Here is a 53,696-nt window from a genome sequence, read left to right on the forward strand (position 1 = left end):
CCTGCCGATGCCCGAACGTCAACACACCCGGCTTCGCCACCAGGACCTCCAACCCAACCCAAGATCAGTTGCACTGAAGCCTAGAAACCGCCCCGCTTTTCTGACGAATACCTCTTGATCACCGCACCGGCGGTGGTGGGGTGACCTCGGCGGGTCGGGGTCAGCGGAGCTGATGGGTGAGGAAGGGGACCACCAGCTGGGGCAGGAGGGGGGTGGTGAGGATGTCGTGATGGGTGAGGCCGGGGAGTATCGCCAGGCGGGAGGTGGGGCGGCCGGTGCCGTCTCCGCCCGGGTGCCGGTGGCCGCCGCCGAGCAGCCGGTAGAACTCGGCCATGTGGGTGACCGGGATCGAGTCGGCGTCGGCGAAGACCAGCAGGGTCGGTACGGCGAGAGCGGCCACCTCCGGCGACCAGTCGTACTCGTGGCGCAGCAGGGCACCGGACTTGGCCCACAGCTGCGGCCAGTCCTGGGGCCGGGGGGCGATCCGTTGGTAGAGCTGGTGCGGGGGCGTACCACGCATCTGCTCGCCCGCCCGTTCGTCCTGGCCGGCCATCATGGTCAGCACCTCGGGATACCAGCCCCGCCGCCGGCACGGGGTGGAGACCAGCACCAGCCGACGTACCAGTTCCGGGTGCTGGATCGCGGTACGCAGCGCCACCCCGCCGCCGAGGGAGTAGCCGAGCACCTCCGCCCCGGGCAGGTCGAGGTGGCGTAGCAGCGCGGCGACGTCGTCGGCCATCGACTCGTACCGCAGGGGTCGGTCCACGTCGGCGGTCCGGCCGTGGCCCTGGAGATCCACCGCGATCACCCGGCGACGCTGGGCCAACGCCGGCAGGATCGGGGCGAACGTCTCCGTCGAGCCGTAACCACCGTGCAACAGCACCAGCGGCGGTCCGTCACCGTGTTCCTCGTACCAGAGCCGCAACCCGTTGACGTCCGCGTAGCTCACCGGTGTCTGCCCGCCTCGGGCCCGGGGGCGTCGCCCGGCCCACCGCGACGGCAGCGCCTCACGTCTCGGGCCGGGCGGGGGCAGCCTGCGGTTTCGCCGACAGGCCCCACAGCTCCACGATCCGGTCGTCGCGGAAGGTGAACATCTCCAGCATCGTCGCCGTCGAGCCGTCGGCGAGGCCGACCATCTCGGTCCGGGTCGCCACGCGCTCTCCGTCCGCGACCAGATCCTTCAGGGTCACCCTCAGGTCGGGATGCTGCGCCCACATCTGCTGCCGGGCCTGCTGCACGCGTCTCCGGCCGGTGCCCCGCAACGGATGGCTGTAGAAGGTGCTGGCGAAGATGGTCTCGGTGGCCGCCACGTCCCGGCGGTTGAACGCGTCGTACATGCGCTCGGCGATCCGGCGTCCCTGATCCACCAGGCGAGTATGCCCGGTGTACGTCTCCACGGGAGGGCGGTCGGGACCGTCACTGCGGTCAGCCGCCGGATCCCCGCCCTGCGGGATCGCCACGGTGCCTGTGGTGCGGGGTGGGCGCGGCAGGTTTCGAACCTGCGACCCCTCGCTTGTAAGGCGAGTGCTCTCCCACTGAGCTACGCGCCCGGAACGCCCGTGCGGGCGGGCCGGTGGCTGGCAAGCTTACCTGCCGGCCGCCGGCCCGTCGCAACGGTGTGCCGATCGAGCGGTGCGCCCGCCGCACCGGCGGAACCGGTACGGCGGCACGCGCGGCCGCCGCGGAACGTCAGGCGGCGACCGTGTCGGCGAGGGCCTTGCGCCAGCTCTGCTGGTCACGCGCCTCACCCGGCATGTTCATCTCGGCGAACCGGACGATGCCCGCCTTGTCGATGACGAAGGTGCCCCGGTTGGCGATGCCGGCGAGCTCGTTGAAGACGCCGTACGCCTGGGCGACCGCCCCGTGCGGCCAGAAGTCGGCCAGCAGCGGGAACTGGTAGCCCTCCTTCTCGGCCCAGATCTTGTGGGCGTAGATCGAGTCGACGCTGACGGTGAGCACCTGCACGTCGTCGTTGACGTAGTCGTTGAGGTTGTCCCGCACCTCGCACAGCTCACCCTGGCAGATGCCGGTGAAGGCGAGCGGGTAGAAGACCAGCAGCACGGTGCGGTTGCCCCGGTAGTCCGAGAGCCGTACCTCCTGGTTGTTCTGGTCCTTCAACAGGAAGTCGGGCGCCTCGGCACCAACCTCGATCGGCATGCGAACTCCTTGGGTCGAGTCTGAGGTGGGTCCAGCCTGCCACACCCGGCGCGGACGCCCCGGGTGCGGGATTGCTCAGTTGGGCCACGGCCCGGCCGGGGAGCCTACTTACGCCCCTTGGACCCCCGGCGCAGCACGAGCCGGGCTGCGCTCCAGTCCAGGCCGGCGTTGAGGGTCGAGGTCTGCTGGAGCCCGGCGGTCTGCGCCGACTCGGCGACCTCACTCGGCTCGACGTGCCCGTCCCGGCCGGCCTTCGGGGTCAACAGCCACACGACTCCGGCGTCGGCCAACGGACCGAGGGCGTCGACGAGAAGCTCGAAGAGGTCACCGTCTCCGTCGCGGTACCAGACGAGCACCGCGTCGACCACCTCGTCGGTGTCCTCGTCGACCAGTTCTCCACAGCGGTCGGTCAGGGCGTCCCGGAGATCCTGGTCGACGTCCTCGTCGTACCCCATCTCCATGACGACCATGCCCGGTTCGATCCCGAACCGGTCCGCCAGGAGACGTACCCCGTCGGCGGCCTGACCAGCGGTCGCGCTCACTGTCGCGTGCCTCCTCATCTCGTCCCTGCCCAGCGGCGTCGCGGTGACGCCGTCAGGCAGAGTCCACACAGTTGTGGTCCGTCGCGCAAGTGGCGCACCGGGTGGAACGGAATTTACCGTGCCAGCAGCGTACGGGCACCCTGGGTAATGGCATCCTCGGAGACCAGCACCTGACGGGCAGCCGGACCTAATGGTACAAACGAGTCGACTGCGGCCACCCGCCGCGCCGCTCCCACAAATCCGGCGTCGACCAGCGTCGAGAGGATCCCCTCACCGACCCCGCCGGACCGCCGGGTCTCATCCACCACCAGCACCCGACCGGTCGCGGACGCCTCCCGGATCAGGTCCGCCACCGGCAGCGGGGCCAGCCACCGCAGGTCCACCACCCGGCAGCCGATCCCCTCGTCGGCCAGGGTCGACGCCGCCCGCAGCGACATCCGCACCCCATTACCGAACGTGACGATGGTGACGTCCTCGGCCGAGCCGACGCCGTACACCCGGGCCCGGCCGATCGGCGCGTGACCGGCCGCCCAGTCGGCCGGCTCGGCGTAGGACCCCAACCACTCACCGTCACCCGGCTCGTACAGGTCCCGGGTGTGGTAGAGCGCGATCGGCTCCAGGAACACCGAGACGGTGCCGTCCACCACGGCGGCGGCCAGGCAGGTCCGCAGCAGCGGACCGGCGTCGTCCGGCCGCGCCGGCACCGCGACCACCAGACCAGGCACGTCCCGCAGTACGGCCACCGAGTTGTCGTTGTGGAAGTGCCCGCCGAACCCCTCCTGGTAGGCCAGCCCCGGCACCCGCACCACCATCGGGTTGCGGAACGCCCCCTGCGAGAAGAACTGCAACGTGGCCGCCTCGCCCCGCAACTGGTCCTCGGCGTTGTGCAGGTACGCCAGGTACTGGATCTCCGGCACCGGCAGCATCCCGGCCAGCCCGGCGCCCAGCCCCAACCCCAGCACCGACGTCTCGTCCAGCAGGGTGTCGAAGACCCGGGCCGCCCCGAACCGCTCCCGCAGCCCCTTGGTCACCCCGTACACCCCGCCCTTGGCGGCGACGTCCTCCCCGAAGACCGCCAACTGCGGGTGGCTGAGCATCCCGTCGGCGAGCGCGGCGTTGATGCTCTGCGCCAGGGTCAGCGGGCCGGCCAACTCCGGGGGCTTGCCACCGAACGCCGCCACCCGGTCGGCCGCATCCGGCCCGGCCGCCCGCTGCGCCGCCTGCGCCACCGTCGTGGCGACCCGCTTGGGCCGGCGGGGCGACAGCGGGGCCACCACGTCGACCGGGGCGGTCAGCTTCGGCTCGTCGAGCACCTCCTCGGCGGTCCGCCGCACCTGCCAGCCCCGCTCGTCGTAGCGGGCCAGCAGTTCCTCGCCGGTGGCCACCCCCGCCTCGACGAGCAGCCGGGCGGTGGCCAGCACCGGATCGCGCGCCTCGTCGGCGGCGATCTCGGCGGTGCTGCGGTACGCCCGCTCGGCGTCCGCCCCGGCGTGCCCCAGCAGCCGTACCGTCCGCAGGTGCAGCACCGCCGGCCGCCGGTGCCGCCGCACCCAGCCGGCGGCCTCGGCGGCCACCGCGTGCACGGCCACCGGGTCGGTGCCGTCGGCGGTGAAGTAGCGCACCCCGGGCCGGGCCCGCAGGGCCCGCTCCACCCAGCCCTCGGGCGACCGGACGCTGATGCCCAGGCCGTTGTCCTCGCAGACGAAGAGCACCGGGATCCGCAGGCCGGTGTGGTCGTACCAGCCGGCGGTGTTGAACGCGGCGGTGGCGCTGGCATGGTTGACCGAGGCGTCGCCGAACGAGCAGACCACGATGGCGTCGCGGGGCCACGGCGAGCGCGGCGGACCGGCCGGGTCGTCGCGCCGGCCGGCGGTGTCGATCCGGCGCAGCCGTTCCAGGGCCAGGCCCAGGCCGACCGCCCGGGGCAGGTGCGAGGCGATGGTGGAGGTGGTCGGCACCACCGCCAGGTCGGCCCGGCCGAAGACCTTGTGCCGGCCCCCGGCGATCGGGTCGAGGGTCGAGGCGACCATCCCGCGCAGCACGTCCCGGGCCGCCCCGGCGTACGCCTCCTGCCACCCGTCGTCCCCGCCCGGTCCCGGGTCGACCGCCGTTGCCGGGGACGTCCCGGTCACCGGGAGCCCGGGGCCGGCCGGACCGGGACCGGCGGAGACGGGACCCACGGCGGTGGGGACGGGATCGGCAGCGGTGGGACTGCCCGGGGCGGGGTCCGGGGCGGCAGTCACCGGGGCGGCGGCGGGGGCGGCGGGCTCGGCGGGGGTGCCCTCCGGGGCGGCGGGCCGCTGCCGGGGCACCGGCTCGGTGGTGCCGTCGCTGCCCACCCGGTAGGCCACCGGGCCGACCGGGGCGGGCTGGCCGACCGGGAAGGCATCACCGTCGAGGGGGTCGGTCGTGCCCACCGGCGCGGGACGTTCGTCCCCGGCGTCGGCCGCTGGACCGGCTGCCGGCGACGATCCGGCGGGGCCGCTCCCGGCGGCCGACGACGCACCTGTGCGGTCCGGTGCCCCGACCGGGTGGAGGGATTCCGGCTCACCGGCCCCCGGGGCGGTGCCGTCGTCGGGGTCACCGCCGGCGGGCGGGGAACCGATCGCCGCCACGCCGCCCCCGCCTGAGCGGTCGACGGCCGGGCCATCGCCATCCGGAAAGCCGACAGCCACGGCGTCACCGCCCGGGAAGCTGCCGGCCGGGCCATCGCCGTCCGGGAAGGTGCCGGCCGGACCTTCGCCGCCCGGGGAGTCGACAGCCACGGCGTCACCGTCCGGGAAGCTGCCGGCCAGGCCGTCGCCGCCCGGGAAGCTGCCGGCCGCCTGGGCGGCGCGCAGGCAGTAGAAGGCGCCCGAGCGGTAGTGCAGCAGGGCCGGGTCGGTGGGGCGCAGCGCCGCGGCCACCGCCGCGTTCGCCTCGTGCCCGGCGGAGCCGATCGTGTAGAAGCCCTCGTCGAAGCTGCGCAGCCAGCGGCCGGCCAGGTCGAGCTGACGGCTGGTCACCTGCGCGTCGAAGAGGGCGAGCAACTGCCGCCCGGTCAGCGCGGCGGCCGGCCGTACCGGTTGCCCGGGGTCACGCCGCCGCTCGGGCTCGGGCAACGCGCCCAGGGTCTCCCGGAACCGGTCGTCGAGATCTTGCGGGGTGGTCACGCGATCAGCATTACCGACGGAGGCCACGGTCGCCCACTCAGACACGACGCGACCGGGGTGAGTCAGTCCACCGCGCACCGCTGCGGGCAGTCCCCGTCGGACACCTTCTCCACCAGTTCCCGCAGCGTGGACAGCTCCTCGACGGTCAATCCGACGAGCAGCCGGGAACCCGACAGCGCCTCGCGCACCCGTTCCCGCACCCGGCGGCCCTCGTCGGTGACCAGCAGTGTCTTCTGCCGCCGGTCGATCGGGTCGACCCGGCGGGTGACCAGGCCGGCCTGTTCCAGCCGGTCGACCAGGGCGGTCACGTTGGACCGGTCGCACGCCAACCGGACGGCGAGGTCACGCGCCGGCGACGGCCTGTCCGGGTCCAATTCGCACAGTGCGCGGGCCACCGCCGGGGTGAGTCCCAACGCACCGAGAGCGGCCTCCTGGTCGTGCCGGATCGCGTCGGCGACGTGCAGGAACCGGCGTACCGTCTCGCCGGTCAACCCGGCGCGGTCGCCCCGGTCGGCCTGCGTGCGGCCGGCCCCCTGCGTCATCCCCCGACTGTACGTCCGCGCCTACCGCACCACCGGGCCGATCGACACCGCTGCCCGCCGGATGCCGACGTCGGGGTGCGCCGCCCGACCAACGACCGCCCGACACGCCGGCCGGGGCGGTCGCCGGCCGCTGTTCGGCTGGCGGAGACGACGACGGTCTCCAGTCGTCACCTGACGGTCACCGTGGGTCGCGACGCTGCCGGGGTCAGGTACGCACCACATCCCGGGAGGTTCCCATGGCACTGTCCCGCCGTACCGTCCTGCTCTCCGGCGCGGCGCTCGGCGCGGCCGGCGCGACCGCCGGTCTGCCGACGTCCGCCGACGCCGCCGACGGGCGTCCCGCCCGCCCGGTGGGCACCGCCCGCCACCGACCGTTGATCTGGCCGTTCACCCTCGGGGTGGCCTCCGGCGACCCGGACCACGAGGGGGTGGTGCTGTGGACCCGGCTGGCCCCGCAGCCGCTGGCCGGGGACGGGTTGGGCGGCATGCCCGACCGGACGGTCGAGGTGCAGTGGGAGGTGGCCGCCGACGAGCTGTTCCGGCACGTCGTCCAGCGGGGTACGGCGACCGCCCGGCCCGAGTCGGCGCACAGCGTGCACGTCGAGCTGACCGGTCTGCTGCCGGGGCGGGAGTACTTCTACCGGTTCCGGGCCGAGGGGCACCTCTCCCCCACCGCGCGGACCCGCACCGCGCCCGACCCGGCGTCCCTGCCCGCCGCGCTGGCGATGGGTTTCGTCTCCTGCTCCCACTACGAGCAGGGGTACTTCACCGCCTACCGGCGGCTGGCCGAGAGCGCGCCGGAGCTGATCCTGCACCTCGGCGACTACCAGTACGAGTACGCCCGGGAGTACGGCCCGGACCGGCCGCGCGGGCACGAGGGGCCGGAGACCCGGACACTGGCCGGCTACCGGCAGCGGCACGCGCAGTACAAGACCGACCCGGATCTGCAGGCGGCGCACGCGGTGGCCCCCTGGGCGGTGGTCTTCGACGACCACGAGGTGGAGAACAACTGGGCCGGCGCGGTGCCGGAGGAGCCGGACCCGAACTTCCTGGCCCGGCGGGCCGCCGCCTTCCAGGCGTACCACGAGAACATGCCGTTGCGGCGGGCCTCGGTGCCGCGCGGTCCGGACATCGCGCTGCACCGGCGGTTGCGCTGGGGCCGGCTGGCCACCTTCCACCTGCTCGACACCCGGCAGTTCCGGGACGACCAGGCGTGCGGGGACGGCTACCGGGACTGCCCGGCGGCGGCCGACCCGGGCCGCACCATCACCGGGACGGCACAGGAGCAGTGGCTGCTGGACGGGTTCCGCCGCTCCGACACCCGCTGGGACCTCCTCGCCCAGCAGGTGTTCTTCGCCGCCCGGGACCGCGACCCCGGGCCGACCCGGCTGACCAGCATGGACGCCTGGGACGGCTACCTGGCCTCCCGGGACCGGATCACCCGGGGCTGGGTGAACGCCGGGGTGCGCAACCCGGTGGTGCTCACCGGGGACGTGCACGCGCACTGGGCCGCCGACCTGAAGCTGGACTACCTCGACCCGGGCGCGCGGACGGTCGGCACCGAGCTGGTCTGCTCCTCGGTCACCTCGGGCGGGGACGGGTTCGACTCGGCCAGCGGCTCGCACCCCTGGCTGCGCACCAACCCGCACCTGCGGTTCCAGAACGACCTGCGCGGTTTCGTCCGGACCACGATCACCCCGGCGCAGCTCAGCGCGGACTTCATGGTGCTGCCGTACGTGAGCCGGGCGGGCGCCCCGGCGTACCCACGGGCGTCGTTCGTGGTCGAGGACCGGGTGCCCGGCCTGCACCAGACGGGCGACCGGCCGCCGACGACGGCCCGCGCGCTGCCGCCGGGCGTGGACCGGGACCGGTACACCGTCGAGACGGAGACCGGGCTGCGCTGAGCCACCCCGACGCGGCGGCCGGGACGCGCCGGGGGCCGGTGCGGCCGGGCGACGGCGCGGCCGGGTGGCCGGCGGCGAGGGCGGGCGGGGCGGGGTCAGCCGGGGAGGAAGGAGAATCGGAGCTGGCGCGACGGGTTGTCACCGTTGGGGTCGACCAGGCAGACCGACTGCCAGGTGCCGAGCTGGAGTCGCCCGCCGAGCACCGGCAGGGTCGCGTACGGCGGGACGAAGGCGGGCAGGACGTGGTCGCGGCCGTGGCCGGGCGAGCCGTGCCGGTGCCGCCAGCGGTCGTCGGTGGGCAGCAGGTCGTCGAGCGCCCGCAGCAGGTCGTCGTCGGAGCCGGCGCCGGTCTCGATGATCGCCACCCCGGCGGTGGCGTGCGGCACGAAGACGTGCAGCAGGCCGTCGCCCTGCCCGGCGACGAACCGCTCGGCCTCGGCCGTGACGTCGACGACGGTGGGTCGGGAACCGGTCCGGACGGTGATCACCTCGCTGCGCATACGGCGCATTCTGCCGCATCCGACCTGTTACCGCCGCCGTCCCCGGCCGTCGGGGCCGGGCCCCCGGTGGGCCGACCCCGACGGGGCGACGGCGGCCGGCCCCGACGCGGCCGACCGGGCAAAGTTACCGGCGGGTACCTGTGTTCAGCGTCGCGTCTGGGGGAGCTAGAGGTGACGACGGGTGCCACCAGAGGGCAGGATGGCGCTAGAGACCTATCCCACACACAACCGAGGGAACGCCTGTGGCTACGGAACGCAAGCGCCCGGTGATCACCGCTGGTCTGCCGAGCCAGCTTCCGGACATCGACCCCGAAGAAACCAGCGAGTGGGTCGAGTCGCTCGACGGTGTCATCGACGAGCGCGGAACCAAACGCGCCCGGTACGTCATGCTGAGCCTGCTGGAGCGGGCCCGCGAGCGGCAGGTCGGGGTGCCGTCCCTGACCACCACCGACTACATCAACACCATCACCCCGGAGCAGGAACCCTGGTTCCCGGGTGACGAGCACATCGAGCGGCGGATCCGGGCGTACGTCCGGTGGAACGCGGCGATGCTGGTGCACCGGGCGCAGCGGCCGGAGATCGGTGTCGGTGGGCACATCTCCACCTTCGCCAGCTCCGCCTCCCTCTACGAGGTGGGCTTCAACCACTTCTTCCGGGGCAAGAACCACCCGGGCGGCGGCGACCACATCTTCTACCAGGGGCACGCCTCCCCCGGCATGTACGGGCGGGCGTTCCTGGAGGGTCGGCTCTCGGAGGACCAGCTCGACGGGTTCCGACAGGAGCTGTCCCACCCGGGCGGCGGGCTGCCGTCGTACCCGCACCCGCGGCTGATGCCCGACTTCTGGGAGTTCCCCACGGTCTCCATGGGTCTGGGCCCGCTGAACGCGATCTACCAGGCCCGGTTCAACCGCTACCTGCAGCACCGGGGCATCAAGGACACCTCCCAGCAGCACGTCTGGGCCTTCCTCGGCGACGGCGAGATGGACGAGGTGGAGTCGCTCGGCGCGATCGGCGTGGCCGCCCGCGAGGAGCTGGACAACCTCACCTTCGTGATCAACTGCAACCTTCAGCGGCTGGACGGCCCGGTCCGGGGCAACGGCAAGGTGATGCAGGAGCTGGAGGCGTTCTTCCGGGGCGCCGGGTGGAACGTGATCAAGGTGGTCTGGGGCCGGGAGTGGGACCCGCTGCTCGCCGCGGACACCGACGGCGCGCTGGTCAACCTGATGAACACCACCCCCGACGGCGACTACCAGACCTACAAGGCGGAGTCCGGGGCGTACGTGCGGGAGCACTTCTTCGGCCGGGACCAGCGGACCCGCAAGATGGTCGAGCACCTGTCCGACGACGAGATCTGGAACCTCAAGCGGGGCGGGCACGACTACCGCAAGCTCTACGCGGCCTACAAGGCGGCCACCGAGCACACCGGGCAGCCGACCGTCATCCTGGCCAAGACCATCAAGGGCTGGACGCTGGGCTCGCACTTCGAGGGCCGCAACGCCACGCACCAGATGAAGAAGCTGACGCTTGACGACCTCAAGCTGTTCCGCGACCGGCTCTACCTGGACATCCCGGACAAGGCGCTGGAGGACAACCCCTACCTGCCGCCGTACTACACCCCGGGTGAGTCCTCGGACGAGATGGCCTACCTGCGGGAGCGGCGCGAGCAGCTCGGCGGTTACCTGCCGTCCCGGCGGACCAGCCACAAGAAGCTGTCGATCCCGGGGCCGGAGCGGTTCGCCGACGTCAAGCGCGGCTCGGGCAAGCAGAAGGTGGCCACCACGATGGCCTTCGTCCGCCTGCTCAAGGACATCATGAAGGACAAGGAGTTCGGCAAGCGCTGGGTGCCGATCATCCCGGACGAGGCGCGCACCTTCGGCCTCGACTCGATCTTCCCGACCGCGAAGATCTACTCGCCGCACGGCCAGCGGTACACCTCGGTCGACCGGGACCTGTTCCTGTCCTACAAGGAGTCGACGACCGGGCAGATCCTGCACGAGGGGATCAACGAGGCCGGTTCGGTCGCCTCGTTCACCGCCGCCGGCACCGCGTACGCCACCCACGACGAGCCGATGATCCCGATGTACATCTTCTACTCGATGTTCGGGTTCCAGCGCACCGGTGACGGCTTCTGGGCGGCGGCCGACCAGATGGCCCGGGGCTTCGTCCTCGGCGCGACCGCCGGGCGGACCACGCTCAACGGTGAGGGCCTCCAGCACGAGGACGGCCACTCGCTGCTGCTGGCCGCGACCAACCCGGCGGTGGTCGCCTACGACGCGGCGTTCGGGTTCGAGCTGGCGCACATCGTGGAGCGTGGCCTGCACCGGATGTACGGCGAGGACCAGGAGAACATCTTCTACTACCTCACCGTCTACAACGAGCCGATCCACCAGCCGGTCGAGCCGTCCGAGCTGGACGTCGAGGGGCTGCTCAAGGGCATCTACCGCTATGCGCCGGCCCCGCAGGTCGACGGGCCGCGGGCCAACATCCTGGCCTCCGGCACCGGCATGCAGTGGGCGCTCAAGGCGCAGCAGCTGCTCGCCCAGGACTGGGGGGTGGCCGCCGACGTCTGGTCGGTGACCTCGTGGTCGGAGCTGCGCCGCGACGCGGTGCTCTGCGAGGAGCACAACCTGCTCAACCCGGGCGCGGAGCAGCGGGTGCCGTACATCCAGGAGAAGCTGGCCGAGGCCGACGGGCCGAAGGTCGCGGTCAGCGACTGGATGCGCGCGGTACCGGACCTGATCGCCCGTTGGGTACCGGGTGACTACACCTCGCTCGGCACCGACGGCTTCGGCATGTCGGACACCCGGCACGCGCTGCGGCGGCACTTCCACGTCGACGCCGAGTCGGTGGCGGTGGCGACGCTGCGGCAGCTCGCCCTGCGCGGCGTGGTGCCGGCCGGTGTTCCGGCCGAGGCCGCCAAGAAGTACGCGATCGACGACGTCAACGCCGCCCCGGTCGGCGAGACCGGCGGGGACAGCTAGTCCCCGAGGTACGACGAAGGGCCCGGCGCGGTGCGCCGGGCCATTTCGCGTCGTCGGGTCGGGTCAGCCGACGGCGGCCAGGTCGGTGAGCCGGGCCAGCGACTCCTCCAGGTCGGCACCGACCCGGCGCAGCCCGAGGCGCAGCAGGGCGCCCTTGACCGGGCCGGCCGGCCAGCGGACCACGATCAGTCGGACGATCGTGCCGCCCTCCTCCTCGTCGGCGGTGAGCTGCACGTAGATCTCGGTGCGCGCCTCGGCGCGGGCACCGGCCCCCCGGGCGCGTTCCCGCCAGCCGATCAGGTTGGGCTCCTGGTAGGCGATCACCTCGGCCTCGTGCGCCGAGCCGCGCCCGGCCTGGACGAGTTGTCGACGGCCGAAGCCCTCCCCCGAGAGGACCTCGGCGGCCCGGACCCCGGCCAGCCAGGCGGGCAACTGCTCGGCCCGCTGGACGACTTCCCAGACCGCTTCCACCGGCGCCGTCACGTGCGCACTGCGTTCGACGAGGATCATTCTGTTTCTTCCCCCACTGAGGACATCCGCGATATTCCGCACTCTATGCGCTAAATCGGACTTACTGGGACGTGTTCGGAAAAAGACACGCCGGAAGCCCTTGCGCCCGCATTGCCCCGCACCTATGGCGCTCCCGGGCTGCGCGCCCTAGAGTGCGAACACGTTTCGCGTTCTGGGAGGGTGGATGACGACCGCACCGATCCCCGGTTTCCCCGCCGGCTTCCGTTGGGGGGTGTCCACCTCCGCGTACCAGATCGAGGGAGGCGCCACCGCCGACGGCCGGGGACCGTCCATCTGGGACACCTTCGCGCACACCCCCGGCCGGATCATCGACGGCAGCACCGGCGACGTGGCCTGCGACCACTACCACCGGCACCGGGAGGACGTCGCGCTGCTGGCCGGGCTCGGGGTGTCGGCGTACCGGTTCTCGATCGCCTGGCCCCGGGTCCGCCCCGGCGGCACCGGCCCGGTCAACGCCGCCGGCCTGGACTTCTACGACCGGCTCGTTGACGACCTGCTCGCCGCCGGCATCGACCCGGTCGCCACCCTGTTCCACTGGGACCTGCCCCAGCCGCTCCAGGACGCCGGCGGCTGGCTCAACCGGGACACCGCCGCCCACTTCGCCGACTACGCCGACGTGACCGCCGCCCGCCTCGGCGACCGGGTGAAACTCTGGATCACCCTCAACGAGCCGTTCATCCACCTGAGCCTCGGCCACGGCACCGGGGAACACGCCCCCGGCCAGACCCTGCTCTTCGACTCCTTCCCCGCCGCCCACCACCAACTGCTCGGGCACGGGCTGGCGGTGACCGCGCTGCGCGCCCACAGCACCGCACCGGTGGCCATCGCCAACAACTACTCGCCTGTCGTCCGGCACGGCGACACCGACGCCGACCATGCCGCCGCGGCGGCGTACGACGCCCTGCACAACCACCTGTTCACCGACCCGCTGCTGGGCCGGGGCTACCCGGACGGCTTCGACCCGGGCGTGGTCCGCGACGGCGACCTCGCGGTGATCGCCGCGCCGCTGGACGTGCTCGGGGTCAACTACTACAACCCGACCGGGGTACGCGCCCCCGAGGAGGACTCCCCGCTGCCGTTCGAGCTGGTCCCGCTGGAGGGCTACCCGCGTACCGCGTTCGACTGGCCGGTGGTGCCGGACGGGCTGCGTACCCTGCTCGTCGGCCTGCGCGACCGGTACGGCGACGCGCTGCCGCCGATCCAGGTCACCGAGGGCGGCTGCGCCTACGACGACGTCCCGGACGCCGACGGTCAGGTGTCCGACCCGGACCGGATCGCCTACCTCGACGGGCACCTGCGCGCCGTCCTCGCCGCCATCGACGAGGGTGTCGACGTGACCGGGTACTTCGTCTGGTCGCTGCTGGACAACTGGGAGTGGGCGGAGGGCTTCACCAAGCGCTTCGGTCTGGTGCACGTCGACTTCGCCACCGGCACCCGGACCCCGAAGTCCTCGTACGCCTGGTACCGGTCCCAGGTCGGCCGGGGGTGACCACCGTCGACCCGACGCCGGCCTCGCTGCCGGCGGCGCTCGCCGACCCGGTCGTCCCGGTCCGGCGCAACTGGATCGCGTTGATCTTCGCGGCCAACCTCGGGGTGTGGATGGCCTTCTTCACCCCCATCCAGGTGCTGCTGCCCCAGCAGGTGGAACGGATCTCGCCGGACCACAAGGAGGCGATGCTGGCCGTCGTCACCGGGCTGGGCGCGCTCGCGGCGGTGCTGGCCAACCCGCTCGCCGGGGCGCTGTCGGACCGCACCTGCCTGCGCATCGGCGGGCGGGAGTTCGGCCGCCGGCACGTCTGGACCGCCGGCGGCGCGGTGCTCGGCGCGCTGGCGCTGGTGCTGCTGGCCCGGCAGCAGACCATCGCCGGGGTGGCGCTGGGCTGGGTCGCCGCCCAGGTCTGCTTCAACGCGATGCTGGCCAGCCTCACCGCCGGCATCCCCGACCGGGTGCCGGTGGTGCAGCGCGGCGGGGTCTCCGGGTGGGTGGGCATCCCGCAGGCGCTCGGCCTGGTGCTCGGCGCGGCGCTGGTCACCGCCCTGGTCAGCGGCACCGTCCCCGGCTACACGGCGATGGCGCTGGCGGTGCTGCTGCTGTCGCTGCCGTTCGCGTTCCTCACCCCCGACGACCCGCTGCCCCGGGAACACCGCCCACCGCTGCGGCTGCGCACGCTGGTCGCCTCGATGTGGATCGACCCACGCCGGCACCCCGACTTCGCCTGGGCCTGGATCACCCGGTTCCTGGTGCAGATCGGCAACGCCCTGGGCACCCTCTACCTGCTGTACTTCCTCACCGACGGGGTGCGCTACCCCGATCCCGAGGGTGGGCTGCTGGTGCTGATCCTGCTCTACACCCTGGGCATGATGCTCACCGCCGTGGTCTCCGGGATGCTGTCGGACCGCTCCGGCCGGCGCAAGGTCTACGTGATCGTCTCCGGGGTGGTGATGGCGGTGGCCGCGCTGCTGCTGGCGGTCGCGCCGACCTGGTCGATGGCGCTGGTCGCGGCCGTGCTGCTCGGTGCCGGCTACGGCGTCTACCTGTCGGTCGACGCGGCGCTGATCACCGAGGTGCTGCCGCGCGCCACCGACCGGGCCAAGGACCTCGGCGTGATCAACATCGCGAACTCGGCTCCCCAGGTGCTCGGCCCGGCGCTGTCCGCCCCGATCGTGGTCCACCTGGGTGGCTACCCCACGCTGTACGCCGTGACCGCCGTGGTCACCCTGCTCGGCAGCGCCCTGGTCCTCAAGATCCGGGGCGTGCGCTGACCCCCGGCGGCGACCCGGCCGGTCCGGGCCGGGTCGCCGCCGCCCGCAGGTCGGGACCGCCCGTCGGCGGCCGGCCCGGCAACGGCGTCCGGCCCCCTGGGGAAACCGGGTCGCGGCCGGCCGTAGGCTGGACGGCGTGACGGTACGTGTGCGCTTCGCCCCTTCCCCGACCGGTATGTTCCACGTCGGCGGCGCCCGCTCGGCGCTGCAGAACTGGATCTACGCCAAGCAGCAGGGCGGGGTGTTCGTGCTGCGCGTCGAGGACACCGACGCCGCCCGCAACCGGCCCGAGTGGACCGAGGGGATCCTGTCCGCGCTGGACTGGATCGGCATCGCCCGCGACACCTACGAGGGCCCCTACTTCCAGTCCGCGTACGCCGGTGAGCACCGGGCCGCCGCCCAGCGGCTGCACGACGCCGGGCGGGCCTACTACTGCGACTGCACCCGCGAGGCGGTGCAGGCGCGTACCGGCTCGCAGTACCAGGGCTACGACGGCTTCTGCCGGGACCGGGGCCTGCCGCCGGGCGAGGGGCGGGCGTTGCGCTTCCGTACCCCCGACGAGGGCACGACCGTGGTGGTCGACCTGATCCGGGGCGAGCCGACGTTCGAGAACAAGCTGATCGAGGACTTCGTCATCGCCCGCGGCGACGGCTCCGCGGTGTTCCTGCTCGCCAACGTCGTGGACGACATGACGATGGGGATCACCCACGTGATCCGGGCCGAGGAGCACCTGCCGAACACCCCGAAGCAGCAGCTGCTCTGGGACGCGCTGGGCGTCAAGCCGCCGATCTGGGCGCACGTACCGGTGGTGGTCAACGAGAAGCGGCAGAAGCTCTCCAAGCGGCGCGACAAGGTGGCCCTGGAGGCGTACCGGGACGAGGGTTACCTCGCCGCCGCGATGCGCAACTACCTGATGCTGCTCGGCTGGGCGCCGTCGGGCGACCGGGAGATCGTGCCCTGGTCGGTGATCGAGGAGGAGTTCCGGTTGACCGAGGTCAACCCCTCCCCCGCCTTCTTCGACGAGAAGAAGCTGCGCGCGTTCAACGGCGAGTACATCCGGGCGCTGCCGGTCGACGAGTTCGTGGCCGCCTGCCAGCCCTGGCTGACCGGCACCGGCACCATCGCGCCGCCGCCGTGGCAGCCGGCGGAGTTCGACGCCGACGCCTTCGCGGCGGTGGCCCCGCTGGCGCAGACCCGGATCGCGGTGCTCAGCGAGATCGTGCCGAACGTCGACTTCCTCTTCCTCGCCGAGCCGCTGATCGACGAGGCGGCCTGGGCCAAGGCGATGAAGGAGGGTGCTGCCGACCTGCTCGACGCGGCCGTCGCCGGCTACACGGAGCTGGCGTCCTGGGACGCGGCGTCGCTGAAGTCGACGTTGGAGGCGGTCGGCGCGGAGCGTGGCCTCAAGCTGGGTAAGGCGCAGGCCCCGGTCCGGGTGGCGGTCACCGGCCGCACCGTCGGGCTGCCGCTGTTCGAGTCGTTGGAGGTGCTCGGTCGGGAACGCACCCTGACCCGGCTGCGCGCCGCCCGACTCCGCCTGGTCTGACCACCACGGCACCTGTCAGGGCCCGCCGTTTCCCGGCGGGCCCTCGCCGTACCCGGTCAGGGGCGGGGCCGGTCAGGGGCGGGCGGAGCGGCGTCGGCGCAGGAACAGGCCGGCGGCGAGCGCGGCCAGCAGCACCAGGCCGCCGGCCGCCCAGAGCCAGCCCCGACCGGTGTCGTCGGTGCCGGCGGCGGCGACCGGGGTGGTCGACGGGGAGGCGGGGGCCGGGCTGCTGCTCGGCGTCGGGGTGGTGCCGGCTGTCGGGGTGGTGCCGGTCGTCGGGGTGACCGACGGGGGTGCGGCGGCGGTGCCGGTGGTGAGGGTGAACCGCACCTCCCCCTTGACCGGGTGCCCGTCGTTGGAGGGCAGTTGGTATCCGACGATGTAGAGACCGGCCGCCCCGGGGGAGAACGGCACGCTGACCCGGCTGCCGGAGAAGGCCGGTGCGCCACCGGCGGCCGGGACGTTGTCCGGTCCGACCACTGTGATCTTCGTCCGTTCGGGGTCCAGTTTGGCCAGAAAGCGCAGCTCGACCTTGGCCGGCGCGGTGGCCACCTTGGCACCGTTGACGGGATTGCTCCCGGTAAGCGAGTTATGCGCGAACGCCGGCGTCGCCGGCAGCAACGCCACGCCGAGCGCCACGCCGACGAGCACTGGCACCGCCCGCGTCAACCGTGGGACCCTGCCCCCCATGAAGCCCTCCGCAAAGGTACGATCCGCCCGCTGATCACGCGGCTTCCCATTGGTCGTTCCAGGATCACAGATAGTTCCACATATTGTTCCCAGAGCTGCATCCGCGCGATGTTCCATGAAGTCTATGAGGTGGGCCGGTGTCGTCCGGTCGATCACCGACGTCGACCGACCCGCACGTGACCCGCAGCACAGCCATCCATCGAACGGGGCGAGGAGGCGGCTATGGTCGACAGGGTGAGGCGGCTACTCTCAGTGGTCACCACGGTCGTGACGGCGGCGGTGCTGGCCACCGGCGTGTCCGCGCAGCCGGCCGGGGCACACCGAGCGGCGCCGAAGACGCCACCCGCCGGGGTGGACATCACCGGCGTCGGGTTGACCGAGCCGTTGCGCCTGCGCACCGACACCGCTGCGACCCAGGTGGTCGCGGTCATCGACCAGGTCAGCTGGTTCGGCCGCACCGGTGAGGCCAAGGGGCCCAAGCCGGCCGACCTCGGTCCGAAGTACACCATCGTGGTGCTCGCCGGGGACGTGCCCAAGCAGACGTACGACCTCTATCCGCTGGCCAAGGGCGGTCCCCGGGCCTTCCGGCCGGCCAAGCAGCCCGACGCGCGCAAGACCACCGCCGGGTGGTTCCTGGGCCGGCTCAACATGTCCGAGACGCTGCGCGCCGCCGGGGTGCCGCTGGAACGGCGACCCGACACGGTCACCGGTGGCGTCGGTGGCGGCGAGCGGACGCTCCCGGAGGAGGCCCTGAACCCCGGCCGGGGTTTCGACGACGCGATCGACGAACTCCAGCGGCTGCTGCTGCTCAACGTCGGCGTGATGCTGGTGATCACCGTCGGCCTGGCGGGCATCGCCCTGCTGGTCCGCCGCCGCACCCGCTGATCCACACCGCCGACCTCCGCACCCTCGGGGGGCGGGGGTCGGCGGTTGCGTGCCCGCTCGGCACGGCGGTCGGCGAGACGCCCCTCGGCACCGACGGTCGGCGAGACACCCGCTCAGCGTGGCGACCGGCGGCGACGCAGGTCGCGCCGGACGCCGCGTCAACACCAGCGGCGGGCGGTCAACAGCAGCGGCGGGCGGTCAGCACCAGCGTTGTGGCGGGCGTTGGAGACGCTGCGGACGCCGGCCCGGCCGCACCGGCCCGTGCCGGTGGGCACCGGCCCATCCGGCCAGGTCGCTGCGGCAGTGCCGGGTCGGCGCGTCGGGCTGACCCGGCGGACCGGGTTCCACCGCCGCCGGTCGGGACACCGGCGCGTCGGCCGGCTCGGTGCCCCGCTGGCGGGGCAGCGCCACCTCGTCGTCGGCCCGCTCAGCCACCCGACAGACCTGTTCCGTCGCCAGCCGGCGGTGCGGTCGGGCCGCCCCCGGCTGGTCGTGGTGGCCCGGCCGGCAGGGCTCGCCCTGGGCGCAGCCGTGGTCGGCCTCCCCGTGCGCCATCCCGGTCTCCTCACGTTCGCGTCGCGCGCCGCGACGACACCCCGACGCGGCAGTGCCACCGTACTGGCCGGCACCGACGCGTCGTGCAGCGCGTACCCCGGTGTCAGGACTTGGGTCGACGCGGGAAGATCGTCTCCCAGACCGGGAACGCGACCAGCCAGATCAGCAGCCCGACGGTGAGGTTTCGGATCCAGTCCGACAGCTCCCGGGTGCGCTCGTCGTCACCGACGATCACGATCGCGGTGACGAGCAGGGCACACGCGACGGCCCAACCGAGCAGCGCCTTCCCCCACTCCCGCCACTCGTACCGGGCCCGCGCCCAGCCGTACCGGGGCGGCTTCACCGGCGGCGGCCCGCCCGCGAACCGGTGGGCGAAGCGCTGGTCCGCCCAGCGGATCAGGGAGTGCCCGAACGCCACCGAGAAGCCGAGGTAGATGGCGGCCAGCCCGTGGGTGGCGTCCGCGGTGGCACCCCGGCGCAGGTCCACCGCCGCCACCACCAGCAGCACCAGGTCGACCAGCGGGACGCAGACCAGCAGCGCCGCCCCGAGTCGGGGTCGACGCAGCGGGTACCGGGCGATCAGCCCGGCGACGAGCAGCACCCAGAATCCGATCTCGCAGCCGATGATGATCGTCAGCAGCATGCACACCTCCCCGTTCGGTTCCAGCGTGCCGGGGCGGGCCGGCACCCACCTCACCGGCGGGGACGAGTTGCGGGTCCATCGTTCGACGGACCGGCGGCCCGGCGTACCTCCTTCGACGGACGGCCGGGCGCGCGGTGTCCTGCCCAGGTCGGAGGGGACCGGGCCGGGGGTGTGATGGGATCGGGAGCATGCGGATGCCGGGCTGGGCCGGCTCCGGCCGGCCGGGACGCGACCTGGCCCTGGCCGGGGCCTCCCTGATCGGCGGCCTGGCGGTGTGGGGTGCCGGTCTGCAACCCCAGTTCCCCTGGGCGCCGGACGTGCCGAGGGTGTGTTTCCTGCTGCCGCTGCTGGCGGTGAGCGTGGCCGTCGGGCTGCGCCGGGTGGCGACCCGGACCGGTCTGGCGGTGGGCACCGGGGCGGTGCTGGCCGACGCCGCGCTCGGCGTCTCGGTCGGCAGCACCGTGATCTACACCCAGGTGTTGTACGACACGTGCGTGTACGGTCCACCCCCGTTGCGGCGCTGGCTGCTGCGGGTCACCGTCGGGCTCAGTGTCGGCAGCACCGCCCTCGGCCTGCTGGTCTGGGGTTTTCGGGGTGCCGCCGTCGGGGTGCCGTTCGCGCTGCTCGGGGTCCTGCCGGTGGTCACCGGGGTCAGCGTGCGGCAGTACCGGGACCAGGCGTCGGCCGAACGGGCCCGCGCCGAGCAGACCGCCCGGCTGGTCGAGCTGGACCGGCGGCAGGCGGTGCTGGCCGAGCGGGCCCGGATGGCCCGCGAGCTGCACGACGTGGTGGCCAACCACCTCAGCGCGGTGGCCCTGCACGCCACCGCCGTGCTCGCCGCGCCCGGGCTGGACCGGCCCCGGGTCGACGCTGCGCTGCGGGTGATCCGGGAGAGCAGCGTGCAGGGGATGGCCGAGATGCGGCAGGTCATCGGGTTTCTGCGGGAGCCGTCCGTCGATCCGGCGCAGGAGGCCACCCGGGTCCGCCTGGACGAGTTGGACCAGCTGCTGGACCGGATGGCTGCGGCCGGTCTGCGGGTCCGCACGACGGTCGAGGGCCGGTCCCGGGAGCTGCCGGTCGGGGTCGACCTGGCGGCGTACCGGATCGTGCAGGAGTCGTTGACCAATGCGCTGCGCCACGGTAGGGGCACGGCGGAGCTGACCGTGGCGTACCGGCCGACGGAGGTGGTGGTGACGGTGGAGAACCCGGTCGGTTCCGGCGGGGCCGGTGCCTCGGCGGCGGTCGGTGCGGGGCTGCCGGGTGGCGGCGCGGGGCTGATCGGGATGCGGGAGCGGGCCACCCTGCTCGACGGGCAGTTCACCGGTGGCCTGCGGGACGGGTGTTGGCGGGTCCGGGCGGCGTTGCCCACCGGGGCGTCGGGGTGACCGCCCCGGTGCGGGTCGTGCTGGCCGACGACCAGGCGGCGGTGCGGGCCGGTCTGGTGTTGATCCTGGCCGGTGCGCCGGAGATCGAGGTGGTGGGCGAGGCGGCCGACGGGGAGGCGGCGGTCCGGCTCTGCCGGGAGCTGCGCCCCGACGTGGCGGTGCTCGACGTCCGGATGCCCCGGTTGGACGGGGTGTCGGCGACCCGGGAGATCGTCGCCGCCGGCACCGCCGAGGTGCTGGTCCTGACCACCTTCGACCTCGACGAGTACGTCTTCGGCGCGCTGCGTGCCGGGGCGGCCGGTTTCCTGCTCAAGGACACCGACGCGGCCGGGCTGGTGGCGGCGGTGCGTACGGTCGCCCGGGGTGAGGGGGTGATCGCCCCGACCCTGACCCGGCGTCTGATCGCGGCCTTCGCGGCGACCGCGCCGGGCGTCGGTGGGGCGGAGCGGGCCGCCGTGGCCGCGTTGACCCCCCGGGAGCGGGACGTGCTGGCCTGTCTGGGCGGCGGCCTGTCCAACCAGCAGATCGCCGACCGGCTGGCGGTGGCGGAGAGCACCGCCAAGACCCATGTCAGCCGGATCCTGGCGAAGTTGGCGCTGCGCAGCCGGGTGCAGGCGGCGATCCTGGCCCAGGAGTTGGCCCTGCCGGTGCCGCCGCCGTGACCCGGGCGGCCCGGTCGACCTCCCCGACGACGTGGCACCCGGTCCGTCAGCGGGGGGGCACGCAGAGAGCTTCACACGCATTGATGTAAATCTATTGACTGCTCTCCCGGGCGGTCATATGGTGCGTTACCAGGGGCTTCCCGGCCAGCACCTGTCGTCCGACGCCGCGCCCGGCCGGAGATCAGCCGGATCGGAGGAATGGCCATGATCGCTTCCAGGCGGTCCGTCCTGACGGCGGGCGGCATCCTCGCCGCCACCACCGTCGCCGCCCTCGGTATGACCACGATCGCCAGTGGCACGCCCGCCACCGCCACCCCGGCCGGCGGGTGCACCGCCACGGTCCGGGTCGACTCCCGCTGGGGCAGCGGTGAGAGTGGCGGCCAGATCGTCACCTTCACCGTCGCGAACACCTCGTCGGCGACCGCCACCCGGTGGACGGTCACCTGGCCGCTCGCCGACGGCCAACGGATCGTGTCGTCCTGGAACACCTCGATCGCCGCGACGGGCGGCACCGCGACCGCGACCAACGCTCCGTACAACGGGGTGCTGCCGTCGGGCGCGTCGACCACCTTCGGTGTCCAGCTCGCCGGCCCCACCACCGCACCCACGCCGAGCTGCACCAACGACGCCGTCCCGCCGACCACCACCAGCCCGCCGACCGGGGCCGACGTCACCGTCCGCGAGATCGACAACCAGCGCACCGTCACCCTGTACGTCGGGCAGACGCTGGGCGTGACCCTGCCGGCCGACTACCTGCCGGTCACCACCACCGGCAACGCGCTGACCCCCGTGTCGACCAGCGGCGGCTTCCCGACCGGGCAACCCCTCGTGGCGACGCTGCGGGCCGTGACCCCGGGCACCGCCGAGCTGACCACCCACACCGACTACGCCTGCCGGCACACCACCCCGCCGTGCGCCCCGGCGAGCGTGCTGTGGCGGCTGCAGGTCGCGGTCATCGAGCTGCCGCCGACCGACGCCGGGCAGACCGTCGTCGTCTCCGCGCCCGACAACCAGCGTGACCTCACGCTGCGCGTCGGTGACACGCTCGTGGTGAGCCTGGCCAGCAACTACCTGCCCCCGACGCTCTCCCCCGCCGGGGTCGTCGTGCCCGCCGAGGTGACCGGCGGCTACCCGAGCGGCCAGCCGCTCATCGCCCGCTACGTGGCGACCGCCCCCGGCCGGGTCGACGTCTCCACCATCACCGACAACCTCTGCCGGCACCAGCCGACCCCCTGCCCGTCCCCCCAGGTGCGCTGGGTGGTGCACCTGACCGTCACCAGCTGAACTCCGCACCGCCGACCTGCACCCCGACCCGCCGGTGGCCCGCCCCCGGCGGGTCGCCCCGGAGCCGGCGTCGAGTCCCTGCTCAGGGCATGTCACGCTGGAGCGGTGAGCGAGCCGGACGGGATGGAACTGACGGCCACCCTGCGCCGGATCGAACGGGCGGCGGGGGCGCTGGCCACGGCCAGCGTGGCCCGGATGGACGAGAGTCTGCCCTGGTTCCGTGAGCTGCCGGCCGAGCAGCGCTCCTGGGTGATGCTGGTGGCGCAGGCCGGGGCCCGGTCCCTGGTCGAGTGGCTGGGTTCCGGCGGTGGCACCACCGACAGCACCCAGGAGGTGTCCGACGAGGTCTTCGCCACCGCGCCGCTGGCCCTGGCCCGGTCGATCAGCCTCCAGCAGACGGTCGCGCTGATCAAGGTGACCATCGACGTGGTCGAGGAGCAGGTGTCGCACCTGGCCGCGCCCGGCGAGGAGCAGCAGCTACGCGAGGCGGTGCTGCGGTTCTCCCGGGAGATCGCCTTCGCCGCCGCCCGGGTGTACGCCCGCGCCGCCGAGTCCCGGGGCTCCTGGGACGCCCGGTTGCAGGCGCTGCTGGTCGACGCCCTGCTGCGCGGGGACTCCCCCGACGTGCTGGCCAGCCGGGCCGCCGCACTGGGCTGGGCGGACGCCCCACCGGTGGCGGTGGCCGTCGGGCGGTCCCCCGGCGGGGAGGTGTCCGCCGTGCTGCACACCGTCTACCGGTACGCCCGCCGGATCGGGGTGGAGGTGATCGGCGGTGTGCACGGCGACCGGCTGGTGATCGTGCTCGGTGGCGCGGCCGACCCGATGGCCGCCACCGAGAAGCTGCTCCCCGGGTTCGGTGACGGGCCGGTGGTGGTCGGTCCCGCCGTACCCAGTCTGGACGAGGCGACGGACTCGGCACGGGCCGCGTTGGCCGGCTACCGGGCGGCGCCGGCCTGGCCGACCGCGCCCCGGCCGGTGCCGGCGGCGGACCTGCTGCCCGAACGGGCCCTCGCCGGTGACGCCGAGGCCCGCCGCCGGCTGCGCCACGACGTGTACGCCGCCCTGGTGCGTGCCGGCGGCGAACTGCTGGAGACGTTGGACGCCTTCTTCGCCGCCGGTGGGACGCTGGAGAGCGCGGCCCGTGCCCTGTTCGTCCACCCCAACACCGTGCGTTACCGACTGCGTCGGATCGCCGAGGTGACCGGATTCTCGCCCCTGACCCCCCGGGACGCGTTCGCCCTCCAGGTCGCGCTGACGGTGGGCCGGCTGGATCCGATCGCGCCGGCCGGGATACCCGGGCCGAGCCAGAAATGACCCCGGGTAGCCTGAGCAGCACCGCTGAACGACGATCACCACCGATGTTTGTAGGAAACCTCCAAGACTTCTAGTGCGGTTTGGTGTCAGCCCGCACAGCGCTTACCCGGGGGTATCGGGAAGAGTCATAGACGTGCTCGCCGTCCTCTCTCCCGGCCAGGGTTCCCAGAAGCCCGGCTTCCTGACGCCCTGGCTCGCCCTGCGTGGCGTCGAGTCACGGCTGCGTTGGTGGTCGGTGCCGGCCGGGGTCGACCTGGTCCGGCTCGGCACCGAGGCGGACGCCGACGAGATCCGCGACACCGCCCGCACCCAGCCGCTGCTGGTGGCCTCGGCCCTGCTGGCCGCCGAGCAGCTGCCCCTGCACGACGTGGACCTGGTCGCCGGGCACAGCGTCGGCGAGCTGGCCGCCGCCGCACTGGCCGGGGTGTTCTCCGCCGAGACGGCGATCACCCTCGCCGGGGTGCGCGGCCGGGAGATGGCCGCCGCCTGTTCCCTGGAATCGACCGGGATGGCCGCCGTCCTCGGCGGCGACCCGGACGAGGTGCTCGCCGCCCTGGCCACCCACGGGCTGCACCCGGCCAACCGCAACGGCGGTGGCCAGGTGGTGGCCGCCGGCACGCTCGACGCCCTGGACAAGCTCGCCGCCGAGCCCCCCGCGAAGGCCCGGATCATCCGGCTCCAGGTCGCCGGGGCGTTCCACACCCCCTACATGGCCCCCGCCGAGGAGGCGCTGGCCGTCGTCGCCGCCGGGATCACCCCGTCGGCCCCGGTCCGGATCCTGCTCTCCGACCTCGACGGCACTGCCGTCCCGCACGGCCGGGAACTGGTCCACCGGCTGGTCCGGCAGGTCACCGCGCCGGTGCGCTGGGACCTGTGCATGCGGACGCTGGCCGACCTGGGGGTCACCGGCGTGCTCGAACTCCCCCCGGCCGGCACCCTCGCCGGGCTGGTCAAGCGGGAGCTCAAGGGCACCGGTGCACCGGAGATCGTCACCCTGAACACCCCCGCCGACCTGCCCGCCGCCCGGGACCTGATCGCCCGGCACAGCGGCCCGCCCGGTCGCCGGCCGACGTCGCGCTCCCGGGTCGTCGTCGCCCCCGCTGTGGGCACCTTCGCCCCGGTGGAGGGTCTCACCGAGGGCGCCGAACTGAGCACCGGCCAGGTGCTCGGGCAGATCACCACCCGGCAGGGGCCGGTCGAGGTGACCGCCCACGACAGCGGCCCGCTCACCGAGTGGCTCGCCCACCAGGACGACCCGGTCGCGCCGGGCCGCCCCATCGCCCGCATCGGAGGCCAGGCATGAGCGGCAGTCGGATCGTCGCCCTCGGGCACTACCAGCCTTCCCGGGTGGTGACCAACAACGACATCGCCCAGTTCGTCGACACCAACGACGAGTGGATCCGGGACCGGGTCGGCATCGCCAGCCGGCGCATCGCCGACGGCGAGACGGTGGCCGACATGGCCACCGCCGCCGCCGACAAGGCGCTTGCCAACTCGGGCCTCACCGCCGCCGACATCGATCTGGTGGTCGTCGCCACCTGCACCTCGATCGACCGCAGCCCCAACGTGGCCTGCCGGGTCGCCGCCAAGCTGGGCATCACCGCCCCGGGCGCGTTCGACCTCAACACCGCCTGCTCCGGCTTCGCCTACGCGCTGGGCACCGTCGACCACGCCATCCGGGCCGGCGCGTCGCGCAACGCGCTGGTCATCGGCGCGGAGAAGCTCTCCGACTTCACCGACTGGACGGACCGCTCCACCTGCATCATCTTCGCCGACGGCGCGGGTGCCGCGGTGGTCACCGCCACCACCGGCGACGAGCCGGCCGGGATCGGCCCGGTGGTGTGGGGCTCCGCACCGGACAAGAGCGACGCGGTACGCATCGAGGGCTGGCGGCCGTACATCGCGCAGGAGGGGCAGTCGGTGTTCCGCTGGGCCACCACCGCGCTGGCCCCGCTGGCCCTGCAGGCGTGCGAGAAGGCCGGCGTCGACCCGTCCGAGCTGGCCGCGTTCGTGCCGCACCAGGCCAACTCGCGGATCATCGACGGCATCGCCAAGCGGCTGAACATCCCGCAGGCGATCATCGCCAAGGACATCGTCGAGTCCGGCAACACCTCGGCGGCGAGCGTGCCGCTGGCCCTGTCCAAGCTGGTCGAGCGCCGGGAGGTGCCCTCGGGCGCACCGGTGCTGCTGTTCGGTTTCGGCGGCGGTCTGACCTACGCCGGTCAGGTCGTCCGCTGCCCCTGAAGACCCGCCGTGGTCGGCGACCGCGGCGCACCGCCATCCGGCGGAGAACAAACCCCGATGAGAGGAACCCACCGCAATGACCCGTGACGAGATCACCTCCGGCCTCGCCGAGATCCTCGAAGAGGTTGCCGGGGTGAACCCGGACGACGTGGCCGAGGGGAAGTCCTTCACCGACGACCTCGACGTCGACTCGCTGTCGATGGTGGAGGTCGTGGTCGCCGCCGAGGAGAAGTTCGGCGTCAAGATCCCGGACAACGAGGTGCAGAACCTGAAGACCGTCGGGGACGCCGTCAGCTTCATCGAGGCGCAGTCCTGAGATGAGTCGCATCGACGTCGTCGTCACCGGGCTCGGCGCGACCACCCCGCTGGGCGGGGACGTCGCGTCGACCTGGGACGCCATGCTCGCCGGCCGCTCCGGGGTGGGTCCGCTCACCCAGGAGTGGGCCGGCCAGCTCCCGGTCCGGATCGCCGCCCAACTCGCGGTGGAGCCGACCGAGGTGCTGGACCGGGTCAAGCTGCGCCGGCTGGACCGCTCCGAGGCGATCGCGCTCATCGCGGCGCAGCAGGCCTGGGCGGACTCCGGGCTCGCCGACTCCGGGCTCGACCCGGAGCGGTTGGGGGCCAGCGTCGGCTCGGGCATCGGGGGCGCCCTGACCCTGCTCGCGCAGGACGACATCCTGGAGGCGTCCGGCCCGCGCCGGGTCTCCCCGCACACCATCCCGATGCTGATGCCCAACGGTCCCGCCGCCTGGGTGGGGTTGGAGCTGGGCGCGCAGGCCGGGGTGCACTCGGTGGCGAGCGCCTGCGCGACCGGCGCGGAGGCGATCGCACTCGGCCTGGACATGATCCGGTCCGGTCGGGCCGACGTGGTGGTGGCCGGCGGCACCGAGGCGGTCATCCACCCACTGCCGATCGCCGGGTTCAGCTCCATGCGGGCCATGTCGACCCGTAACGACGAGCCGGAGCAGGCCTCCCGGCCGTGGGACAAGAGCCGCGACGGCTTCGTCCTCGGCGAGGGCGCCGGCATCCTGGTGTTGGAGCGCGCCGACCACGCCGCCGCCCGGGGCGCGCACGTCTACGCCCGGCTCGCCGGTGCGGGCATCACCTCCGACGGGTACGACATCGTCCAGCCGCACCCCGAGGGGGCCGGCGCGATCCGGGCCATCGCCAAGGCGATCGCCGACGCGGACGTGGCCAAGGCCGACATCGTGCACGTCAACGCGCACGCCACCTCGACGCCGGTGGGCGACCTGGCCGAGATCAAGGCGCTGCACCGGGCGCTCGGTGACCATCCGGTGCTGACCGCCACCAAGTCGATGACCGGGCACCTGCTCGGCGCGGCCGGCGCGTTGGAGTCGATCGCCACCATCCTGACCATCCGCGACGGCGTCATCCCGCCGACGATCAACCTGGACGACCCGGACGACGGCCTCGACATGGACGTGGCCGCGAACAAGGTCCGCCACCTGGACGTGCCGGCGGCGCTGAACAACTCGTTCGGCTTCGGCGGCCACAACGTCGCTCTGGTCTTCACCCGCTCCTGACGGCAGCAGCAGTCTGACGGCCCGGCCCCCTCGGGGTGCCGGGCCGTCGGCGTCCAGCGTGGTCGGGCGGCGAGCGGTGGGGCGGATCCGCGGAAACCGTGCAGTGATCATGGGCTTGGTCGCCGCAAACGGTCAGCAGGGCCGGCCATCCGTCGGCTAGCATCCGTCGGCCGCCGCAACCGACGGCGGCAACTCCAACGGGGAAACGGGACGATGATCCGACGTACGACCGCACTTGCCGCGCTCACCCTCACCCTCACCGCCGGCTGCGCCGGTGACACCACGGAGCGGGCGACGACGCCCGCGCCGTCGACCAGCCCGACCGCCTCGCCGGTCGCCGCCGGTCCACCGTGGTACGACGACGTCGCCCCGGCCGCCGCCGCCACCACGGTCGGCCCGAAAGGCAGCGCCTGCACGCTGTCGATGACCTTCTCGGTGCCGGCGAAGTGGAAGGTCAAGGCGGTGAAGGGCGGGGCCGATCTCAAGCTCGGCCCGGCCGTGCCGCTGTGCGAGATCGACGCGAAGCCGGCCGGGAACATCGGTTTCCTGCGGGTCTGGCAGATCACCGGGGCCGCGCCGCTGAACCCGCAGGTCACCGTGGACAAGTACCTCGCCGCGTTCAACAGCCCGAAGGAGCAGCAGTACCGGCGGACCAAGGCCGGCCCGCTGGACGCCTTCGAGGCCACCTGGACCGAGGACGGCGAACCCAACCGGGCGATCCTGGTGTCCACCCTGTACGGCACGCTGATGATCACCCTCGACGGCCTGGACGCCGAGGAGTTCGAGGAGATGCTGCCGGCGTACCAGCTGGCGAAGTCGAGCGCCGACCTGCCGAAGTGACCGCGCCGTGCGTCCGGCCCGCCCGAGGGTGGGCCGGACGCACGGGCCGACCGGTCCGCCCCCTCGCGGCCGGACGCACAGGTGGCCGGTCAGCGGGGTGCCGGCACCGCCTCCCGGGCCAGGGTGACCGCGCCGAGCAGCGCCGCGTCGTCGGCGAACCGGGACAGCACCACGTCGGGGCGGTTCGGGAGCACCTCGGCCAGCCGGTCGACGAGCAGCCCCCGGATCAGCGCGCTGCCGGCCACCCCGCCGACCAGCACCACCCGCTGCGGATCGAGCAGCAGGCAGCAGGTGACCAGGTGCCGGGCCAGCTCGTCGACCCGGGCGGTGAGCGCGTCACGGGCCACGCCGGGCAGCTCGGCGGCGGCGGCCAGCCCGGCCGCGTGCCCGGCCACCCCCAGCTCGTCGGCCAACCGGTCCAGCGCCCGGCCGGAGAAGTCCAGCTCCAGCATGGTGCCCGGCCAGGGGCCGCCGGCCACCGCGTACCCGATCTCGCCGGCCGCGCCCCGATGCCCGGCGAGGACCCGGCCGCCGACGGTGACCGCCGCCGCCACGCCGGTGCCGATCCCCACCACCAGCCCGGGGTCGGCGTCACGCAGCGCGCCGAGGCGCAGCTCGGCCAGGGCGGCGGCGTTCAGGTCGTTGTCCACCGCCACCCGGGCCACCCCGAGGGCGGCGGACACGGCGTCGGCCAGTCGCAACCGTTCCCAGCCGGGCACGTTCGGGGCCAGGTCGATGCCGTCGGGGCGGACCACCCCCGGTGAGGCCACCCCGGCCGCCACGAGTGGTCCGCCGACCTCGGCGACCAGCGTGGCCGCCAACTCCAGCGCCCGGTCCAACGCCTGCGGGGCGCCCCGCTCGGCGTGGGTGGCGATCCGCCGGTGGGCCAGCAGCCGACCGGTGCCGTCGGCCACCCCGACGGCCATCTTGGTGCCGCCGAAGTCGATGCCGAGCAGCCGCTCGTCGGTGCGGGTGCCGGCGGCGGCCCGGCCGGCCAGTCGCATGCTCACCTGGTCCACCGTCCGGTCACCACCGTCGACCGCGGTCGCGTCGGTGCCCCGCCGGACAGCCGGGCCGGACCGGAGCCGGATCGTCGGATCGACGCGCTCACCGGCCGGCCACCTCGGCGGCGACCGTGTCCAGCGCCTCGTCGGCGCGGGCCAGCCGGTCCCGGGTCGCGGCGAGCCGGTCGGCGACGGCGTCGAACGCGACCCGCAGGGTGCCGACCTGGGCGCGGACGGCGGCGGCACCCGGCCCGTCCACCTGCACCCGGTCCAGCACCAGGTCGGGCTGGACGGCGGCGGCGATCAGGTCGGCGACGGCGTCGTCGGTCAGCCGGTCGGTCAGCCCGTCGGCGGCGGCCCGGACCCCCTCGGCGGTCCAGGTGTCCGGCGCACCGGCCCGGACCAGCCGGCCGACGACCGAGTGGGCGGCCCGGAACGGCACCCCGTGCCGGGTCAACGCGTCGGCCGCCGCGGTGGTGGTGGCCCCGGACGCGACGATCTCCTCCCGGGTCGGCGGGTGCAGCGGCTCCAGTTCGGCGAGGAAGCCGCCGACCAGGGCGAAGAACCGGTCCGCCCGGTCGTTGCTGTCCCAGAGCCGGACCTGCACGTCGGTGGTGGCGTTGTTGGAGTCCTCCCACCAGGCCGCCCCGACGTTGTTGAGCACCGACGCGGCGTCGGCGGCGCTCGCGCCGGCCATCGACACCAGGTGCTCCAGCACCACCGGGTTGCGTTTCTGCGGCATGATGCTGCTGCCCTGGGTGAAGTCGCCGGGGGTGGCCACCCACTGCCAGGTCAGCCAGTCCATCAGGGTGCGGGCCAGCCGGGCGCCGGTCGCCAGGGCCTGGGCGTTGAGGGTGCCCACCCGCACCAGGTGGTCGGCCCCGGCGACCGCCTCGTAGGAGTTGGTCACCAGGCCGTCGAAGCCGAGCAGCTCGGCCACCCGGGCCGGGGCGATGTCCAGGTCGGTGCCGGCGAACGCGCAGGACCCCAGGGGCGAGACGTTGAGCTGGTCGATCACGTCGGCGTACGCGGTGGCCTCACCGGCCAGCGCCTCGGCGTAACCGGCCAGCGCGTGCCCGATGGTGGTGGGCTGGGCGGGCCGGCGGTGGGTGTAACCGGTGATCACCACGTCGGCGTACCGGTCGGCGACGTCCAGGGCGGTCCGGCCGGTGGTCAGCACCCGGTCCAGCACGTCGAGGAGCTGGCCGCGCAGCAGCATCCGGAACACCCCGGCGTCGAGGTCGTTGCGGCTGCGGGCCATCTGCACGTCCAGTTCGGACGCCGGCACGCCGCACGCCTGCGCGAGCGTCTTCTCCAGCAGGTAGTAGGTGTCCTCGAAGCTGCCGTCGAACGCCGGGGCCGGACTGTCGTCGGCGCGCAGCGTGGCCAGCCCGCGCAACAGTCGGGCACCCCGCTCGGCCGGGACGAGGCCCTGCTCGGTCAGCATCACCACGTGCGCCTGGCTGGCGCGCACCATCGCCGGGTAGAGGTGCCCGACGTGGTGGTCGTAGGTCGGGGCCAGGTGGTGCCGCTGGTAGGTGGTCAGCTCGCTCATGGCGGTTCCTTACTTCCTTCCGGGCCGGGACGCGGCGCGGGGGCCGGCTCCCGGGTTCTCGGCTGGTCGGTCGGTCAGGCCCAGCAGCCGTTCGGCGTTACCGGCGAAGATCGTCCGGAGGTGGTCGTCGGGCATCCCCAGCTCGCGGCAGACCCGCAACTGGTCGTCGAGGTAGCGGGTGACGTAGCCGCGCGGGAACCACGACGAGTCGCTGCCGTACACGATGCGCTGCGGGCCGATCGTCTCGTAGCAGCGGCGGAACAGGTCCTCCAACGTCAGCTTGTACGGCATCCAGCGCACCCACTGGTTGGAGCCGGACGTGTCGACGTGGATGTTGGGGCAGCCCCAGGCGGCGAAGAGCAGATCCTGCACGTGCTGGACGCCGAAGTGCGGCACCACCACGTTCAGCTCGGGGAAGCGGCGGGCCATCCGGGCCAGCTCGTCGGGGCCGCCGTACCGGCCGAAGGAGAGGCCGCCGGCGCTGCCGTAGTGGCCGATGTGGATCAGCACCGGCACCCCGAGGCGCTGGGCGGTGGACCACAGCGGGTCCAGGTCGGCGTGGTCCAGCGGGCCGCGTAGCAGCGGGGCGAACAGCTTCAGCCCGCGCAGCCCCCGTTCGGTCACCGCGCGTTCCAGCTCGGCGGCGGCCCCCGGCGAGTACGGGTCGTGGTGGGCGAAGCCGAGCAGCAGGTCCGGGTGCCGGTCGACCACGTCGGCGACGGTGTCGTTGCCGCCGCCGGTGACGAAGACCGCCCGCCGTACCCCGACCGCACGCAGCTCGTCGGCCCACCGGTCGGCCTCGTCCTGCCAGCGTGGGGCGGGCGGCTCGGGGTCGGGGAAGCTCCACGCCTGCCGCCACGCCTTCGCGTACGGGGCGGAGCCGGCGGCCCGGACGGCCCGCTCGTGTTCCCCGCCGGGGTGCATCCCGGCGGCGTCCTCGCAGGCGTGGATCGTCTCGTCGGTGCCGATGCGGAAGTGCAGGTGGAAGTCGACGATGTCGAGTCCCCGGTCCACGCTCACCGCTCTCCCCCGGTCACCGTCGTCGGGTCACCGGCCGCCGGGGTCGGCCCGTCGGCCGGGGTCGGCCCGTCGGTCGTCGCGTCGGGTAGCGGGTCGGCGGTGGGTGGGGCGGGCGGTGGGGCGGCCACCCAGGCGGCGACGATCTCCCGCAGCCGCGCGCCGGCCGTGGCGCGGACCTGCCGGCCGGCTGCCTCGGAGGCCAGCGAGATGTGCCCGGACCAGCCCTGCCACGGGTCGGGACGGGACTCGACCAGCACGTAGGGATGGCCGACCGGCAGCTTCGGCTTCGGCGGCAGGTCGGTCACGGCGTCGAGGCGGACCGCGCCGGGATCGAACCCGAGCACCCCGGAGGTCTCGTACGCGCCGCCGTGCCCCCGGGCGGTCAGCGGCCCGTACAGCTCGGTGGTCTCCGCCGGGGTGACCAGTTGGAACCAGTTGACCAGCAGCAGGCTGGCGGTTCGCCGGCCGGAGACCCATTCCATCGCGGCCCGCACGGTGGACATGTTGGCGTCGTGGCCGTTGACGATCAGCAGCCGGGGGAAACCGGCGGCGACGATCCCCTCGATCACGTCGGCGAGGTAGCCGACGGCGATCTCCGGCCGGATCGACACCGTGCCCGGCCAGGGCCGGGTCTGCCCCGGGCAGGCCGCATACGGCACCGCCGGGAAGAGCACCCCGCGCGGCCCGGGGAAGCCGGTGGTCGTATCCCCCAAGGACCCGGCGGCCGGCGCGGACCCGGCGGCCGACGCGACAGCGCCACCGGCCCCGGCGGCGGGGCCGGATGTGCCGCCGGCCCCGGCGGCCGGGCCGGATGTGCCGCCGGCCCCGGCGGCCGGGCTGGACGTGCCGCCGGCCCCGGCGGCCGGGCTGGACGTGCCGCCGGCTTCGGCGGCGAAGCCTTCGGCGAGGATCAGGTCGGTGCCGAGCGGCAGGTGCGGGCCGTGCCACTCGACGGCGCCGACGGGCAGCACCGCGTAGTCCGCCGCCGCCGCGACGGCGGCCAGTTCGCCGCCGGGAATCCGGGTGGCGGGCAGCAGCCCGCCACCGGTCGGCCAGGTCACGCCGTCCACTTCGCCGCCTCCCGGGTGGCCCGGCCGCCGTTCTGCAGGCGGCCGGAGAACACCATCACCAAGAAGATCAACACCACCTGGAGCATGCCGTACGCGGCGGCGGTGCCGACCTCGAACGAGTACATCCGGTTGTTGATCTCGACCGAGATGGGTGCCGTCTCCGAGGTGTAGATCAGCACCGAGGCGACGAACTCGCCCACCCCGTTGACGAAGGCGAGCAGCGCGCCGGCCAGCACACCGGGCAGCATCAGCCGCAGGGTGACCGTGCCGAACGCCCGCCACCAGGGGGCGCCGAGGTTGCGGGCCGCTTCCTCCAACGACGGGTCGATCTGCGCCAGCGTCGCCGAACTCGACCGGAACACCAACGGCAGGAACCGCACGAAGTACGCCAACGGCATGATCCAGAAGGTGCCGATCAGCACCTGACCGAAGCTGAACGCGTTACCCGTGCTGAACGCGGAGATCAGGTTGATCGCCACCACCGTGCCGGGCAGCGCCCAGGCCAGCATGACCGCCACGTCGAGCAGCCCCCGGCCCCGGAAGTCGAGCCGGCGCACCGCGTACGCGATCAGCACACCGACCACCACACAGCCGACCGTGGCGAGCAGGCTCATCTGCAACGAGTTGAGGATCGGCCGGTACGCCCCCGGGTCGGAGAAGATCGTGACGAAGTTCTGCATCGTGTACTCCGACGGGATCACCTCCGTGGTCCACGAGCCGTCCAGGGAGAAGGCGACCAGGGCGATCGTCGCCACCGGGGCGAGCAGCACCATGGTGGCCAGCACCGAGGCGACCAGGGCCAGCCACTTGCCGAGCGGGTTGGTGATCTCCCGGCGGTGCGAGGCGACGCCCTTGGACTGGGAGCGGTAGCTGCGCCGCCCCTCGTACCAGCGCATCCCGAGCAGGAACAGCACCGAGGACACCGCCAGCACCGACGCGTAGGTCGAGGCCATCGGCAGGTCGCCGTTGGTGCGGTTGATGTAGATCTGCATGGTCATCGTGCGGTCCACGCCGAACAGCAACGGCGCGGTGTACGACGCCAGCGACGTCATGAAGACCAGCAGCGACGCGGAGACCAGCGCCGGGGTGAGCATCGGCAGCAGCACGGTGCGCCACACCCGTACCCGGCTCGCGCCCAGGTTGTAGGCCGCCTCCTCCACCGACGGGTCCATCCCGACCAGGGCGGCCGAGGCGGCGAGGTAGAAGAACGGGTACATGGTGAAGGTGTGCACCACCAGCACCCCGGCGATGCCGGTGAACGGCAGCACCGGGTTCTCCGTGCCGAGGAGCTGTTGCAGGCCGCGCGGCAGGATGCCGGTCTCGCTGTAGAGCAGCTGGAACGAGATCGCCCCGATCAGCGGCGGCAGCGCCGCCGGCACCAGGATGATCGCCTCGATCAGCCGCCGCCCGGGAAACGAGAAGCGCTTGAGCAGGAAGGCCATCGCCACCCCGACGATCCCACAGAGCAGCACGCTGGCCGCCGAGATCATCAGCGAGGTGAGCAGCGCCGACCGGGCCACCCCGGAGCCGGTGACGAACTCCGTGTAGTTGGCCACCCCCTCCACCCCGACGCTCTCGGCGAAGGTGGCGAACATCGGCTGCACCACGTAGCCGAAGAGGATCAGCGCCAGCGGGAAGACCAGCAGGTACGGAAACCAGGGCGAGTTGGCGTTGAGGCCACGCCGGGGCCGGTCGACCTTCGGCGGGACGGGATCCTGGGTGACCGGCGGCACGGTCGCCGCACTCGGCGCGGCGGGAATGGTACTCACGGCGTCACCTCAGTTCGCGACTGCGGGGCTCGCAAAACCGGCTCACTCCTCGCGCTCACGGGCGTCACCTCAGTTCGCGACTGCGGGGCTCGCAAAACCGGCTCACTCCTCGCGCTCACGGGGTGACCACCCACATGCGCTGGCGGTTGAGTCGCAGGCCGACCTGGTCGCCGACGGCGATGCCGTCCGGGACGTCGATCGCGGCGACCTGCACCGGCTCGCCGGCCACCTCGACCACGAGGTTGGTGGCCATGCCGGTGAACTCCACCTCGGTCACCCGGCCGGTCAGCGCGCCGACCTCGGTGGCCGAGGTGAGGCCGAGGTGCTCGGGGCGTACCGAGACCAGGGCGGTGTCCCCGGCGCGCAGGCCGTGGTCGGTGGGGGCGGCGACGGCGGTCTCGCTGCCGTCGGGCAGGCCCACGGTGACCGTCTCGGCGGCGGCGGTGACCACCGGCAGGCTGAGCACGTTGCTGCGGCCGATGAACCGGGCCACGAAGGCGGTCGCCGGCCGGTGGTAGATCTCCTGCGGGGCGCCGATCTGCCGGACCCGGCCGGACTCCATCACGGCGATCCGGTCGGACATCGCCATCGCCTCGGACTGGTCGTGGGTGACGTAGATGGCGGTGGTGCCGGCCTCCTGCTGGATGCGCCGGATCTCCACCCGGGTCTCCTCGCGCAGCTTGGCGTCGAGGTTGGACAGGGGCTCGTCGAGCAGCAGGGTACGCGGCCGGATGACCAGCGCGCGGGCCAGCGCCACCCGCTGCTGCTGGCCACCGGAGAGCTGGTCGATCCGGCGGTCGCCGTAGCCGGCGAGGTGCACCTGGCCGAGGGCCTCCTCGATCCGCCGGGCGGACTCGGCCCGCCCCACCTTGCGGATCTTCAGCCCGTACGCGACGTTCTGCGCGACGGACATGTGCGGGAAGAGGGCGTAGTTCTGGAACACCATGCCGGTGTCGCGCTTGTTCGGCGGCCGGTGGGTGACGTCCTCCGTGCCGAACCGGATCCGCCCCGAGGTGGGGAAGTAGAACCCGGCCACCATCCGCAGGGTGGTGGTCTTGCCGCAGCCGCTCGGCCCGAGCAGGGTGAAGAACTCCCCGGCGGCGATGCTGATGTCGACGTCGTCGACGGCAGCGGTGTCGCCGGCACGCGCGAAGCGCTTGCTCACCGACTCCAGCGTGACATCGATCATGATGTCCTCTCCTTCATGCGGTACCGGACCTGGCCGGGCGGGGTGGCGGGACCGGGCCCGTGGGCACGGGGAAACGGATGACGGTTGCGAAGACGGGCCGCCCGGTGGGCGGCGCGACGGGTGGTGCCGGGGGCGGGACGGCCCCCGGCACCCGTACGGGGTCAGCCCTTGTTCTTGATCTGGCTGTTCCAGTGGTTGATCCACTCGGTCTCGTTCTTGCCGATGATGTCCCAGTTGACGTCGAGCGGCTTGAGGTTGAGCTGGGCCAGCCACTCCGGCTGCTGGGCGATCTCCACGGCCGGGATCTGGTAGTAGTCCTTGGCCAGGTCGGCGCGGAGCGTGTCGTCGAAGAGGAACTCGATGAACTTCTGCGCGCCGGCGCTGTTGCCGCCCTTGACCGCGGCGAGCCCGTCGACCAGCACCGGGGCGCCGGAGGCCGGCATCACGTAGCCGAACGGCATGTTGGACTGGTTGGCCTGCAGCAGGATGTCCTGCAGGTTCCAGGCGCTCAGCGTGCCCTGCTGGCGGGAGAGCTTGAGGTAGAGGTCGGCCGGGTTGGCCGCGTACGCGCCGGTGTTGGCGTCGAGCTTCTTGAGCCAGTCGTAGCCGGGCTGCGGGTTGCTGCCGTCCGGCGACTGCCGCATGATCATCGCGGCGTAGATCGACCGCATGGTGCCCGAGGCGGCCACGTCGCGGATGACGATCTTGTCTTTCCACTCCGGCTTCAGCAGGTCGTCCCAGTCCTTCGGGGCCTGCTCCGGGGTGAGCGCCTTGTTGTTGTACATGATGACCTCGGGCAGCAGGATCTCACCGAACCAGCGACCCTCGGCGTCCTTGTACTTGGCGTCCATCTTGCCGGCGAACGCGGGCTGCCAGGCGGTGAGCAGGTCCTCACCGGCACCGGCGGACAGCCCCTGCTGGGTGCCGCCCCACCAGACGTCGGCCTGCGGGTTGGCCTTCTCGGCCCGGACCCGCTCCAGGATCTCCTGGGCGCCCAGGTTGAGGATCTCCACCTTCCCCTTGTACTCGGGGTACTTGGCGGTGAACTTGTCCACGACGAAGGTGGAGACCTTCTTGTCGCGGGCGGTGTAGATCGTCAGCTTCTCCGTCTCACCCGCGGCGGTGTCGTCCGAGCCGCCACCGCAGGCGGTGCCGGCGGCGAGGACGGTGGCGAGCGCTCCGGCGAGCAGAAGTCGACGTCTCATGGGGTACCTCCGAGGGGTTGGGGAGAAGTGAGGCAGGGCAGGTCAGGGGGCCGGTAACAGGGTGGGCAACCCGGCTGCGGCGGCGGAGAGGGCGTAGCTGACCGCGCCGTGCAGCACGGCCCGGTCGCCGAGGACGGCCCGGCGTACCTCGGTGGTGCTGGGTGCGGCGGCGGTGACCAGGTCCTGGAGCCGGCCGACGGCGGCGTCGTCGAGGTCGGCGGCGGCACCGCTGAGCAGCACCCGCCCCGGGTCGATGACGCAGACGCAGGAGACGATCAGCCGGGACCAGGCGTGCAGCAGTTCGTCGAGGTAGCCGGCGGCGCGCGGATCGGTGACGGCCAGCTCGACCAGCGCGCGTACCGGCGACTCGGGGCGGCGGCCGGGGGCCAGCGCGACCACCCGTTCGGCGATCGCGTTCTCCGACCAGCGCGCCTCGAACGGGCCGATGCCGTCGTGTCCCCGGCCGGCCGGGTCCAGCGGCAGGAAACCGACCTCGCCGGCCGCGCCCCGGGCCCCCCGCCGGACCTGGCCGTCGAGCACCAGGCCCGCGCCGATGCCGTCGGCGACGTGCAGCAGCAGCAGGTCGGCGACGTCGGTGCCGGCGCCGGCGGCGTGTTCGCCGGCCGCCATCAGGTTGACGTCGTTGTCCACCACCACGGGTACGCCGAGCGTCCGCTGGACCGACTCCCCTATCGGACGGCCCTCGATCTGGCCGACCGAGGGGGCGAGCCGGACCGCGCCGCCGGAGATGACGCCGGGCGCGGCGATGGCCACCCCGCGCAGCGCCGGCAGCCCGTCGCCGGCCAGTTCGGGCACCGACCGGCAGATGGTGTCGACGATGTCGCCGGTCAGCCGGACCGTGCGGTGGGCGACCACCGCGCCGTCGCTGTCGGCGATCTCGCAACTGATCCGGGACGGTTCCAGCGAGACGGCGGCGACCAGTTCGGCGCGGGGGTTGAACTCCAGCATCGCCCGGGGACGGCCGGCCCGGGAGGCACCCGGACCGCGTTCGATCAGGTAACCCTCGGCGATCAGGTCACGCACGAGCGGGGTGAGCGTCGCGGGGCTCAGGCCGGTGAGCTCGGTCAGCTCGGCCCGGGAGAGCACCCGGACCTGGCGGGCGGTGGAGATCACGGAAAGCCGCTTGATCTCCTTCGACCGCTCCCGGCTCACCGGGCTCGTTGGTGGCGTCACCACGTCTGTCACACTTCCTTCCTACGGCGAACGAATTAAAGAGTCAAGTAACAAGTCCGTCTCGACCAGCACGCAGACGGCACCGGAGCAGCGACGACATCCGCGATGGGGCCGACGCCCGGGACGGGCCGGCCGTGGCGGAATCTCACCGGACATCCCGGACAGGGCGTACTTTATTTCTTCTGCAAAGAAAGAAATACCTTCCAAAGCATTGACGTGCCGCTGCGGTGGTCCCTAGCGTCACCGGGCGAAGGCCTTCCAGTGTGTACGGAACCCGTACCGCTGCCGTACCCGGTGCACCGCGTCCGACGACGCCCACCGTTCCCGTTCCCGCCGCCTCACCGTCCACCGACGACCCCGCGTCGGACGCCCCGCGTCCGACGCGGACGGTCGCTGCCCGGACACCGTGGTCCCGGAAGGATCCGCATGCGCATCAAGGGTTTCCTGCTACCCACCGCACTCGCCCTGGCTGTGGCCGGGGCGCCCGCCACCGCCGTCGCCGCCCCGGCCGACGTCCGCCCGCCCAAGGCCGTCGACCTCGACGTGCTCTTCGTCAGCGCCCACCCCGACGACGAAGCCGGCAGCCTCGCCACCCTCGGCCAGTGGAAGGAGAAGTACGGCGCCAAGGCCGGCGTCGTCACCATCACCCGGGGCGAGGGCGGCGGCAACGCCGTCGGCCTCGAAGAGGGTCCGCCGCTGGGCATCATCCGCGAACGCGAGGAACGCACCGCGATCGGCAAGGCCGGCGTGGAGAACCTCTACAACCTCGACCGGGTCGACTTCTGGTACACCGCGTCCGCCCCGCTGTCCGAGCAGATCTGGGGCCACGACGACACCCTCGGCCAGATCGTCCGGGTCATCCGGACCACCCGGCCCGAGATCATCATGACGATGAACCCGTCGCCGACCCCGGGCAACCACGGCAACCACCAGCAGGCCGCCCGGTTCGCCGCCGAGGCGTTCGCCGCCGCCGCCGACCCGAACGCCTTCCCCGAGCAGCTCAGCGCCGAGGGGTTGAGCCCGTTCCGGGCCGCGAAGTTCCTGCGCAGCGGCGGCACCGGCACCTCCGCCGCCGGCCCGCAGTGCGCGACCAGCTTCACCCCCACCGTCCCGACCGACCAGGTCTTCGGCGTCTGGGAGGGCACCGAAAGCGCCAACGGGAAGACCTGGGCCGAGATCGAGGTCGACGCCCGCCGGGAGTACGTCACCCAGGGCTGGGCCGGCACCGCCGCCGCCCCCACCGACCCGACCAAGATCCGGTGCGACTTCTACACCCTGATCGACAGCCGCGTCCCGTACGACCCGGCGGACACCTCCCCGGAGGCGATCCTGCGCGGCTCGGTGCTGCCGCCGGTGACCGGTGGCCTGCCCAAGGGCACCGAGCTGTACCTCACCACCGACCGGTTCGACCTGGCCCCCGGCGCGACCGTCGAGGTCACCGCGCACCTGCGCGCCCCGCACAACCGCGCCCTGGTCAAGCCCCGGATCGACCTGCGGCTGCCGGCCGGCTGGAAGGCCAAGGGCTCCGGCGTGCTCGCCAACGACGTGCCGTCGGGCAAGGAGCGGACCCGCAAGTTCACCGTCACCGTTCCGGCCGACGCCGACACGAACCAGCAGCAGCTCATCGGGGCCACCCTGACCACCCGCCAGGGTGCCGGGCGCACCGACCGGGCCGTCCGGGTGGTCGCCGACGTCCGGGGCACCCTGGAGCCGCTGCCCGAGGTGGGCACGTTCCGCACCTGGGCCGGTGACGGCGGATACCCGCAGTTGGACACCCTGATCAAGCCGGTGCTCACCATCGGCTCCGGCAAGCAGCGGTCGGTCCGCATCGACCTGCGCAACCACGGCCGGGTCAGCCGCTCCGGCACCGTCACCCTCGGCCTGCCGGCCGGCTTCACCGCCGACGCGGCCACCAAGAGCTACCCCGCGCTGGCCCCCGGCGCGACCGGGGCGGTCACCTTCACCGTCACCAACACCGACGCCACCCTGCCGACCGCCAACGAGGGCGGCACGGACGGCGACTGCGGCATCACCATCACCACCACCAGCGCCGCCGGCAGCACCGTGGAGACCGGCGCACTGGAGATCGTGCCGACCACCGAGGTTCCGGCCGCCGGGGCCGGCACCGTCGACGGGGTCGCCTCGCCCGGCGAGTACCCCGGCCCGGAGCTGGACTTCTCCCGCATCTGGGAGGGTCAGGCCACGACCCCGCAGGACGCCTCGGCGACCGGTCGGATCGCCTGGACCGCCGACGGGCTGAAGGTGATCGTCCAGGTCACCGACGACGTGCTGGGCAAGAAGGTGGTCCCGCAGGACTGCAAGCGGCAGCGCCGTACCGACAGCGTGGAGATCATCGTCGACCCGAAGGGGAACTCGACGGACACCTCGACCGTGTTCAAGGCGGGCATCTTCCCGATCACCGACGACCCGGCCAACGGCAACCCGCCGTGCTGGCAGCGTGACGCCGACAACCGGCAGGGCCCGGGGGCGACCACCGCACCGGGGATGACCGTGGTCAGCAAGGTCAGCTCCCCGTACACCGGCTACACCATCGAGACGATGATCCCGTTCGCGGTGCTGCCCGACGCGGTGGACCCGGCCCGGATGGGCTTCAACGTGCTGGTCTACGACTCGGACACCCAGGACCTCAGCTCGCAGTCCCGGCTGGGCTGGTCCACCTTCACCGGCGTCCGGGCCGACCCGTACCGCTACGGCCTGGCCACCCTGCCCGGCTACCAGCCGGCGGCCCGGCAGCCCAGCACGCCGGTGTTCCCGGACACCTCGGCGCGCAGCGTGCACAGCCCGCAGACCATCGCCCAGTCGGCCGTGGACGGGGTGGCCCCGGCCGCCGTGCCGAGGCTGAAGAACTCGGCGCTGCGGCTGACCTCGGCCCACCGGGTCACCGACGGCGTGCAGGTCACCCTGCGTGCCGACCGGGCCGGAACCGCCTACCTGTACGCCTGGGACGGCGACACGGCCCGGGGCGAGCACACCGTACGGCTGGCCGCCGGTGACCGGGTCACCGTGACGGTCCCGGTCAGCGGGGGCACCCCGACGTCGCTGCTGGCCGCCTTCGAGTCCGGTGGCGCGGCAGTGGCGCAGCAGGTCCCGCTGAACTGATCCGCCACCGCGTGACCCGTGGCCGGTCGTCGACTCCGTCGGCGGCCGGCCACGCCGGTGTCAGGGGTCAGCCGGTGCAACTGGTGGCGGGCAGCCCGGTCAGCGGCATCGGGGAACGACCGGTGGGGCGGGCCTTGCCGGCCAGCACCCCGGCGAGCGCCGTCATCGAAGCCCGGCTGGACGAGTAGGTCGCCAGCAGGGTCGGCGAGGTCGCCTTCTCCAGCACGTACGGGGTGTCCATCGCCACGGTGACCGCCGCGTCGGCGGCGAGATCCTTCGGGCCGTCGCCGTAGCCGACCAGGTGCACCCGGGTGCCGCCCTTGGCCACCACCCGCACGCCCGCAGCGGTCAACGCCGCGGTGAGCGTCGCCCGGGTCTTGTCCCGCCCGTCGGAGGTGGTGACGGTGACCGGGCCGGACACCGCGACGCCGCACTTCCCGCGCAGCTGGGTGACCGCCGCGGCGGCCAGCGCGGTGGCGGCGGCCCGGTGCGGGGCGCTGTCGAGCGTGGACATCGCCGGCGTCGGCCGGTCGGCGAGCCGGAACTTCATGGTCAACACCCGGGTGACCGCCGCCACCAGCCGGTCCCGGGGCAGCGAGCCGTCGCGCAGCGCGGCCAGCAACCCGTCGTACGCCTGGCCGACGTTCGGGGTCATCAGGATCAGGTCGTTGCCGGCGAGCAGGGCCTTCACCGCCGCCTCGCCCGGCGGGTAGCGCTTGGCCGGCGGCATGTTCATCCCGTCGGTGATCACCACCCCCTGGAAGCCCAGCTCGCCGCGCAGCACGTCGGTGAGCAGCTTGCGGGAGAAGGTGGCCGGGGTGCCCGGGTCCACGGCGGTGACGTCGAGGTGCGCCGACATCACCGCCATCGCCCCGGCGTCGATGCCGGCCCGGAACGGCGGGAAGGCCGTGGCGTCCAGCTCGGCCCGGGGCTGGCCGACCACCGGGACCTCCTGGTGCGAGTCGGCGGCGCTGAGCCCGTGCCCGGGGAAGTGCTTGACGCTGGCCGCCACCCCGGCGCTCTGCAACCCCTGGACCGCGCCCGCGACCTGCGCGGCGGCCCGCTTCGGGTCCGCGCCGAAGGACCGCGAGCCGATCACCGTGCTGCGGGTGGCCAGGACGTCGGCGACCGGGGCGAAGTCCAGGTTCACCCCCATCGCGGCCAGCTCGGTGCCGGCGGCCTTCCAGGCGGCCTCGGTCCGGGCCGGGTCGTCGGCCGCCCCGGCGGCCAGCGCGCTGGGCAGCGTGGTCACCCCGTCGGTGATCCGGGTGACCACCCCGTACTCCTGGTCGGTGCCGACCAGGAAGGGCGCCGGGCCGGCCGCCAGCTTCCCGGCGGCCTCGCGCAGCCCGGCGGTCAGCTTCTTCACCTGGGCCGGATTGTCGACGTTGGTGGTGGACTGGTTGCCGGAGGTGGGGTCGTCGGCGCTGAACCCGACCAGGATCAGCCCGCCGAGCCGGTACTTCGCGATCATCTGGGCGGGGGTGTCGACCCCGGCGAGGGCCTGGTTGCCGGCGGCCGAGCCGGGGGTCACCGTCGTCGCCGAACTGCCGTACGCGTACGGCATCAGCACCTGGCCCACCAGGTCCTCGTCGCCGAGGGTGCCGGCCAGCGCGGCGGCCCGGCCGGCGGGGTCGTCGGCGGCGACGGACGCGGTGGACGTCGGGGTGGCTTCGGGGCGGACCGGCGCGGGAGCCTGTCCCTCCCCCGCGCATCCGGAGGCGAGCAGCGCGGTCAGGGCGGTGACGGCGACGCCGGCACGTCGCGGGGAGATCGGCACCCGGCCCATCCAACCCCCGCCGGAGATCAGCGGCAACCCGACCAGGTCAGGCGGTGGGTGCGGAGTGCCCCTCCCCGACCGGGTGTCCGGCTCACCGGCGGGTCCCGGGCGGGACGCGGCCGGTCCGGGTGAGCGGATTCACCCGGCGCCACCGCCCGGCGGGCGGCTACCCCTGGCTGGCCGCTCGCCGTGAAATCCAGCCGAAACGGGTCGGCCCGGGCGTGCGTGCGCCTCGGGTGGGGACGACCTCTCAGAGAGCCTTATGCCTGTCCGTCATATCTATGACGGACAGGCATAAGGCTCTCTGCGGGACGTGGCTCCGGGAGTAGCCGACACGGGGTCGTCGGCGGGGTGCCCGGAGACGAGACCGGTGGGCATCAGGCATCGCACGGAGACGGGCCGGCAGGTGCCGACACCCGGACGGTCACGCCGACCGCATCGGCACATGCGACGGCGCGCGGGCGGGCTGCGGTCAGCCGACCCGGGTCAGCAGGGTCACCGGCGCGCCGTCCCCGGCGTAGCGGTAGGGCTCCAGCTCGGCGTCCCAGGCGGTGCCCATCGCCTTGTCCAGGGCGTGCGCCAGGGCCTCCGGGCGTACCGAGGCCATGATGCTGCGCAGCCGGTCCTCGCCGAGCTGGATGTCGCCGGCGGCACCCACCGCGGCCCGGAACAGGCCCCGGCCGGGCACGTGCATGAAGCGTTCGCCGTCCGCGCCGGTGCTGGGTTCCTCGGTCACCTCGAAACGGATCATGGGCCACTGCCTCAGGGCAGCAGCCAGCTCGGCACCCGTCCCCGGCCGGCCGGTCCATCCGCACTCGGCCCGGCGGGCGCCGGGATCGACGGGCTGAGCCGTCCAGTGCAGGTTGACCGGCGCGGCGAGGACGCGCGCGATCGCCCACTCGACGTGCGAGCACACGGCGAGCGGGGTCGAGTGGACGTATACGACGCCACGCGTTGGCACGGTGACCTCCCGGAGGGCGAGGTGCGTCTTCCCCTACGACCTCGACACCCGAGTGGCTGTTGCCACACATGATGACTGCTGTGACGGATGGTGCGCCAGGGAATCGGAAAATTCGCCGGCGGGAAATACCCGGACCGGTGACCGGGGTTGTGCACTCCGACGGGCACGGTGAGCTGCCAGGCACCGTGGTCGTGTATATTTCTCTGGGCGGTTCTGTGCCGTCGCACCACTTCGCGGGCCGACGACCCACCCGGGCGTCCGACGACCACCGAGCGTCAGACGACCACCGGGCGTCACCCGCTACAGCCCCCGGACGTTCCCCGTCCTCCCGTACGTCTTGCAAGGAGCATCTCCGTGGCGAGCAACACCTCGAAGACCGCGCGCGCGTCAGTCCGGGCCGGCCAGGCTGGCCAGGGTGGCGCCCTCAGCGTGCTGGGCGAGTTCAAGTACCTCATCCCGCTCAACGGCGGCAAGCACGCCTACGTGCGGAACCTGACCAACGGCAAGACCGCGCACCTGCGTACCGACTCCGACGCCTTCGTCGAGGAGATCCGGACGCTGGCCACCGCCGGTCACGCCGCCAAGATCCGCGCCGAGATCAGCAACCTCGCCGCCACCCACCCCGACCACGGGTGGGACAAGACCGAGAAGCGTCTCGTCGAGGCCGGCGTCTTCGAGGGCTGAGCCCTCCCCCAGCACGACCGCAACCGCCCGTCGGGTCACCCCGGCGGGCGGTTGCGCGTCTGCGCCGGCCGGGTCAGGCTCCGTCGTCGAGCAGGGTGACCTCGCCGGTGTCCAGGTCGTACAGGGCGCCGACGACGTCCACCCCACCCGCCGCGACCGGGCCGGCCAGCATGTCGTCGGCGCGCAGCGCCCGCACCGTACGGCGGACGTGCCGGCGTACGGCCAGCGGGTGCACGGCCGGGTCGTGCGGCCCCGCCTCGGTCACCGCCGGGGTGATCCGCTCGACCAGGTAGCCCAGGTCACCGTCCGGACGCCGGCCCGTCCGCACGCTGTCCACCGTCGCGGCGACCGCGCCGCACCGTTCGTGCCCCAGCACCATCACCAGGGTGACCCCGAGCTGCGCCACCACGTACTCGATCGAGCCCCGCACGGCCCGGTCGAGCACGTGTCCCCCGGTACGGATCACGCAGATCGACCCGAAGGTCTGGTCGAAGATCGCCTCCAGCGGCACCCGTGAGTCGATGCAGCCGAGCAGCACCGCGTACGGCTGCTGGTCGCCGGAGGCCACGGCTGCGGCGGCGGTCACGTCGTGCCCGTGGACCGGTCGGCCGCTGACGAAGCGCCGGTTGCCGGTGAGCAGATCGGCCAGCGCCGCCCGGGGGGTGCGCGCGGCCCGGGGCGGCCCGGCGTCGGCGGACGGCCGGTCGGGGGTCCGGGCGGCCCCGGTGGGCGGACTCGGCATGGCTACAGACTGACCGCCGGGCCGACCTCGTGCGGGCGGGTCGGGAATCTTCTCACCGACACGGTTGGCGTGGTCTGATGTCGGGTAGCCGGTGTTACCGCCGGGTTACGCCGGTGAATGTGTCCCGGGTGCCTGGGAGGTGGCGATGCCGGAGCGACGGGAGTTGCGGCTGCCCGACGGGGTACGCCTGCACGTCGAGGTGACCGGCCCGGTCGGGGCCGAGGTGACCGTGGTCCTGCTGCACGGCTGGACGCTCGACGGTCGGGCCTGGCACCGGCAGCTCACCGACCTGCGCACCCGCTTCGGCGACCGGATCCGGGTGGTCACCTACGACGCCCGGGGGCACGGCCGGTCCAGCTGCATGGCGCTGCGCACGGCGACCCTGGCCCAGCTCGGCGACGACCTCGCGGCGGTGCTGGACGAGGTCGCCCCGGCGGGGCCGGTGCTGCTCGTCGGGCACTCGATGGGCGGGATGACGGTGATGGAGTACGCCCACCGGCATCCGGCCCACTTCGCCGCCCGTACGGCCGGGCTGGTCTTCGTCTCCACCACCGCCGAGGGGCACACCCACACGGTGTACGGTCTGTCGCCGCGGATCGCCCGGCTGATCCGGCTCGCCGAGACCACCGGGGCGGGGGTGCTGGCCCGGTGCGGCTCGTGGCGGCCACCTCGTCCGCTGCTGCGCGCCCTCGCGCCGAGCATCCGGTGGATGCTCTTCGGTGACCGGTGCTCCGGCTCCGACATCCGCCTGGTCACCTCGGCGGTGGCCCGCGCGTCGCTGCGCTCGATCGGTGGTTTCCGCGCCTCGATCGGTGCCCAGCACCGGCTGGCCACCCTGGCCGCGTTGGCGCACCTGCCGGCGGCGGCACTGGTCGGTGACCGGGACCGGTTGACCCCGCCGCCGTGCGCGGAGTCGATCGCGGCGGCGCTGCCGGCCACCGAGCTGACCGTCTGCCCGGGTGCCGGGCACATGCTGATGATGGAACGCCCGGACGAGGTGAACGCCGCCCTCGCCGGGGTGCTGCACCGGGTGTTGACCGCCGGCCGGCGAGCCGGGCGCGACCCTGCGGACCAGGTCACGGCCGCCGCGCCGCCGCCGCCCGGTCCTCGCCGGCCCGCCGTCGTCCCGGCGAGGACCGGGCCGACCGGCTGAACCGCCGGGCGACACACGGCCCCCGCCCCCGGCCACGTCCACCCACTTCCCCGGTCGGTCCGGGACGGGGAAGGACCACCGGCCTGGGGCCCCGTGGAGGTGGTGGAGGTCGCCGGACGGGTATCGCCCCGACGCGGGGTGGGCGGGTGCCCGTACCCTCATTCCGCCTGGCATGCACCCGTGCCCGGCGTCGCCGTCGCACAGGAGCCGGTACGTTGACCGACCAGACCACCCTGGAACAGGAGATCGCCGCCGAACAACGGCATCTCGACCGGGTGTACGCCCGGCTCGCCGAGCTGCGTCGCGCGGCGGCCCGCGCCGAGCGGGACGGCTACCGGATGGCCGGGGTCGGTACCTTCGGTGCGCTGGTGGAGCGGGACGCCATGGTGTTCCACGCCGCGCAGCGGCGGCACCTGTTGGACGCCGAGCACGAGGGGCTGGTCTTCGGCCGGCTGGACCTGCGCGACCGGCAGGTGCTGCACGTCGGACGGCTCGGGGTGCGCGGTGACGACGCCGAGACGCTGGTGGTGGACTGGCGGGCCCCGGCCGCCGCCGCCTTCTACCGGGCCACTCCGGCGGAGCCGCTGGGCGTGGTGCGGCGGCGCACGATCAGCTCGTCGGACGAGAAGGTCACCCGGATCGAGGACGACCTGCTCGACCCGGAGGCCGCCCCGCCGGACATGCCGGTGGTGGGTGACGGGGCGCTGCTGGCGACCCTGTCCCGGGCGACCGGTCGGGGGATGCGGGACATCATCGCGACCATCCAGCGGGAGCAGGACGAGGCGATCCGCTCCCCCGGTTCGGGGGTCACCATCGTCTCCGGTGGGCCGGGCACCGGGAAGACGGCGGTGGCCCTGCACCGGGCGGCGTACCTGCTCTATGCCGACCGCAGCCGGTACGGCGGCGGCGGCATCCTGGTGGTGGGCCCGTCGGCGGTCTTCGTGGAGTACATCGCCTCGGTGCTGCCGTCGTTGGGTGAGGAGACCGCCACCCTGCACTCGCTGGGGTCGCTGTTCCCCGGCATGTCGGCGACCCGTACGGACGGGCCCGAGGTGGCGGCGGTGAAGGGTTCGCTGCGGATGCGTCGGGTGTTGGAGCGGGCGGCCCGGGACGCGGTGCCGGACGGCCCGCAGGAGCTGCGGCTGCTCTACCGGGGGACGCTGCTGCGGTTGGAGCGGCGTGAGCTGGACGGCATCCGGGACCGGGCGTTGCACCGGGGGGCCCGCCGTAACGAGGTGCGCCGGGTCGGCTTCGACGGGGTGCTCGCCGCGCTCTACGCGCAGGCCCGTCGGTCGGCGGTCAGTGGGCTGCCCGAGCAGCGTGCCTTCGAGGACGAGATCATCGAGCGGCCGGAGTTCCGGGAGTTCCTCAAGGCGTGGTGGCCCCGGCTGCATCCGCGGCACGTGCTGGGCTGGCTGGCCCGCCCGGAACGGCTGCACCGGTACGCGGCCGGCATCCTCTCCCGGGCGGAGATCGGGTTGCTCGTCGCGGCGTACCGGTCGTTGGACGTCGAGGGGTTGACGGTGGCCGACATCGCCCTGCTCGACGAGTTGGACGCCCTGCTGGGCCGGCCGGTGCGGCCGAAGAAGGCGAACCGGGACCCGTTCCAGCTGGCCGGCGGTGTGCGGGAGCTGAGCACGTTCGGTGAGCGGCAGCGCGCGGCCCGGGCGGCGGCCCGGGAACGGCCCGAGGACTACCGGGACTACGCGCACGTGGTGGTGGACGAGTCGCAGGACGTCTCGCCGATGCAGTGGCGGATGGTCGGCCGGCGTGGTCGGCTCGCCTCCTGGACGGTGGTGGGTGATCCGGCGCAGACCGCCTGGACGGGCGACCAGCAGGAGTTGGACCGGGCCCGGGACCAGGCGCTGGGCCGGCGGCGGCGGCACCGGTTCACGCTCTCCACCAACTACCGCAACTCGGCGGAGATCTTCGCGGTGGCGGCGGCGGAGATCCGCCGGCTCTATCCCGACCTGGAGTTGCCGAGTGCGGTGCGGTCCACCGGGGTGGAGCCGGTGGCGCTGCACGTGCCGGCGGCGGAGTTGGCCCCGGCGACGGTGGACGCGGTGGACGCGGTGCTGGCCGAGGTGGCCGGGACGGTCGGCGTGATCACGCCGGTGCCGCGCCGCGACGAGGTCGCCGGCTGGTTGGGCGACCGGGGCGGGGCGCGGCTTCAGGTGGTGACGAGTCTCCAGGCCAAGGGCATGGAGTACGACGGGGTGGTGCTGGTCTGCCCCGGGGAGATCCGGGCCGATCCGGGCTCGGGGGTACGGACGCTCTACGTCGCGTTGTCCCGGGCCACCCAGCGCCTCACCACCATCGACCCCACCGGCTGAGCCACCGGCCCCGATCGGCCCGGCCCCTGGTCGAGGGCCCCACCGACGTTTCCGGGTCGTCGGCGACCCCGCTGGTCGTGCTGGGTCGTCGGCGACCCCGCTTCGTGCTGGGTGGAAGGCCCCTGCTGTCGCTCCTGGCCGAAGGCCCGGCCGTCACTTGCATACATAGCGATGTGAGCATAGATTGGACCGGGTCCGCAGCGGCGACGGAAGGTGTGGACGTGGGCGCAGGTCATGACCACAGTGCGACGGTCAGTAACGCCGCACACCGGCACCGCGGTCGACTCTGGGCGGCTTTCGGACTGCTCGCCGTGTTCATGGTGGTCGAGGCGGTGGCCGCGTTCGGCACCGGCTCACTGGCCCTGCTCTCCGACGCCGGCCACATGTTCACCGACGTCCTCGGCATCGGGATGGCCCTGGCGGCGATCACCGCCACCCGGCGGGCCACGCAGGACCCGCAGCGCACCTTCGGCCTCTACCGGCTGGAGGTGCTCGCCGCGCTGGCCAACGCCGTCCTGCTCAGCGGGGTGGCGATCTACGTGCTGATCGAGGCGGTCCGCCGGTTCGGCGAGCCACCCGAGGTGCTGGCCGGCCCGATGCTGGTGGTGGCGGTGCTCGGCCTGCTCGCCAACCTCGTCGCGTTCGGCCTGCTGCGCGAGGGGGCCAAGGAGAGCATCAACCTGCGCGGGGCGTACCTGGAGGTGGTCGGCGACCTGCTCGGCTCCCTCGGCGTGATCGCGGCGGCGCTGCTGATCGCCGGCACCGGCTGGTGGTGGGCCGACCCGGTGGTCGCCGTGGCGATCGGCGTGTTCATCCTGCCCCGCACCTGGCGGCTCGGGCGGGCGGCGGTGCGCATCCTGGTGCAGGCCGCCCCGGAGCATCTCCCGGTGACCGCCGTACACGACCGGTTGACCGCCGTGCCCGGCGTCGCCGAGGTGCACGACCTGCACGTCTGGACGCTCACCTCCGGCATGGACGTCGCCTCGGCCCACCTCACCCTGGCCGGCGACGCCGAGGCCGGCACCGTGCTCGCCGCCGCCCGTGGCGCCCTGCGGGAGGACTTCCACATCGAGCACGCCACTCTCCAGATCGAGCCCCGAGCGACCCCAGGAGCATGCGGCCCGACCCACTGGTGACCCCCGGCCGCCGCCCTGCGACCGGGCCGCCGTCTCGTGCCCGGCGGTCCGGCGCTGCGCGACCCGGCCACCGCCTGCGCGACCCGGCCACCGCCTGCGCGACCCGGCCGGCGCCTCCGCCCGGCAGCCCACCGCCCGCGACCCGACCACCGTCTCGTGCCCGGTGGTCCGGCTCACTCTCCGGGAATCGCGCTGTAGATCAACGGCAATTTGCACCGTTCGCACCTTTTGGCAGTATTCACTCTCGTACCCTCAGTCACGAGGTAGGCAGCTGTCCCACGCGTACCGGTAGGCTCGGCTCCGGCCACCGCCAGGCGGCGCCCACCGGCGCCGGCAGTGGCCGCCGCCTAATCGCCCACCAGGGCGAACCGGGGAACCACGTTCCTGGGGTGCATCCGCGTCAGCGGTAGGGATCTTCCGTCCCGAACCCGTCAGCTAACCCGGTCGGCGGCTGACGGAAGGACATCACATGCACGTACGCACCACCACGCGACTACTGGCCGCAGTCGTCACGGCGCTCGCCCTGGGCGTGTCGTCCGCGCCGTTCAGCCCGGCCGTCGCCGCGCCCACCACCCTCCTCGCCGCCCCCGGCGACGACGAGGAGGGCGGCACCCCGGCCCTGCGCGACCAGCTCGACGCGGCCAGCAAGGGGTGGCTCGACGCGAAGACCGCCCTCGAGCGCTCCACCCGACGTCAGCAGGAGTTGGACGGCCAGCTCAAGACCATCGAGGCGCAACTGGTCACGCAGACCGGCAAGGTCGGCGAGATCGCCGGAGCGGCCTACCGCACCGGCCGCCTCGGGCCGATGTCCGCCCTGCTCAACAGCAACAGCCCCGGTGGCTTCATGGACCGCGCGTCGGCATTGGAGACGGTCGCGGCCCGGGAGGACCAGGAACTGCGCAAGATGATCGAGACCCGGGACCAGGCCGCCCGGACCCGGGCCGCCGTCAGTCGGGAGATCACCGAGCAGCGCAAGCAGGTCGCCACCATGGGCAAGCGGAAGGATCAGGCCGAACGCGCGCTGGCCGTGGCCGCCGCCGACAAGCCGGCCCCCACCTCCTCCAACGACTCCGGCAGTTCGGAGGGCACGTCCAGCAGCAACGCCAAGGGGGCGCCCCGCAACTCCGACGGTTCCTGGCCGTCCGAGTCGTGCAGCGTCAACGACCCGACCCCGGCCAACGGCTGCATCACCCCGCGTACCCTCAACGCCCTCCAGCAGGCCAAGGCGGCCGGTTTCACCCGGTACGTCTCCTGCCACCGTCCCAGTGGTTCCGGTGAACACCCCAAGGGCCGCGCGTGCGACTTCGCCGCGCAGAAGAACGGCTTCGGCGGGGTGGCCAGCGGCGGCGACCGGACGTACGGCAACAACCTCGCCGCCTACTTCATCCGTAACGCCGACCGGCTCGGCGTGCTCTACGTGATCTGGTTCAAGCGGATCTGGCTGCCGAGCAGCGGTTGGAAGGCGTACAGCGGGGGCAACGGCGACCCGTCCAGCGACCACACCAACCACGTGCACCTGTCGATGTACTGAGCTGGCCCGGTGGCCCGTCCACGACGGGCCACCGGAACACCGCCGACGGCCCACCGGAACACCGCCCGACGGCAGGGGCGGGCCCGGTGCCGCAGGTCGGCCCCGGGTCAGCCGGCGGCAGACGGGTCGCCGGCCCGGCCGTCCAGCACCGCGCCGAGCCGGCTGGCCAGCCCCAGGTGAGCGGAGCGGGCCTGCCGGAAGGCGTACCCGAACAACGGTGCCGGCGCGGCGAGGGTGATCTCCACGTCGATCCGCAGCAGGTCACCCTCCGTCCGCAGCCGGGTGTGGTTGCGGACCGTGGTGCCCGGCTGCTGTCGGGCCACCGTCACGATCTCGTCGTCGCCGACCTGCAGCACATCCGCCTGATAGGTGACGGGAAACCGCAGCGGCCCCAACTCCAGCCGGTCGGTGACCGCATAGCTGGCCAGGGCGCCCGGCCGGGCGGGCAACCGCCGCACCCGGACGATCAGGGGATGCAGTTCCTCCTGCCGGGACAGGTCGCTCAACAGCGCCACCGCGTCCGCCTGTGCGCAGCGCGCCTGCACCGTGTAGCTGAAGCTCTCCCGCCGGACCACCGGGCCTCCTGACCGTCGTCGGTCGCACGATCGTGCCGCACCCGGGACGGACTGGCAACGTCCCAGGCCAGCGGGGTCAGGCGGGGCCGGTGGTGCGGTCAGGCGCCGGGCAGCACCTCGGGGGTGGCGGCACCGGCGAAGTACGGCTCCGGAGCGCCGAAGAGACCGAGCAGACCGGTGACCCAGAGCTGCCGGTGCACGAACCGGCTCGGTTCGGTGACGATCAACTTGACCCCACTGACCTCGGCGGTCTGGAACCCGGCGACCATCGCGCTGATCCCGACGGAGTCGATGAAGGTGACCAGTCGCATGTTGAGCTCGATCCGGGCGGGCCGGCCCTTGGCCAGCACCTCGGCGATCGCCTCACGTACCTCGTAGGCGGTGTCGACATCGATCTCGCCACGAGGGGCGATCTCGATGACACCGGCCGGCAGGACCGACTTCACGATCGACAGGCTCACGCGAGCACCTCCACTCGCCCGTCCCCGGGCGCCTCATCAGTACGCGGGCCGCGACCGAGAGTATTCCTCCGACGGCCTCGGTCGCCACCCCTCGGGATGAGCAATTCGCGGATCCGGACGGACCGGGCCGTCCTTTCCCGCACCGTTGCTGGTCCTGTTCTCTCCGACGAACGGCTCAGCTGGACCGTTCCAACCGTCCCAGAGTAGCGGTCCGGGTCCACTCCGAGCCGGATGCGGAGGGTCGGGCGAGCCCCGTCCGGCCTCCCGTCGCTGGTTGTGCCTGGTGCCTAGCCTGGGCGAGAGATGGGTCACCACGATCGAGGAGACGGATCGATGCTCAAGAGACTGCTCGGCCTGGCCGGCGTCGGCGCACTGCTCGCTCTCGTGCTCGCCTGCGGCTTCGGCGGTGGCGGGGACGACGACGATGACGACGACGGCGACGACGATTTCGCCCGCGCGACGTCGGTGGTCCTGGTCCGCTAGCCCCGTGCCGTGGGGGCCGGGGGGCCCGGGACCCCCGCGGCCCGCCGGCCGGGGCCGGGCGGGGGGC

The 53,696-nt window shown here is 73.3% G+C and carries 45 protein-coding genes, 1 tRNA gene, 1 pseudogene and 1 riboswitch; of the genes and pseudogenes, 22 read left to right on the top strand and 25 right to left on the bottom strand.

The genetic code is table 11. The annotated features are described in order from the left end of the window. Nucleotides 1-160 precede the first annotated feature (160 nt). From AB0B63_RS30000 to AB0B63_RS30030, 7 genes are all read right to left on the bottom strand, one after another. Nucleotides 161-949, bottom strand: coding sequence for an alpha/beta hydrolase (locus tag AB0B63_RS30000; RefSeq protein ID WP_357024861.1), 789 nt, complete (start codon nucleotides 947-949; stop codon nucleotides 161-163). Nucleotides 950-1,007: 58 nt separating this feature from the next. Further along, nucleotides 1,008-1,367: a nuclear transport factor 2 family protein gene (locus AB0B63_RS30005; protein ID WP_357024864.1), complete on the bottom strand. Its 360-nt coding sequence runs from the start codon at nucleotides 1,365-1,367 to the stop codon at nucleotides 1,008-1,010. Nucleotides 1,368-1,478: 111 nt separating this feature from the next. After that, nucleotides 1,479-1,550 (bottom strand) — tRNA-Val (locus tag AB0B63_RS30010). Nucleotides 1,551-1,689: 139 nt separating this feature from the next. After that, on the bottom strand, nucleotides 1,690-2,157 hold the full coding sequence (locus AB0B63_RS30015) for a peroxiredoxin (protein WP_357024867.1): 468 nt from the start codon (nucleotides 2,155-2,157) through the stop codon (nucleotides 1,690-1,692). A gap of 104 nt (nucleotides 2,158-2,261) precedes the next feature. Continuing rightward, on the bottom strand, nucleotides 2,262-2,699 hold the full coding sequence (locus AB0B63_RS30020; RefSeq protein WP_091238156.1) for a DUF3052 domain-containing protein: 438 nt from the start codon (nucleotides 2,697-2,699) through the stop codon (nucleotides 2,262-2,264). A gap of 113 nt (nucleotides 2,700-2,812) precedes the next feature. Next, nucleotides 2,813-5,851 carry a thiamine pyrophosphate-dependent enzyme gene (locus AB0B63_RS30025; RefSeq protein WP_357024870.1) on the bottom strand — a complete coding sequence of 1,013 codons (3,039 nt, stop codon included), beginning with the start codon at nucleotides 5,849-5,851 and terminating at the stop codon, nucleotides 2,813-2,815. Between the two features lie 62 nt (nucleotides 5,852-5,913). Continuing rightward, nucleotides 5,914-6,393 carry a MarR family transcriptional regulator gene (locus AB0B63_RS30030; RefSeq protein ID WP_208568937.1) on the bottom strand — a complete coding sequence of 160 codons (480 nt, stop codon included), beginning with the start codon at nucleotides 6,391-6,393 and terminating at the stop codon, nucleotides 5,914-5,916. Nucleotides 6,394-6,629: 236 nt separating this feature from the next. On the opposite strand from AB0B63_RS30030, the gene AB0B63_RS30035 reads away from it, so the two are divergent. Further along, nucleotides 6,630-8,297, top strand: coding sequence for an alkaline phosphatase D family protein (locus tag AB0B63_RS30035; RefSeq protein ID WP_357024873.1), 1,668 nt, complete (start codon nucleotides 6,630-6,632; stop codon nucleotides 8,295-8,297). A gap of 95 nt (nucleotides 8,298-8,392) precedes the next feature. Here the strand turns inward: AB0B63_RS30035 and AB0B63_RS30040 are convergent, their stop codons facing one another. Continuing rightward, nucleotides 8,393-8,797, bottom strand: coding sequence for a YjbQ family protein (locus AB0B63_RS30040; RefSeq protein ID WP_219464114.1), 405 nt, complete (start codon nucleotides 8,795-8,797; stop codon nucleotides 8,393-8,395). Between the two features lie 242 nt (nucleotides 8,798-9,039). Between AB0B63_RS30040 and aceE the strand changes: the two genes are divergently transcribed. Beyond that, a complete protein-coding gene (gene aceE, locus AB0B63_RS30045; protein ID WP_357024876.1) occupies nucleotides 9,040-11,778 on the top strand; it encodes a pyruvate dehydrogenase (acetyl-transferring), homodimeric type in 2,739 nt (912 codons plus the stop codon). Between the two features lie 63 nt (nucleotides 11,779-11,841). Here aceE and AB0B63_RS30050 read toward each other — a convergent pair whose 3' ends face one another. After that, the gene (locus AB0B63_RS30050) at nucleotides 11,842-12,288 is read right to left on the bottom strand and encodes an SRPBCC family protein (RefSeq protein WP_357024879.1); all 447 of its coding nucleotides are present in this window, start codon (nucleotides 12,286-12,288) and stop codon (nucleotides 11,842-11,844) included. Nucleotides 12,289-12,472: 184 nt separating this feature from the next. Here AB0B63_RS30050 and AB0B63_RS30055 point away from each other — a divergent pair, with 184 nt between their 5' ends. The 3 genes from AB0B63_RS30055 (at nucleotide 12,473) to gltX (ending at nucleotide 16,618) form a co-directional block, all read left to right on the top strand. Next, complete coding sequence (locus AB0B63_RS30055; protein WP_357024882.1) at nucleotides 12,473-13,798, top strand: GH1 family beta-glucosidase; 1,326 nt, start codon at nucleotides 12,473-12,475, stop codon at nucleotides 13,796-13,798. Continuing rightward, nucleotides 13,795-15,072 (top strand): MFS transporter, encoded by a 1,278-nt coding sequence (locus AB0B63_RS30060; RefSeq protein ID WP_357024885.1) that lies wholly within the window; start codon nucleotides 13,795-13,797, stop codon nucleotides 15,070-15,072. Before AB0B63_RS30055 ends, AB0B63_RS30060 begins: the two co-directional genes overlap by 4 nt. Before the next feature lie 148 nt (nucleotides 15,073-15,220). Continuing rightward, nucleotides 15,221-16,618, top strand: coding sequence for a glutamate--tRNA ligase (gltX, locus tag AB0B63_RS30065; RefSeq protein ID WP_208568956.1), 1,398 nt, complete (start codon nucleotides 15,221-15,223; stop codon nucleotides 16,616-16,618). A 72-nt stretch (nucleotides 16,619-16,690) separates the two neighbouring features. On the opposite strand, the gene AB0B63_RS30070 is transcribed toward gltX, so the two are convergent. Then, nucleotides 16,691-17,275 carry a copper resistance CopC family protein gene (locus tag AB0B63_RS30070; protein ID WP_357024888.1) on the bottom strand — a complete coding sequence of 195 codons (585 nt, stop codon included), beginning with the start codon at nucleotides 17,273-17,275 and terminating at the stop codon, nucleotides 16,691-16,693. 255 nt (nucleotides 17,276-17,530) lie between these two features. Between AB0B63_RS30070 and AB0B63_RS30075 the strand changes: the two genes are divergently transcribed. After that, entirely contained in the window at nucleotides 17,531-18,193 is a 663-nt protein-coding gene (locus AB0B63_RS30075; protein WP_208568929.1) for a hypothetical protein, read from the top strand. A gap of 198 nt (nucleotides 18,194-18,391) precedes the next feature. On the opposite strand, the gene AB0B63_RS30080 is transcribed toward AB0B63_RS30075, so the two are convergent. Together AB0B63_RS30080 and AB0B63_RS30085 are read right to left on the bottom strand one after the other, a co-directional pair. Continuing rightward, nucleotides 18,392-18,748, bottom strand: a complete 357-nt coding sequence (locus AB0B63_RS30080; RefSeq protein ID WP_208568928.1) for a hypothetical protein — start codon at nucleotides 18,746-18,748, stop codon at nucleotides 18,392-18,394. A gap of 103 nt (nucleotides 18,749-18,851) precedes the next feature. Further along, nucleotides 18,852-19,391, bottom strand: a complete 540-nt coding sequence (locus AB0B63_RS30085) for a hypothetical protein (RefSeq protein WP_208568927.1) — start codon at nucleotides 19,389-19,391, stop codon at nucleotides 18,852-18,854. A 194-nt stretch (nucleotides 19,392-19,585) separates the two neighbouring features. Here AB0B63_RS30085 and AB0B63_RS30090 point away from each other — a divergent pair, with 194 nt between their 5' ends. The 9 genes from AB0B63_RS30090 to AB0B63_RS30130 all read left to right on the top strand — a co-directional run bounded on the left by AB0B63_RS30090 (nucleotide 19,586) and on the right by AB0B63_RS30130 (nucleotide 28,664). After that, nucleotides 19,586-20,776 (top strand): histidine kinase, encoded by a 1,191-nt coding sequence (locus AB0B63_RS30090; protein ID WP_208568926.1) that lies wholly within the window; start codon nucleotides 19,586-19,588, stop codon nucleotides 20,774-20,776. Then, complete coding sequence (locus AB0B63_RS30095) at nucleotides 20,773-21,438, top strand: response regulator transcription factor (protein ID WP_219464125.1); 666 nt, start codon at nucleotides 20,773-20,775, stop codon at nucleotides 21,436-21,438. Before AB0B63_RS30090 ends, AB0B63_RS30095 begins: the two co-directional genes overlap by 4 nt. A gap of 204 nt (nucleotides 21,439-21,642) precedes the next feature. Beyond that, nucleotides 21,643-22,722 (top strand): cellulose binding domain-containing protein, encoded by a 1,080-nt coding sequence (locus AB0B63_RS30100; RefSeq protein ID WP_357024893.1) that lies wholly within the window; start codon nucleotides 21,643-21,645, stop codon nucleotides 22,720-22,722. Between the two features lie 123 nt (nucleotides 22,723-22,845). Further along, nucleotides 22,846-24,036 carry a helix-turn-helix domain-containing protein gene (locus AB0B63_RS30105; protein WP_208568955.1) on the top strand — a complete coding sequence of 397 codons (1,191 nt, stop codon included), beginning with the start codon at nucleotides 22,846-22,848 and terminating at the stop codon, nucleotides 24,034-24,036. A gap of 133 nt (nucleotides 24,037-24,169) precedes the next feature. Further along, entirely contained in the window at nucleotides 24,170-25,339 is a 1,170-nt protein-coding gene (locus AB0B63_RS30110; RefSeq protein WP_357024896.1) for an acyltransferase domain-containing protein, read from the top strand. Further along, nucleotides 25,336-26,280 (top strand): beta-ketoacyl-ACP synthase III, encoded by a 945-nt coding sequence (locus AB0B63_RS30115; protein WP_208568922.1) that lies wholly within the window; start codon nucleotides 25,336-25,338, stop codon nucleotides 26,278-26,280. Before AB0B63_RS30110 ends, AB0B63_RS30115 begins: the two co-directional genes overlap by 4 nt. Before the next feature lie 76 nt (nucleotides 26,281-26,356). Further along, nucleotides 26,357-26,596 carry an acyl carrier protein gene (locus AB0B63_RS30120; protein WP_067313076.1) on the top strand — a complete coding sequence of 80 codons (240 nt, stop codon included), beginning with the start codon at nucleotides 26,357-26,359 and terminating at the stop codon, nucleotides 26,594-26,596. A 1-nt stretch (nucleotide 26,597) separates the two neighbouring features. Continuing rightward, entirely contained in the window at nucleotides 26,598-27,824 is a 1,227-nt protein-coding gene (gene fabF, locus AB0B63_RS30125) for a beta-ketoacyl-ACP synthase II (protein ID WP_357024900.1), read from the top strand. A gap of 213 nt (nucleotides 27,825-28,037) precedes the next feature. Further along, on the top strand, nucleotides 28,038-28,664 hold the full coding sequence (locus AB0B63_RS30130; protein WP_357024903.1) for a lipoprotein: 627 nt from the start codon (nucleotides 28,038-28,040) through the stop codon (nucleotides 28,662-28,664). 89 nt (nucleotides 28,665-28,753) lie between these two features. Here the strand turns inward: AB0B63_RS30130 and AB0B63_RS30135 are convergent, their stop codons facing one another. From AB0B63_RS30135 to AB0B63_RS30170, 8 genes are all read right to left on the bottom strand, one after another. Further along, entirely contained in the window at nucleotides 28,754-29,668 is a 915-nt protein-coding gene (locus AB0B63_RS30135; protein WP_357024939.1) for an ROK family protein, read from the bottom strand. Nucleotides 29,669-29,771: 103 nt separating this feature from the next. Then, nucleotides 29,772-31,223 (bottom strand): lyase family protein, encoded by a 1,452-nt coding sequence (locus tag AB0B63_RS30140; protein ID WP_357024906.1) that lies wholly within the window; start codon nucleotides 31,221-31,223, stop codon nucleotides 29,772-29,774. Nucleotides 31,224-31,232: 9 nt separating this feature from the next. Next, on the bottom strand, nucleotides 31,233-32,243 hold the full coding sequence (locus tag AB0B63_RS30145; RefSeq protein ID WP_208568918.1) for an amidohydrolase family protein: 1,011 nt from the start codon (nucleotides 32,241-32,243) through the stop codon (nucleotides 31,233-31,235). Continuing rightward, nucleotides 32,240-33,304, bottom strand: a complete 1,065-nt coding sequence (locus AB0B63_RS30150) for a creatininase family protein (RefSeq protein ID WP_357024909.1) — start codon at nucleotides 33,302-33,304, stop codon at nucleotides 32,240-32,242. The genes AB0B63_RS30145 and AB0B63_RS30150 overlap by 4 nt, the downstream gene beginning before the upstream one ends. Next, nucleotides 33,301-35,082: an iron ABC transporter permease gene (locus AB0B63_RS30155; RefSeq protein ID WP_357024912.1), complete on the bottom strand. Its 1,782-nt coding sequence runs from the start codon at nucleotides 35,080-35,082 to the stop codon at nucleotides 33,301-33,303. The genes AB0B63_RS30150 and AB0B63_RS30155 overlap by 4 nt, the downstream gene beginning before the upstream one ends. 115 nt (nucleotides 35,083-35,197) lie before the next feature. Then, on the bottom strand, nucleotides 35,198-36,271 hold the full coding sequence (locus tag AB0B63_RS30160) for an ABC transporter ATP-binding protein (protein WP_357024915.1): 1,074 nt from the start codon (nucleotides 36,269-36,271) through the stop codon (nucleotides 35,198-35,200). A 161-nt stretch (nucleotides 36,272-36,432) separates the two neighbouring features. After that, complete coding sequence (locus tag AB0B63_RS30165) at nucleotides 36,433-37,476, bottom strand: extracellular solute-binding protein (RefSeq protein WP_208568916.1); 1,044 nt, start codon at nucleotides 37,474-37,476, stop codon at nucleotides 36,433-36,435. 42 nt (nucleotides 37,477-37,518) lie between these two features. Further along, nucleotides 37,519-38,682: an ROK family protein gene (locus AB0B63_RS30170; protein WP_357024918.1), complete on the bottom strand. Its 1,164-nt coding sequence runs from the start codon at nucleotides 38,680-38,682 to the stop codon at nucleotides 37,519-37,521. Between the two features lie 414 nt (nucleotides 38,683-39,096). Between AB0B63_RS30170 and AB0B63_RS30175 the strand changes: the two genes are divergently transcribed. Next, entirely contained in the window at nucleotides 39,097-41,790 is a 2,694-nt protein-coding gene (locus AB0B63_RS30175) for a sugar-binding protein (RefSeq protein WP_357024921.1), read from the top strand. A 67-nt stretch (nucleotides 41,791-41,857) separates the two neighbouring features. Here the strand turns inward: AB0B63_RS30175 and AB0B63_RS30180 are convergent, their stop codons facing one another. Beyond that, the gene (locus AB0B63_RS30180) at nucleotides 41,858-43,579 is read right to left on the bottom strand and encodes a glycoside hydrolase family 3 N-terminal domain-containing protein (protein WP_357024942.1); all 1,722 of its coding nucleotides are present in this window, start codon (nucleotides 43,577-43,579) and stop codon (nucleotides 41,858-41,860) included. 463 nt (nucleotides 43,580-44,042) lie between these two features. Then, on the bottom strand, nucleotides 44,043-44,531 hold the full coding sequence (locus tag AB0B63_RS30185) for a DUF3145 domain-containing protein (protein WP_088647746.1): 489 nt from the start codon (nucleotides 44,529-44,531) through the stop codon (nucleotides 44,043-44,045). 354 nt (nucleotides 44,532-44,885) lie between these two features. Between AB0B63_RS30185 and AB0B63_RS30190 the strand changes: the two genes are divergently transcribed. Further along, complete coding sequence (locus tag AB0B63_RS30190; RefSeq protein ID WP_088647745.1) at nucleotides 44,886-45,215, top strand: hypothetical protein; 330 nt, start codon at nucleotides 44,886-44,888, stop codon at nucleotides 45,213-45,215. Between the two features lie 73 nt (nucleotides 45,216-45,288). Here AB0B63_RS30190 and AB0B63_RS30195 read toward each other — a convergent pair whose 3' ends face one another. Next, entirely contained in the window at nucleotides 45,289-45,957 is a 669-nt protein-coding gene (locus AB0B63_RS30195; protein ID WP_357024924.1) for a carbonic anhydrase, read from the bottom strand. Between the two features lie 145 nt (nucleotides 45,958-46,102). Here AB0B63_RS30195 and AB0B63_RS30200 point away from each other — a divergent pair. The 4 genes and pseudogenes from AB0B63_RS30200 to AB0B63_RS30215 all read left to right on the top strand — a co-directional run. Continuing rightward, nucleotides 46,103-46,993 (top strand): annotated as a pseudogene (locus AB0B63_RS30200) (alpha/beta hydrolase); the annotation flags it as partial. A gap of 332 nt (nucleotides 46,994-47,325) precedes the next feature. Continuing rightward, complete coding sequence (locus AB0B63_RS30205) at nucleotides 47,326-49,443, top strand: AAA family ATPase (protein ID WP_357024927.1); 2,118 nt, start codon at nucleotides 47,326-47,328, stop codon at nucleotides 49,441-49,443. A 221-nt stretch (nucleotides 49,444-49,664) separates the two neighbouring features. After that, nucleotides 49,665-50,579 (top strand): cation diffusion facilitator family transporter, encoded by a 915-nt coding sequence (locus AB0B63_RS30210; protein WP_219464137.1) that lies wholly within the window; start codon nucleotides 49,665-49,667, stop codon nucleotides 50,577-50,579. A gap of 334 nt (nucleotides 50,580-50,913) precedes the next feature. Next, a riboswitch (cyclic di-AMP (ydaO/yuaA leader) is annotated at nucleotides 50,914-51,045 on the top strand. A 3-nt stretch (nucleotides 51,046-51,048) separates the two neighbouring features. Then, a complete protein-coding gene (locus AB0B63_RS30215) occupies nucleotides 51,049-52,110 on the top strand; it encodes a hypothetical protein (RefSeq protein ID WP_357024930.1) in 1,062 nt (353 codons plus the stop codon). A 107-nt stretch (nucleotides 52,111-52,217) separates the two neighbouring features. On the opposite strand, the gene AB0B63_RS30220 is transcribed toward AB0B63_RS30215, so the two are convergent. Then, nucleotides 52,218-52,685 (bottom strand): SRPBCC family protein, encoded by a 468-nt coding sequence (locus AB0B63_RS30220; protein ID WP_208568907.1) that lies wholly within the window; start codon nucleotides 52,683-52,685, stop codon nucleotides 52,218-52,220. 98 nt (nucleotides 52,686-52,783) lie between these two features. Continuing rightward, nucleotides 52,784-53,146, bottom strand: coding sequence for an STAS domain-containing protein (locus tag AB0B63_RS30225; RefSeq protein WP_067309377.1), 363 nt, complete (start codon nucleotides 53,144-53,146; stop codon nucleotides 52,784-52,786). Between the two features lie 333 nt (nucleotides 53,147-53,479). Between AB0B63_RS30225 and AB0B63_RS30230 the strand changes: the two genes are divergently transcribed. Continuing rightward, nucleotides 53,480-53,629, top strand: coding sequence for a hypothetical protein (locus AB0B63_RS30230; protein ID WP_357024935.1), 150 nt, complete (start codon nucleotides 53,480-53,482; stop codon nucleotides 53,627-53,629). The last annotated feature ends 67 nt before the right edge of the window (nucleotides 53,630-53,696 follow it).

The organism is Micromonospora sp. NPDC049081 (assembly GCF_040648835.1).
Classification (GTDB): domain Bacteria; phylum Actinomycetota; class Actinomycetes; order Mycobacteriales; family Micromonosporaceae; genus Micromonospora; species Micromonospora antibiotica.

What these genes read in the sequence shown, in the direction of transcription:
- AB0B63_RS30130 (WP_357024903.1), top strand. Translation starts at nt 28,038, where the DNA reads ATGATCCGACGTACGACCGCACTTGCCGCGCTCACCCTCACCCTCACC.
- AB0B63_RS30175 (WP_357024921.1), top strand. Translation starts at nt 39,097, where the DNA reads ATGCGCATCAAGGGTTTCCTGCTACCCACCGCACTCGCCCTGGCTGTG.
- AB0B63_RS30075 (WP_208568929.1), top strand. Translation starts at nt 17,531, where the DNA reads ATGGTCGACAGGGTGAGGCGGCTACTCTCAGTGGTCACCACGGTCGTG.
- AB0B63_RS30085 (WP_208568927.1), bottom strand. Translation starts at nt 19,391, where the DNA reads ATGCTGCTGACGATCATCATCGGCTGCGAGATCGGATTCTGGGTGCTG.
- AB0B63_RS30105 (WP_208568955.1), top strand. Translation starts at nt 22,846, where the DNA reads ATGGAACTGACGGCCACCCTGCGCCGGATCGAACGGGCGGCGGGGGCG.
- AB0B63_RS30080 (WP_208568928.1), bottom strand. Translation starts at nt 18,748, where the DNA reads ATGGCGCACGGGGAGGCCGACCACGGCTGCGCCCAGGGCGAGCCCTGC.
- AB0B63_RS30050 (WP_357024879.1), bottom strand. Translation starts at nt 12,288, where the DNA reads ATGATCCTCGTCGAACGCAGTGCGCACGTGACGGCGCCGGTGGAAGCG.
- AB0B63_RS30215 (WP_357024930.1), top strand. Translation starts at nt 51,049, where the DNA reads ATGCACGTACGCACCACCACGCGACTACTGGCCGCAGTCGTCACGGCG.
- AB0B63_RS30100 (WP_357024893.1), top strand. Translation starts at nt 21,643, where the DNA reads ATGATCGCTTCCAGGCGGTCCGTCCTGACGGCGGGCGGCATCCTCGCC.
- AB0B63_RS30035 (WP_357024873.1), top strand. Translation starts at nt 6,630, where the DNA reads ATGGCACTGTCCCGCCGTACCGTCCTGCTCTCCGGCGCGGCGCTCGGC.
- AB0B63_RS30015 (WP_357024867.1), bottom strand. Translation starts at nt 2,157, where the DNA reads ATGCCGATCGAGGTTGGTGCCGAGGCGCCCGACTTCCTGTTGAAGGAC.
- AB0B63_RS30165 (WP_208568916.1), bottom strand. Translation starts at nt 37,476, where the DNA reads ATGAGACGTCGACTTCTGCTCGCCGGAGCGCTCGCCACCGTCCTCGCC.
- AB0B63_RS30230 (WP_357024935.1), top strand. Translation starts at nt 53,480, where the DNA reads ATGCTCAAGAGACTGCTCGGCCTGGCCGGCGTCGGCGCACTGCTCGCT.
- AB0B63_RS30030 (WP_208568937.1), bottom strand. Translation starts at nt 6,393, where the DNA reads ATGACGCAGGGGGCCGGCCGCACGCAGGCCGACCGGGGCGACCGCGCC.
- AB0B63_RS30160 (WP_357024915.1), bottom strand. Translation starts at nt 36,271, where the DNA reads ATGATCGATGTCACGCTGGAGTCGGTGAGCAAGCGCTTCGCGCGTGCC.
- AB0B63_RS30055 (WP_357024882.1), top strand. Translation starts at nt 12,473, where the DNA reads ATGACGACCGCACCGATCCCCGGTTTCCCCGCCGGCTTCCGTTGGGGG.
- fabF (WP_357024900.1), top strand. Translation starts at nt 26,598, where the DNA reads ATGAGTCGCATCGACGTCGTCGTCACCGGGCTCGGCGCGACCACCCCG.
- AB0B63_RS30040 (WP_219464114.1), bottom strand. Translation starts at nt 8,797, where the DNA reads ATGCGCAGCGAGGTGATCACCGTCCGGACCGGTTCCCGACCCACCGTC.
- AB0B63_RS30115 (WP_208568922.1), top strand. Translation starts at nt 25,336, where the DNA reads ATGAGCGGCAGTCGGATCGTCGCCCTCGGGCACTACCAGCCTTCCCGG.
- AB0B63_RS30180 (WP_357024942.1), bottom strand. Translation starts at nt 43,579, where the DNA reads ATGGGCCGGGTGCCGATCTCCCCGCGACGTGCCGGCGTCGCCGTCACC.
- AB0B63_RS30090 (WP_208568926.1), top strand. Translation starts at nt 19,586, where the DNA reads ATGCCGGGCTGGGCCGGCTCCGGCCGGCCGGGACGCGACCTGGCCCTG.
- AB0B63_RS30195 (WP_357024924.1), bottom strand. Translation starts at nt 45,957, where the DNA reads ATGCCGAGTCCGCCCACCGGGGCCGCCCGGACCCCCGACCGGCCGTCC.
- AB0B63_RS30135 (WP_357024939.1), bottom strand. Translation starts at nt 29,668, where the DNA reads ATGCGACTGGCCGGCCGGGCCGCCGCCGGCACCCGCACCGACGAGCGG.
- AB0B63_RS30120 (WP_067313076.1), top strand. Translation starts at nt 26,357, where the DNA reads ATGACCCGTGACGAGATCACCTCCGGCCTCGCCGAGATCCTCGAAGAG.
- AB0B63_RS30140 (WP_357024906.1), bottom strand. Translation starts at nt 31,223, where the DNA reads ATGAGCGAGCTGACCACCTACCAGCGGCACCACCTGGCCCCGACCTAC.